We start from the raw sequence: 42959 nt of genomic DNA on the forward strand, positions 1-42959 counted from the left end.
CTCAGGCCGCCGCCCCGCACCCCGCCGGGTGGGGCCCGGCGTCCCACCAGACCGGACTGAAGGCCGGCCGGTGCCGCCCTTCACGACGATGGAGTACCCCAGTGCAAGAGCAGGATTCGGCCGGCCCCGCCACGGGCGGGCCAACTGCCGGCCCGGCCACGCCCGCCGGGTCCGCAGCCGAGCGCACCGCATGCACCGTCCGCCCGTCGCGCACCGCCGTCGGAGCAGGGCACCACCGGCCGGCGTGGACGGTCACGAGTGACCGCGGGCGGCGCCGGTGATCATCGACGCGCACGTGCAGCTGTGGTCGGCGGACAACCCCCGGCTCGCGGCCGCCGAGTACACCCCCGTCCGGCGCGACCACGGCGTCGGCGAGCTGAAGGCGGAGCTGAGCGAGTCGGAGGTCGACGCCTGCGTGCTGGTCGAGGCCGAAGGCACCACCTCGGCTGACACCACCCGGTGCCTGGAGGTCGCGGCCTGGACCCCGTGGGTGGTGGGCGTGGTGGGCTGGGCCCCGCTGACCGACCCCGACCTCGGCGAGATCGTCGGCAAGCACCGGGCCCAACCAGGCGGGCAACGACTCGTCGCGCTGCACGAGCGGGTGTACGAGCTGTCCGAGGACTTTCTGGACCGTCCGGCGGTGCGCGCGGGTCTGGCCATGGTGGCCGAGCTCGGCTTGGCGATCGAGCTCGCGGTGCGGGCCGAGCAGCTGCCCTCCGTGGCGCGCCTGGCACAGGCGATGCCGCACGCCCGGATCGTGTTGCAGCAGGCCGGGTCGCCCTGGGTGACCGGCGGCGTCGAAGGCCTGACCGAATGGCAGCGCGAGATCGCGCCGGTCGCCGCGTGCGACAACGTGCGGGCCAAGCTCAACGGCTTGGTGACGCTCGCGCACTGGGACCGGTGGTCGGTGGACGACCTCCGGCCGTACGTGGACCACGCGGTGCAGGTGTTCGGCGCGCGGCGGCTCCTGTTCGGCTCCGACTGGCCGATGTGCCGGCTCGCGGCGACCCATGCCGAGTCGCTGCGCGCGATCGCGTCGCTGCTGGGCGGGCTGCACCCCGACGTCTTCGGTGCGACCGCCGTCGGCACCTACCAGCTGGACGTCAGCGACCCGACCCGACCCGCCTGAACGCCGGTATGCGCCGGTGCGGGCCCGGTGCCGCGACGGCGGCACCGGACCCCGGCGGTCAGGAGCCGGCCACCGCGACACGGTCGCGGTCGATGCCGTAGACCCGCATGGCGGTGCCGGCGAGCACGTCACGCCATCCCGCGGCGTCGAGCTCGGCCAGCGCCTGCCGGACGAGGTCCAGGGTGCGGCCGTAGCGCTCGTGGAGCAGGCAGATCGGCCAGTCGCCGCCGTACATCAACCGGTCGGAGCCGAACAGCCGCAGCGCCGTACGCAGGTAGGCGCCGAGCCGGCGCAGCGCGTCGCCGTCCGGGTCGTGTCCCGGGTACAGCCCGGAGAGTTTGGCGTAGACCCGGGGGCAGCCGGCAAGGAACTCCAGGTGGTGCGACCACCGCTCAGCCTGGTCGCGCTCGGCCCGCAGCGGAGGCGCGCCGAGATGGTCCAGGATCAGGTGCAGTCCGGGATGGCGACGGGCGACCTCGGCGGCGGTGGCCAGTGCCTCGGGGCCGCCGGCGACGAAGTCGAACGGCACCCCGGCCTGTTCCAGCAGGTCGAGTCCGGCGTCGGCGTCGGGGTGCAGGATCCAGGACGGGTCCTCGCGTTCGTGGATCAGGTTGCGCACCCCGACGAACAGCGGATCGTCGCGCAGCCGCGCCAGCCTGTCCGCGGCGACCGACGGCTGATGCAGGGGAACGTAGCCGACGACGCCGACGATCCGGCGGTCGGACTTCGCGGTTTCCAGCATCAGGTCGGTGTCGAAGTCGTCGTCGGCGGACTGCACCAGCACGGCGGCCCCGACTCCGCGGTCGGCGAGTGCGGGCGTGACCTCGGGCAGCGTCATGGCCCGGTTGATGGGCGCCAGATGGGGCCCGAGCCAGGGGTAGACGCCACGCGACGGGTCCCACACGTGCAGGTGCGCGTCGATGATCGTCTCGTGGGGAGGGTTGGTCATGTGCGGCTCCAGGGGGTCGGCGGGAGTCGGTCGGCTCGCGTACAGGAGGCACCGTGCGGGCCGGGGACGGTCGGGCGTTGTCATCCGGCGAAACATATGATGTCATATCTGAGCTGGATCCGATCCGGACAGGCGATGTCGAGCCTTCGGCCGTAGGCCAGGCGCACCAAGCGATGCCGCGGCAGGCGGTGACGCGTGTCCGCCGCGCTCGAACGGGCCACATCGCTCGGTCGCTGCCACGACGTTCGGCCGGACACCGGCTCAAGAAGGGGAGGCCATGTACCGCGCCGTATACGAAGGCGACCGCCGCCTGAGCGTTATCGACGTGCCCGAGACCGCACCCGGCCCGGGGCAGGTGCAGATCGACGTGGCGTTCACCGGAATCTGCGGCACGGACCTGCACATCCTGCACGGCGCCATGGACCGGCGAGTCGCCGTCCCGGCGGTGATCGGTCACGAGATGTCAGGCACGGTGGCCAGGCTCGGTGACGGCGTCGACGGCTGGAAACCCGGCGATCCCGTCACCGTCCTGCCCGTCCTGCCGTGCGGAGCCTGCCGGACGTGTGCCGCCGGGCACGGGCACGTCTGCCCGCGGCTCACCTTCATCGGCATCGACAGCGCCGGGTCCATGCAGCAACGCTGGAACGTGCCCGCGAGCGCACTAGTGCGCCTGCCCGAGACCCTCCACCTGGCCCACGGCGCGCTCGCCGAACCGACCGCCGTGGCGGTGCACGACGTGCGCCGCAGCGGCCTGACCAGCGGCGAGCACGCGGGCGTGGTCGGCGGCGGGCCCGTCGGTCTGCTCATCGCCGTGGTCGCCCGGCGCACCGGAGCCCAGGTGCTGGTCCTGGAGCCCAGCCCGCAGCGGCGAGCCGTCGCCGACCGGCTCGGCTTCGCCACCGCGGACCCCACCGCCGCCGACACGAATGCGCTGATCGAGGACTGGACCGGCGGCGAGGGCGCCGCGGTCTCCTTTGAGGTCTCCGGCGCGGCGGCTGGCGTCGCCACGGCGGTGCAGGCCCTGGCGCCCCGGGGGCGGCTGGTGATGGTCGCGATCCACGCCACCGCGCGAGAGGTCGACCTGCACCGCTTCTTCTGGCGCGAACTGACGATGCTGGGCGCCCGGCTGTACAGCCGGCAGGACATGGCCGACGCCGTCGAGCTGGTGGCCGGCGGCCAGATCCCGGCTGATCAGTTGATCACCCATGTGGAGCCGCTGGAGCGCGCCGGTGCGGCGTTCGCCGCCCTGGAGTCCGGGGCCGGCGTGATGAAGGTGCTGCTCGACTGCGCGGCCGGGCGGTGAACCCCGCCATGTTCGACCTCACCGGCCGGCTCGCCGTCGTCACCGGGGCGCGCCGCGGCATCGGCCTGGCCGTCGCGGAGGCGCTCGCGGGCGCCGGAGCCGACATCATCGCCGTCAGCGCCCGGCTCGAGGAGGAGGGCAGCGAGGTCGTCCGCCGGGTGACGGCCCACGGCCGGACCTGCGAGGTGCGTGCGGTCGACTTCGCCCGGCGTGCGGCGGTCGCCGCCCTGGCCGACGATCTGGCGGGCCGGGAGCGGCCGGTCGACATCCTGGTCAACAACGCCGGGACGATCGCCCGCGCGCCGGCCGCCGAGCACAGCGACGACGACTGGGACCACGTGCTCGCGGTCGACCTCACCGCACAGTTCGTCCTGGCCCGGGAGGTCGGGCGGGCGATGCTGCAACGGCGTACCGGAAAGATCATCTTCACGGCGTCGCTGCTCAGCTTCCAGGGCGGGATCACCGTGCCCGGATACACCGCAGCCAAGTCGGGCGTGGCCGGACTGACCAGGGCGCTGGCCAACGAGTGGGCCGCCCACGGTGTCAACGTGAACGCCATCGTGCCCGGCTACATCGCCACCGACAACAACCAGGCGCTGCGCAACGATCCCGCGCGCAACGCCGCCATCGTCGACCGCATCCCCGCCGGGCGGTGGGGCACCCCGGCAGACCTCGCCGGGGTGGCCGTCTTCCTCGCCTCGGCCGCCTCCGACTACGTGCACGGCGCGCTGGTGCCCGTCGACGGCGGCTGGCTCGGCCGGTGACCGACCCGAAGTGACGACAACGATCGGAGCACCCATGCAGGTGATCGCGCTGCACACGCGGCTCAAGCCCGGCCTGGAAGCCGAGTACGAACGCATCCATGCCAAGCTCTCACCCGAGCACGAACAGGCCCTGCACGCCAGCGGGGTCCACTCGTGGCACATCTGGCGCGACGGGCTCGACCTGTTCCACACCGTGGTGTGCGACGACTGGGCTGGTATGGAGTCGGCGATGGCGCAGCTGGAGCTGACCGAACGCTGGCACCAGGTGATCCACCCGATGCTGGACATGGCCGTGTCCCAGCGCGGACCGCTGCCCCTGGTGTGGCAGCTGCCCTGACGACCCCGACCTCACCGCACCCGGAACCAGGGGAGTAGCCGTGAACCCACCCGCCCCGGCGGCGATGCCCACGCGGCCGCTCGGCCGCACCGGCCTGCACGTGACCACGCTCGGCTTCGGCGCGTCCGGAATCGGCAACCTGGGCTACGCCGGATCCGACCTCGCCGCCGCCCAGGCCGTCGACGCCGCGTGGGAGGCGGGCATACGCCATTTCGACACCGCGCCCCACTACGGGCTCGGACTGTCCGAACGGCGGCTGGGCGCGGCGCTGCGCGCCCACCCGCGCGACGCCTACGTGCTGTCCACCAAGGTCGGCCGGCTGCTGCGCCCGCACCCCGCGCCGACCGGCTCCGACCTCGCGGCCGGTGGCTTCGACGTCCCCGACGACCTGGTGCGCGTATGGGACTTCACCGCCGACGGCGTCGCCCGCAGCATCGAGGAGAGCCTGACCAGGCTGGGCGTCGACCGTATCGACATCGTCTACGTCCACGACCCCGACGACGCCGTCGACGAGGCGATCGGCCAGGCGATTCCCGCCTTGATCGCGCTACGTGACCAGGGCGTGATCGGTGCGGTCGGCGTCGGCATGAACCAGTGGCAGGCGCCGCTGCGCATGGTGCTGGAGACCGACCTCGACGTCGTCATGCTGGCCGGCCGGTACACCCTGCTCGACCGGTCGGGTGAGCACCTGCTCGACGAGTGCGCCCGCACGGGTGTGGCCGTCGTCGCGGCCGCACCCTTCAATTCGGGCATCCTGGCCAGGCCGTGGCCGGCCGACGGCAGCAACTTCAACTACGCACCCGCACCGGACGGGGTGCTCCGGCAGGCTCGCCGGCTCGCCGAGGCCTGCCGGGAGCACGAGGTCGCACTGCCCGTCGCCGCGCTGCGGTTCCCCCTGCGCCACCCCGCGGTGGCGTCCGTCGTCACCGGCATGAGGTCGGCCGAGCACGTCGCGGCGGCCGTGACGGGCTTTCGGACACCCGTGCCCGACGGTCTCTGGCAGGCGACGCGGTAGCGCGAGGTCTTCGGAAAGCGGTGGGGTGGGGACGAACTCGTCCCCACCCCACCGCGCGTCGGGCGGCCGCGACAGCAGCCGGCTTCGCACTGCCGGCTGCTGTCGCGACGGCGACGCCCTTCTGCTGATCAGCTGCGCAGGGCCCACTGCTGGTTCGTGCCGCCGTGGCATGCCCACAGGTGCAGCAGGGTCCCGTTGGCGGTGCCGTTGCCGCTCGCGTCGACGCACAGGTTCGACTGCACGCCGGTGATCGTGCCGTTGGTGTTGACGTTCCACTGCTGGTTGGCCTGCCCGTTGCAGTCCCAGATGACCAGGCGGGTGCCGTTGGCGGTGCCCTGGCCGGTGGCGTCAAGGCACTTGTTGCCGTAGACCATCAGCTGCTTGCTCGCGGTGTACGTCCACCGCTGGTTGGTCGCGCCGCCGCAGTCCCACAACTGAACCTGGGTGCCGTTGACGGAGCTGGAGTTCGGCACGTCGACACAGCGGCCCGACTGTCCGCCGACGATGGTGACCCCCTGCTGGGTGGAGGACTGGACGCCGGCGGAGGCCATCACGGTGCGAGCCGCCGTAGGCCAGTTCCCGCCGGTGACGACCACCGTGCCGGTGTTGACGTTGCCCCGCGAGCCGCTGGTGATGTTGGTATTGGTGCTGGTGGTCCAGTTGTCGGTCAGGGTCAGGTTGCCCGTGTTGTTGTTGGCCCAGTGCTGCCCGTAGGCCCACTGCCCGATGTTGTCGAACACGTTGTTCGAGGCGGTCAGGTACCGGGCGCCTTCGTCGAAGTACAGGCCGAGCCAGCCGTTGGTGTTGCGGAAGTAGTTCCGGCTGATCGTCGAGCCCGGCAGCGCGGACAGGGCGTAGAACGCCGCCCCGTCGGTCATCTGGCGCATGACGTCGTGGACGTAATTGGCCTGCACCCGGTAGTTCTTCGCGATCGTCGCGGTGGTGTACCGGGGCTGGTAGTTGTAGAGGCCGCGGTCGACGTAGTCCTGCGCACCGCCGGGATCGTTGGCGCCCCAGCCGTAGCCGATCGAGATGCCCGTGTAGGGCAGGTTGTAGACCTCGTTGTTGGTCATGGCCGAGTCCGCGGTGTACGTCATGAGCAGCCCGACGTGGCTGCGGTAGTCGATGGCCACGTCGTGGACGGAGTTGTTGTGGTAGACGATGTCCCGGTTGGTCATCCGGGTGTCGGCGGGGTGGTGCGCGTCGGCCTGTACGCCACCGGCGATGACGGCCCCGGCCGCCAGCTGCTCGAAGGTGTTGCCGATCACGTCGATGTCGCTCGCGCCGAGGCCGACGCCGGTGGCGTGGGCGTTGGCGTCGTTGCCGATGCCCAGCCCGACCTGGCCGAGGTTGGTGAACCGGTTGCCGGTGAACCTGATGGCGTTGGCCGCCGAGACCTGCACCGCCGCGGGCATCTGCCGCCAGTGGGGCCGGGTCGCCTCGAACTGCTGGCAGCCCGACTGGCACGAGCTCAGCCAGTCGGACGGCCGAGCCCAGGTGCCGTGGATGTACGCGCCGGTCTGCTGGTCGGCATAACCCTGGCCGGTGTTGGGCTGCAGCCAGCTGGTGTGCGAGAACTGCAGGCCGGAGAACGAGAGATGATGGGCCGGTGCGGCGTAGGTGCCGCCCACCCGCAGCAGCGACTCCAGCCGCGGCAGCTGCACCTCGACTGTGGCCATGTTCTCGCCGCTGAGCGGCTTGTAGTAGAGCTGTCCGGCGGCGGTGTCCAGGTACCACTCACCGGCGGCGTCGAGGAACTCGCGCGCGTTGACCAGGTACATCGGTCCGGAGTGGAACGGCCTGCTCAGCGTGTCGTAGCCGAAGGTGTTGTTGTTCCAGGCCGGCTGCTCCATGGTGATCACGTTGTTGCTGATGGACTGCACCGGCACGTACCGGTCGGTGAACGAGTTCACCGACTCCAGCTCGACGCGGTCCTCGGCGGCGACGTTGTTCAGGTACGCCAGCGCGCCGTTGGTGAAGGTCATGCCGCTGGTCGTCATCGTGAAGTCGCCGCGGTTGACCTGCGTGCGGGCGCGGGTCGCGAGGCGGCCGTTGACGTAGAGCTGGCGGGTGTCGAATCCTGCGCTCGCGGCGGCGCGCCAGATGTTCTGCGCGGCATCGACCTGCGTCCATCCGGTGACCCGCTGGCCACCGTAGATGATGGGCCGGGCGCCGCTAGCGGCCTGCCAGAACACGGTGTAGCCGTTGGCGCCCGAGTCGGCGGAGGTGAACGTCAGCGGCGCGGACAGGGCGTAGGTGCCACCGGCGAGCTGCACCACGATGTCGCCGCTCATCGTCGGGGCGAGACCGCGCACCGTCGACTGGGCCTGGGCCAGCGAGCACGGTTGCGGGCTGGAGCAGGCCGTGCCGGAACCGGTGGGGGACACGTACAGGGTGGTCATGACCGCGGCGGTGGCGGGAGTGGCCGACAGCGCCGACGCGGCGGCGAGCAGTGCGGCGGTGTAGAGGGGCAGCAGCCGGGATCGGCGTTTCATTCGTCGGTGGGCGCGGCCGGGTGCAGAAGCCACGATGGCGTCCTTCCACGAGTGGAGCAGTTGACGGGGGCGCAGTAGGAGCTGTCATCAGCGGGAAACGCTGGCGTAATCAATGCTCGGGCATCACATCACATGTATGACGTCATAGCAATATCGAGGTCGATGGGACGCGGCCGCGGGACACGGGACATGCCGCGGCCCGGTCGGCCGGGCCCCGCGGCGGCGATCGCCGGGGTGGACGAGCACGCGCGCTGCGGGCACCTCGCGGTGCCCGCAGCGCGCCGGTGTGGCCGATGCGCGGCCGGGCGTCTGCTACGAGCCGATCGCCATGGCGAAGATGTGCATCGTCGGCACTCCGGCTGCCGGCCGTGCGCTGATGTTGGGCAGCTCGACGCGCACGACGGGTTTCGCCGCCAGGGACGCGCCGGCGTAGTAGATCGTGGCGGCCGTGTTCTCCCGGCGGTTGCCCGGCCGGTTCTGGTAGGCCATCACGATCGCCGCCGTCGCGCCGCTCTTGGGCCCGCCGTACCAGTCGGGCACGGCCAGGGTGAACGACTGGCGGGTGCCGTCGGCGTAGACCACGGTGGCGGTTCCGCTGACGGCGCCGTAGGTGCCGGCGGCCAGGAACCCGAGCTTGCTGCCGGTGCCGCTGATGGCGACGGACTGGCCCGAGGCGATCGCGTTGTCCGCCCCGCCCGGCTGCACGTTCGGCCAGCGGAAGTTGACTCCCTCGCGGCTCAGGAGCGCGCCTGGTGTGACGCCGGCCTGGGCGAGGGCCTGCGCGGACAGGGTCGCACCGTTGCCGTCGAAGTTACCCGCGCCCGTGTTGGTGTCGTTGGTCGTGGCGACATTGGAGAAGAGCTGTTCGAGGGTCGGCGTCGTCTGCCCCGTCGGCTGCGCCCGGTAGGTGCGGCCGGCCTGGACGGTGATCCTGACGCAATCGGACTCGACCCTGACCGGGGTCACCGCAGTGCCGTCGACGGCGTCGACCACGGTGAAGCCGCCGGTGAACAGCCGCGCGCGCACCTGCACCACGCCGGAGCGGTCAGCCCGGATGAGCGCCTCGGCGAGCTGCCCGGAACTCCAGGTCAGGCTCACGGTGTACCCGCCGCGGCCGCGCAGCCCGGTCACCCGGCCGCTCGGCCACGCCGAGGGCAGCGCCGGCAGCAGGTGCAACTCGCCGTTGTGGCTGTGCAGCAGCATCTCGGCGATGCCGGACGTCGCCCCGAAGTTGCCGTCGATCTGGAACGGCGGATGCAGGTCGAACATGTTCGGCGCCAGCCGGGACGTGTTCACCAGGTCCCTGATCAGCTTGTGGGCGCGGGCGCCCTCCTCCATCCGCGCCCAGAAGTTGATCTTCCAGGCGAGCGACCACCCGGTGCCGTCGTCGCCGCGCAGCTCCAGGGTCCGCCGTGCGGCCTCGAACAGCGTGGGGGTCGCCCGCTTGGTGATCTGGTTGCTCGGATGCAGCCCGTACAGGTGGGAGACGTGGCGGTGGTACTGCTCGGTCTCGACCCAGTCGGCCAGCCACTCCTGGATGTTGCCCCGCGAGCCGACCTTCGTCGGCGCCAGCCGCTGCCGGGCCGTGCGCACCTGCGTCCGGAAGTCGGTGTCCACGCCGAGCACCTCGCTCGCGGCGGCGCACCCGTCGAACAGGTCCCGCAGGATCTGGTTGTCCATGGTCGGCCCCGCGCAGACGCTGACGTTGGCGTGGTGGGCCAGCTCGGGGGAGTTCGACGGGTTGGTCACCAGGTAGCCGAGGTTCGGCTCGGTGACCAGCGTGCTGAGGAAGAACTGGGCCGCGCCCTTCATCGCCGGGTAGTTGGTGCGCAGGAACTCCACGTCGCCGGTGAACCGGTAGTGGTCCCAGATCATGGTCGCCAGCCACGCCCCGCCGGTCTGCCACATGCCCCAGAAGGCGCCGTCGACCACCGAGGTCGCCCGCCAGGCGTCGGTGTTGTGGTGGGTCACCCAGCCGCTCGCCCCGTACTGCACCTGGGCGGTCCGGGCCCCGGTGACCGCGAGGTCACGGATCATCGCGAACACCGGCTCATGGCACTCGGACAGGTTCGTCGTGTCGGCCGGCCAGTAGTTCATCGGCAGGTTCGCGTTGAGCGTGTACTTGGAGTCCCACGGCGGGGCCATCTGGTCGTTCCAGATGCCCTGCAGGTTGGCCGGCTGCGTGCCGGGCCGGGAGGAGGCGATGAGCAGATACCGGCCGTACTGGAACAGCAGCGCGGAGAACTGCGGGTCGGCGACGGAGGCGTGCTGGCTGATCCGGACGTCCGTGGGCTGGTCGGCCGCCGAGGTGCGGCCGAGGTCGAGCGTCGTCCGCTGGAACAGCGCCTGGTAGTCGGCGACATGCCGGGCGAGCAGCGTGTCGTAGGAGACGCCGCGGGCGGCGCTGAGGTGGCGGCGGGCGATGCCCTGGTGGTCGCCGCTCACGTCGCGGTAGTTGACGTAGCTCGACCCGATCGACACGAACAGGGTCACGCTGTTCGCGCCGGAGACGCGCAGCGTGCCGCCCGAACTGGAAACGGTGCCGCCGCTGGCGCTCACCCCGGCGAGGGCGTGGAACCGGACGGCCCCCGTCACCCCTTCCATGGAGCCGGAGGTGCCGTTCAGGGCGATGGTGCTGCCGTCCGGGCTGGACACGCTCGACGACTGCGGGCTGTCGAACGCCGCGGTGAAGGTGACCGCACCGGTGCGGTCGGCCGTGAGCCGCATGACGATCACCTGGTCGGGCGCGCTGGCGAACACGTCGCGCTGATACCGCACGCCGTTCATGACGTAGGTGACCGACGTGGTCGCGGTGGTCAGGTCGAGCCTGCGGTGATACTGCGAGGCGCTGCCGGAGGGGAACGTCAGCCGGAGGTTGCCCACCGGCTGGTAGGCGAGCTGGCCGACGGGCCGTCCGAGCATCCGCTGGTTGATCAGGTCCTGTGCCTGACTCCACTGGTTGGCGAAGACCAGCCGCCGGATCTCGGCCAGCGCCCCCGCCCCCGCGGTGTTGGCCGGATCGTGCGGGCCCCCCGCCCACACCGTGTCCTCGTTGAGCTGCAGCCGCTCGTTGTCGACGTTGCCGAAGACCATCGCGCCGAGGCGGCCGTTGCCGATGGGCAGGGCACGCAGCCAGTCGGTGCCGGCGGACTGGTTGTACCAGAGGGCCAGGTCGTCGGCGGCCAGCACCTCGGCGGGCGCGGCGGAACCGGCCTGTGCCTCGGCGGTCCACGGCAGTGGCATGAGGAGGGCTCCGGCGCCCACGGCACCGGTTTTGATCACTTGTCTGCGGGTCAGATCCGACATCGCGCAACTCCTTGAAGCGAACGGCTGAATGGTCGATGTGCTGGTGCTTCGGGGCGGAAGAACGGCCGGTGGCCTGCCTGGTGGCCCGGCCACCGGCCCGGTGCGGCCGGCTGTCAGAGCCGGCCGGTCACTGGAATGAGGCGTCGTCGAGGTAGTAGCCGTCGGTCCCGGCCGCCGTCTCCACGTAGAGGCTCGCGCCGGACAGGGTCCCGGTCCAGGAGACGGTCGCGGTGCCGGTCAGCTGGGTCCATCCGCCGGAGTTGACCGTCGTGGCCGGGGTGAGCTGCAGGTACGCCGTCGAGCCGTTGGCGGTCAGGGCGAGGGTGACCTTCGCCGACGGGGTGCCGCTCTGGGTGCGTACCCAGACGCTGGTCGTGTAGCTCTTGCCGTTGACGAGCTTGGCGGTGACGTCCTGGCGGATGCCGTTCCAGGAGGCGGTGCGGCCCGTGATGGCCAGCGACCTGCTGCCGCCCCGCACCACCGAGGTGTTGGACGCCAGCGTGCCGCTGCCGAACACGGCCCAGCCCGTCGTGCCGGCCTCCATGTCGGCGTTGGCCAGCTGGTTCCCGCCGGAGACGCCGCCGGCGAACTGCCACCAGTTCACGTTGAACAGGCCGCCGCCGCTGCCGGTGAACCGCAGGTACAGGTCACGGGTGCCGGTCGCGCCCGACACCCCGCACGAGACCGTGGTCCAGGTCTGGTAGCCGCCCGTGCCGCCCACCCCGCACGTTCCGACGACGGGGCCGGTCAGGCTGTCCAGCCGCAGCTCGATGTTGCCACCCGCACCCGCCGAGGCGACCCGTGCGGTGAAGGACGTCGCACCGGAGCCGAAGGCGACACCCTTGACCTTGATGTAGTCGCCGTTGTCGATCCAGCCGACGTTGAGGGTGCCCTCGCTGGCGGGCTCGGTCTCCACGCCCGTCTCCCAGGCGATCGTCTCGGCCTCCTGGCGCACGTACGGGTTCAGGGTGCCGATCTGCGGCGCGCCGGAGCTCGTCATGTTGATCGTCGGGATGGTGCCGTTGCTGTTGTACGTGAACTTCTCGACGGCCACCGACCGGGTGTAGCCGCCGCCGCCGGGCAGGGCACCGTTGTGGTAGAAGAAGTACGAGCCGCCGTTGAAGTCGATGACGCCGGCATGGTTGGTGAAGCTGCTGCCCTGCCGGGGCATGACGGTCCCGCGGTAGGTCCAGGGCCCGGTGGGGCCCGGGGCGGTGGAGTAGCCGATGAACTCCGAGCAGCATTCGGCTGCGAACACGTTGTAGTACAGGCCGTTGCGCTTGTAGACCCAGGGCCCTTCCTCGTACAGGGTCGGGCGGCTGGCGTTGCCGGTGCGGGTGCCGTATCCGGCGGTGGTCAGCGGGATCTGGGTCGGGCTGCCCGAGTATGAGATCATGTCGGTGTTCAGCCGGACGTACCACAGGCGCGGGTTGCCCCAGTACAGGTACGCCTGGCCGTCGTCATCGATGAGGACGTTGGGGTCGATCTCGCCGTTCTCCACCAGCGGACGCCCGAGCGCGTCGGTGAACGGGCCGGTGGGGCTGCTGGACACGCCCACCCCGATGGCCATGCCGCCGGTGGCCCGATTCTTCACCGGGACGTACCAGTAGAACTTGCCGTTGCGGTAGGCCACGTGCCCGGCCCAGGCGTCGGCGCTGGCCCAGCTGAAGGTGGACAGGCTCATCGGCACGCCGTGGTCGGTCCAGTTCACCATGTCGGCCGAGGAGTAGACGCGCCACTCCTTCATCGTGAAGTAGGTCGATCCGTCCTCGTCGTGGCCGGTGTACAGGTACACCCGGCCGTTGTGGACCAGTGGAGCGGGATCGGCGGTGTAGATCGTCTGGACGATCGGGTTGTCCGCGCCGGCGCCGACCGGGGCGAGGGTGAGCGTGAGCAGCAGGCCGGCGGCGACGGCGGCGAGCCGTCGCAGGCGCCGACCGGTCTGCCGCGTCAGCGGATGTGTCACGAGGTCTCCTTCGGAATTCGTCGACCTGGTGCGGCGCCCGGTTCCGGTGTGCCCGCCGGCAGCCGGCCCGCGTGCGCGAGGCCGTGGCGAGGGGAGACCGCGCCGGAGGTCGAGTTGCTGCAGCACGGGAAGTGCGCTGTATGACGTCTGAGCACGCCGCACACCTGACCCGATCGCCCTGACGTGCGCGATCGGTGCCCTGCCAGCCGATGCGGATGAGGGTGCCGACCATCCCGCGGTCAGTCGAATGTGACCGATAACAGTGCTTGAGTCAAGATGTGACGAAAAGGTTTCGCGTGTGCGCAGGTCAGCTGAACGGTCCTGTTCGGAGGAGATCAACCAGGAAAGATCGATGCGTGCGGGTGGGTTGACAACGGAGATGTGACCGATAACATCGACCGAGCCGACTACCTGATAACACGTCATATGACATGGCTTCCACCACGGCATGCGACGGGGATCGGCGGGATCGGCAAGGTTTTCGTCGAGGCGTACCGGCGGCGCGGCACCCATCGACTGGCGATCTGTGATGGCTCCACCCGCCGTCAGAGGCCGCCACCTGTCAGGTGCGGCACCTGGCAGGCAGCACCCCCAAGGCATGTGGCGCGCTGGTGCGCGCCCGCCTGGCCATCACTCGTCAGGAAGGGTCTTCATGTCCATCAGGGACGGCCTCCCCCCTCACCGCACCAGACGATGGTTCTCCGCAGGATCAGCACTGCTGCTCACCGCGACCGGCGCGACGGCCATTCTCGCGGCGGGTCCGGCCGGGCTCGGCGGCCCGGCGCCCGCCCAGGCGCACACCATCGTCAGCACCGACTACCAGCAGGTCACCCTCGCCAAGGGGCTGTCCGAGATGGGCGAGCCGATGACGCTGGCCGTGCTGCCGGACCGGTCGGTCCTGCACACCGCGCGCAACGGCACGCTGCGCCGCACCGACGCGGCCGGCAACACCTCGGTCGTCGGCACCATCCCGGTCTACACCCACGACGAGGAGGGCCTGCAGGGTGTCGGCGTCGACCCGAACTTCGCCACGAACCGCCACATCTACCTGTACTACGCCCCGCCGCTGTCGACCCCGGGCGGCGACGCCCCCTCCACCGGCAGCAACTGGTCGGCGTGGCAGGGCGTCAACCGGCTCTCCCGGTTCACGCTGAACTCGGACTACACCGTCAACCAGTCGAGCAAGGTCGACATCCTCGACGTCGCCGCCGACCGGGGCATCTGTTGCCACACCGGCGGCGACATCGACTTCGACGCCGCCGGCAACCTCTACCTGTCCACCGGCGACGACACCAACCCGTTCGAGTCCGCCGGCTACTCGCCGCTGGACGAGCGGACCAACCGCAACCCGGCCTTCGACGCCCAGCGGTCCGCGGCCAACACCAACGACCTGCGCGGCAAGATCCTCCGGATCAAGGTCAACGCGAACGGGTCGTACTCGATCCCGGCCGGCAACATGTTCGTCGACTCGGACAACCGGACCCGCCCCGAGATCTACGCGATGGGCTTCCGTAACCCGTTCCGGATCAGTGTCGACAAGGCCACCGGCGTGGTCTACGTCGGCGACTACGGCCCGGACGCGGGCAGCACCGGCAACCGCGGCCCCAGCGGGCAGGTCGAGTTCAACCGGGTCACCGGGCCGGGCTTCTACGGCTGGCCCTACTGCACCGGCACGAACACCTCCAGCGAGACCTACGCCGAGTGGGACTTCGCCAGCAACACCGCCGGGTCGAAGTACAACTGCGGCGGCGGCCCGACCAACAACAGCTTCCGCAACACCGGCCTGCCCACCCTGCCCGCCGCCAAGACCGCCTGGATCCGCTACGCGGGCGACGCCGGCAGCCCGTCGGAGTTCGGCGGCGGCTCGGAGTCCCCGATGGGCGGCCCGGTCTACCGGTACGACGCCTCCTCGCCCTCCAGCACCAAGTTCCCCCAGGGCTTCGACGGGCAGTTCTTCGCCGGTGAGTTCGGCCGGGGCTGGGTCAAGCCGATCCACGTCAACGCCGACGGCACCCGCGGCGCCATCGAGACGTTCCCGTGGAACGGCAAGCAGGTCATGGACATGGCCTTCGGACCCGACGGCGCGCTGTACGTGCTCGACTACGGCACCGGCTACTACAACGGCGACGCCAACTCGGCGCTGTACCGCTACGACTACGTGGGCAGCGGCAACCGGGCCCCGACCGCCGTCGCGACCGCCGACCGGACCTCCGGCACCGCCCCGCTGACGGTGAACTTCTCCTCGGCGGGATCGTCGGACCCCGAAGGCGGGACGCTGACCTATTCCTGGGCCTTCGGCGACGGCACCACCTCCACGGCCGCGAACCCGGCCAAGACCTACACCGCCAACGGCACGTACAACGCCACGCTGACCGTCCGCGACCCGCAGGGCGCGACCGGCACCGCCAGCGTGCAGATCGGCGTCGGCAACACCGCGCCGACGGTCACCATCAACAGTCCCGCCAACGGCCAGCTGTTCGGCTTCGGCGAGTCCGTCTCGTTCAGCATCACGGCCACCGACCCGGAGGACGGCGCGATCGACTGCGCCAGGGTCAAGATGACCTATGTGCTGGGCCACGACAGCCACGGCCACCAGATCACCTCGCAGACCGGCTGCACCGGCACCATCGCGGTCCCCGTCGACGGCGAGCACGACGACGCGGCCAACATCTTCGGGGTCTTCGACGCCGAGTACACCGACGCGGGCGGCCTGACCACGCACACCCAGCACACCCTGCAGCCGCGCAAGCGCCAGGCCGAGCACTTCAAGACCTCGTCCGGCATCGCCACCTACGACAAGAGCGCGGCCGAGGGCGGCAAGACCGTCGGTGACATCCACAACGGTGACTGGATCGCGTTCACGCCGTACCGGATCAACAACGTGACCTCCTTCAGCGCCCGCGTCTCGTCGGCGGGAAGCGGCGGCACGCTGCAGATCCGGGCCGGCTCGGCCACCGGGACCGTGCTCGGCTCGGCGACCGTGCCGGTCACCGGCTCGTGGGACACCTTCGCCACGGTCACCGGCTCGATCAGCAGCCCGCCGACCGGCACCACCACCCTGTACCTGACCTTCGCCGGGTCCGGCACCGGGTTCCTGTACGACGTCGACTCGTTCACCCTGGCCACCGGTACCACCACCCCGGGCACCGGTCCGGTCAAGGGGTTGGCGGGCAAGTGCCTGGACGTGCGCAACGGATCGTCGGCCGACGGCACGCAGATCCAGATCCTCACGTGCAACGGGGCCGCCGCGCAGACTTGGACGGTGTCCGGTTCGACGCTGCGGGCGCTGGGCAAGTGCCTGGACGTCAGCGGCGGCGGCACCGCGAACGGCACGAAGATCCAGCTGTGGACGTGCACCGGCGGCGCGGCGCAGAACTGGACCTACCAGAGTTCGGATCAGACGCTGCGCAATCCGCAGTCGGGCAAGTGCCTGGACGTGTCCGGCAACAACTCGGCCGACGGCACGATCGTGGCCCTGTGGACCTGCAACGGCGGCGCCAACCAGAAGTGGACCCTGCCGTGACCAGGGCCGCGACCACCGCGATCCGTCCACCGAACCCGGGAAGGTAGCCGATGGACCACCCCAAGACGAGCCGCTCCCGCTGGGCGGCGGCCGCCACCGTGGCCCTGGCCCTCGCCGTCACCGGCCTCACCGTCGCCGTCCGGGCCGAGCAGGCACTGGCCGCGACGGTCGGCACGCCCACGCGGATCGTGGGCGGCCAGTCCGGCCGGTGCCTGGAGGTGCCCAACTCCGGCACGAGCAACGGCCTGCAGACCCAGCTGTGGGACTGCAACGGCAGCGCCGGCCAGTCCTGGACGCTCACCGCGGCGGGCCAGCTGACGGTCTACGGCAACAAGTGCCTCGACGCCTCCGGCCGGGGCACGACCAACGGTACGCAGGCCATCATCTGGGACTGCAACGGTCAGACCAACCAGCAGTGGAACCTCAACGCCAACGGCACCATCACCGGCGTCCAGTCGGGCCTGTGCCTGGACGCCAACGCCGCCGCGACCGCCAACGGCACGAAGGTGCTGCTCTGGGCGTGCCACGGCGGCGCCAACCAGCAGTGGGCGCAATCGCTGCCGAGCTCGCCGAGTCCGACGCCGACCTCGGCGCCTCCGCCCGGGGGCGGCCCCTGTGACATCTACGGCGCGGGCGGCACGCCCTGCATCGCGGCGCACAGCACCACCCGAGCCCTGTACCAGGCCTACAGCGGAAACCTGTACCAGGTCAGGCGCTCGTCGGACAACACCACCCGCAACATCGGCGTGCTCAGCACCGGCGGTGTCGCCAACGCGGCGGCGCAGGACTCGTTCTGCGTCAACACCACGTGCGTGATCACGGTGCTTTTCGACCAGTCCGGTCGCGGCAACGACCTGTGGTACCAGGGCTCCAGCGTGGTCCCCGGCTCACCGCAGAGCCGCCCGGCCGTGGCGACGACCGAGTCGCTGACGGTCGGCGGCGGCAAGGCGTACTCGCTGTACATCAACCCCGGCAACAGCTACTGGCGCGACGGCCACCTGACCGGTGTCCCGACCGGCAGCGCACCCGAGGGCATGTACATGGTCACCAGCGGCACGCACGTCAACAGCGGCTGCTGCTTCGACTACGGCAACAGCGAGACCACCCGCAAAGCCGACGCGGCCGGTGCCATGGACGCGATCTACTTCGGCACCAGCTGCTGGTTCGGCGGCTGCTCCGGCTCCGGACCGTGGGTGCAGGCCGATCTCGAATGGGGCCTGTTCCCGGGCGGCAGCAGCACCTGGAACCCGAACCAGCGGGCGTTCACCAGCAAGTTCGTCACGGCGACGCTGAAGAACAACGGCGTCTCGCGATTCGCGATCAAGGGCAGCAACGCCCAGTCCGGCAGCCTGTACACCCTCTGGGACGGCGCGCTTCCCAGCGGATACAGCCCGATGAAGAAGCAGGGCGCCATCGTGCTGGGCAGCGGCGGAGACTGCTGCAAGCCCGACGGCGGAGCCAACGCCAGCGCCGGCACGTTCTACGAGGGTGCGATGGTCGCGGGCTACCCGTCCGATGCCACCGAGAATGCCGTCCAGGCGAACATCGTCGCCGCGGGCTACCGGTGAACCGGACCGGCCTCCGGCCCTGACCGCACCGGCAGTGCCGCCGCGACACAGCGGCGGCACTGCCGGGCCCAGGACCCCGATGCCCCGACCCGCCCGGAGGCTCGCGGGGTGACGGTCCGCGCGGTTGACCTCCACCGGTCACCGATCATCGGAGTTCCTTGGTGCCATCAAGGCGACGAGCTTGTCCGGGTTGCTGATCAGGTGGATCTCCTGCGCCCGCCCGTCGACGACGTGCAGCACCACCACGACCGCCGGAGTCTGCCCCGAATAGATGACCATCCCAGGGCCGCCGTTGACATCGGTGATCACCACGCTGGGTGCGGCAGGCATCCGCCCGGCGAAGGTGACCAGCGCCCGCGCCACCAGTTCCATGCCGTCGATCGCCTTGCGTGGGGCGGGCGCCAGGCCGCCGCCGTCACAGACCAGCCTGACGTCAGGTGCCAGTACCTGCATCAGGGCTGCCAGGTCGCCGCCGGTGCTGGCCGACATGAACGACTCGGTGACCTTGCGCCGGGTCGCCTGGTCGGTGTCGTAGCGGCGGCGGCGAGTGTTCACGTGTTCGCGAGCGCGCACGGCCGTCTGCCGGACGGCTTCCGGGCTGCGGTCGACGATGCCCGCGATCTCGCTGTAGGAGTAGCCGAACGCCTCGTGCAGCACGAACACCGCACGCTCCAGCGGCGTCAAGGACTCCAGGATCAGGAGCATGGCCAGCGACACCGATTCCGACTTGGCCACGTCCTCGGCGATGTCGGGCGTGGTGAGGATCGGTTCGGGCAGCCACGGCCCGACGTAGGACTCGCGCCGGGCGACCGCGCTGCGCAGCCGGTCGATCGCCAGCCGCGTCGTGATCCGCACCAGGTAGCCCTCGGGGTCGGCGACCCGCTCGGCGTCGACACCGCTCCACCGCAACCACGCGTCCTGAACGACGTCCTCGGCGTCGCTGAAACGACCCAGCACCCGGTAGGCCACGGCCAACAGCAGCGAGCGGTGCTCGGCGAAGGCAGTCTCGTGCCGCATGCGGCCAGCATACGGAGATGGGCACCGCCGTTATGACGAACCCGGCCTATGCGAGACCGTCTGCCGTGGCGGGTGACCGGATCGAGTCTGGCTGACCCGATACAGACGACGTTGCTCGGCGACCGCCGAATGTGAGCCGCGCCATAGGGGATCACACCTCACCGTGGCCGTCTCGTCCGTGGGGCATGAGAAACCAGCAGCAGACCCGAGTCGTCGTCATCGGTGCCGGATACACCGGCATGCTCGCAGCTCTCGGCACGGCCCACCGCGCCAAGGGCCGGGTGCGGGTGACGCTGATCAACCCGTGGGACACCTTCACCGAGCGACTGCGGATGCACCAGATCGCGACCGGACAGAACCTGCCGCAGCACCGCATCGCGGACCTGCTGGCCGGCTCCGGCATCAGCTTCATCCAGGGCTGGGCGAACGGCATCGACACCGCGACCCGCACGGTCACCGTGACCACCGCAGACGACGAGCTCGCCGTCGCCTACGACGTGCTGATCCACGCGATCGGCAGCACCACCGACACGTCGCGCGTTCCCGGCGCGGACGCCTGGGCCCACACCCTCGACAGCCCGCGCAGCGCCCACCGCATGGCCGAACGCCTCCAGGCCGGTGAACTGGAGACCTTCCTGGTGTGTGGAGGCGGTCTCACCGGCGTCGAAGCCGCGGCGGAGATCGCCGAGACGTACCCCGACGTCAAGGTGACACTGCTCAGCCGCGGTGAGCCGGGCGCGATGATGGGCGGCAAGGCCCGCACCTACCTGCATGAAGCGCTCAGCCGGCTCGGCGTGACCGTCCGAGCGGGGGTCGAGATCACCAAGGTGCTGCCCGAGGGTGTGGAGCTTGCCGGAGGCGAGTTCGTACCCGGCGGGGCAGTGCTGTGGACCACGGGGGTCCGCGTGGCGCCGCTTGCCGCGCAGGCCGGCATCGCCGTCGACGAGGCTGGACGGATCATCACCGACGCCGACCTGCGCTCGGTCTCGCACCCGGAGATCTTCGCCGTCGGCGACGCCGCGGCGATCCGGCAGTCCTACGGCGTCATCCACGGCACATGCCAGAGCGGCCTGCCCAGTGCCGCCCACGCCGCCGCCAACATCGCCCGCCGGATACGCGGCCGGGCACTCAAGCCCTTCCGGTTCGGCTACATCCATCAGCCGGTCAGCATCGGCCGCAACGACGCCGTGATCCAGTTCACCCGCATCGACGACACTCCCCGGCGATGGCTGCTCACCGGCCGGGCGGCCCGGCTCTACAAGGAGACCGTCACCAGCAGCCCCATATCCACATTCGGGATGGCCAAGCGGATCGGTGTCCCGGCGCGGATGCTCGGGCGCACCGGCGGACGACGCAACCAATCGCCGGCCGCCTGAGAGGCCCGCATCATGGACCTTCAGTTCACCCTGGCAGCTGGGGATGTGAAGGAATGATCCACGGGTTCCCGCGCCATCCGTCGGCACCGAGCGGGCGAACCATCGCCGGCGGCCGAGGTCGCACGCAGGGTTGCCAGTAGACATGAATGATCGACCCTACGCTGGGTACGACGGGGCAATGGCACGAACGAAGCGGATCACGCTCGCCGTCGGGCACATTGCGTGCGCTGGTGGCCGGGAGCATGCCCGCACGACCAAGGACCGGCCGTGATCGACGACAACCCGGACGTCAGTGGCGTCTACGCGGTGGCCGCTCCGGCAGAGGTCGTGTTCGGCACCCTGACGGACCCGGACCGTACGACGCGGTGGCTGCCCGGCGGCGCGGTGGCCGAGTACGACGGCCCGGAGCTGGTGCGGGTCCGGGCCGGTCACCGGGTGGCGGCGTTCCGGGTGTCCACCGCGGCCGAGGAGCTGCGGATGGAATGGTCTGCCGCGACCGGCGAGGGTCCCCACGGCAGCGTGCGAGTCCAGGACAGCGGCGTCGGCGGCACACCGTGGAGGTTCACCTGTGGGTCCCGGCAGGCGGGTGGGACCTGAACCGGGTCCGCGATCTCGTCGAGGAGGGCGCGATGCACCTGCGGCGCGACGTCGAGGACAACTTCAACGCTGGGTGACGCGCGATCGTCGCGGGGTCACCGCGGGGGCGGTCGGTGGGCCCGGGCGGCGAGGACGCCACGTGGCGAGCAGCGCGAACGCGATCAGTAGCTCGGCGATGTCGCCGCCGTAGTACATCAGCTCCGCTCCTGCCCTCCGATCTGCCACCGGCGCATCGGCCGTCGTGAACGCCCCCGCGTACAGCAGTTGCGAGATCGTGGCGTGTGCGAAGACGGCCACACCGAGCACCACCAGCCGGGCCGGCACCGACGGTCGCCGGGGCGCGGGGTCGGGGCCCGCGATCACCCACGCGAACAGATACCCGGCGAGGAAGAAGTGCACGTGCACGAGGGTGTGCAGCCACGGGCGCGTAGCCGCGGCCTCGTACAGCGGTGTGCAGTACACCGCGACGAGGCCACCGACTGACAAGAACAGCGCCGCGAGCGGGTTGGCCAGCACCGTGGCGGGCAGGCTGTGCAGTGCGGCCGCCACTTTTCTGCGCCCCGCCGGAGGGAGCACCCGCAGCAGCAGCGTGACCGGTGCGCTCAGCACCAGGGCCAGCGGCGCCACCATCCCGATCAGCAGATGCTGGAACATGTGGGCGCTGAACCCGCCCGCCGGATACGGGCCGGTCCCCGGCGTCACCGCCCAGCCCAGCAGCAGCACACCACCAAGGAATGCCCCGATCCGCCGGCGCCTCCACCCGCGCGGGCCGCGGCGGGCGGCTGCTGCCGCTGTCGCATACGCCGCCGCGGCCGCGGCCAGCAGCGCCCATACCCAGACCGGTGCGACACCGTCTTGCCCGGCCTGGTGATCATCGTGGGCGAACATCGCGTCCATCGGCCGGGACGTCGTTCCACTCGACGAGTGTGCCGGAGCGCTGCAACAGCCAGCCGGCAACCACCAGGACGGCGCCCAGGGTCAGGAAGGCCAGATCCCATTCGAGCTGAGCCGGGCCGGCGCGCACGTGGTGGATGCCGAGCAGGTGGTGATCAATCACGCCTTCGACCAGGTTGAACAAGCCCCAGCCGACCAGGATCCAGCCCCACAGCACCCGTGACCTCCACAGCCGGCCCCGGGCGTGGCTCACTCGGGAGTACAACAGCCCCAGCCCGCCAAGCACCGCGAGCCAGGTGAACGTATGGAACAAGCCGTCCCACACGGTGTTCATCTGCAGCCCGTGCACGGTCGAGGCCGGGTAGTACCTCACGCCGATCCGATCGGTGTCCGTGCTGGTCAGCATGTGGTGCCACTGCAACAGTTGATGCAGCAGTATCCCGTCCAAGAATCCACCCAGCCCGACGCCCAGGATGATCCCGGGCAAGGTCAGCAACCGGCGGTCGCTGACGGGGACACGTGATTCCTCGGCTGTCATAAGCCCTCCTGACAAGGCAGACGATGCACCGTCACCCGAGTCGGACGGCAGGTATCCACCGTGCGCCGAGGAGGGCCGCCACTTCAGGGCCGTGAATGCGGCATGAACCGGCCCAAACGCAACCGCGCCGGTGGCCACACGGTGCCGTTCTGGCTGTGCTGAACGTCTACACCCATCGTGGTACATCCCCGTCGTCACGCTGGTGGACGTGCCGGCGAGGCGCTACATCGAGCACTCGCCCGGCACGGATCCTTTGCGTGTTTTGTTCCTCATACCTGACCTGCTCAAACAGTCAGACCGCGAAAGTTGAAGATCACCTCGGTCCTGGCACCTCCGCCGAGACCGACACCCCGCACCACAACGACGCCTTCACCGACATCGCCGCGATCCTCGCCCTACGCGAAGCAGCGGCCCTCGGCCAGGCGCTGCGCGAGCACGTGCCCCCGCACTGGCGCGAGGTCGCCGACCACCTCGTCATCCCCATGATCGAGGGCAGCGACGTGATCGCCAACCGCGATCTTCACACTCGACGGCGCTGAGAGGTGAAGCCGCTCGTCCAGCATCGGCCCGGTCAGGCATCCGCCACTCTGATGAGGCCTCAAGTAGGTGGTCCGAAGACGCGTAGCAGCGTCATGTCTGGGAATACCCGTTATATGAAACTCGTCCGTTTGCCTGGCGTGCACGCCCCGGTGAGTGACACCTGGATGCTCGCCGAGGCGATGGGGCGGGAGGAGTTGGCCGGCGCTCGGGTGGCGGACATCTGCACCGGCACCGGCGCGCTCGCCATCGTCGCAGCTCGCGCAGGAGCGAGATCTGTTACCGCGGTCGACCTGACATGGCGCGCGATCTGCTGCGCAGTGCTGAACGCCCGGCTGCACAACGTGCCGGTGGACGTCCGACGCGGCGACCTGTGGCAACCGCTGCACGGTGAGATGTTTGACCTTATCGTCTCCAATCCACCTTATATTCCCGCTGCCACCGATGAGCTGCCGCACCGGGCGGAGTTGATTCCGCTGGAGGCCGGCCGCGACGGCCGTGCGCTGCTCGACCGGCTGTGCCGGGATGCGGCCGCACATCTCAGACCTGGGGGCTCGATCTTGCTGGTGCACTCGTCCATCTGCGGCACCGACGAGTCGTTGATCCTCTTGCGGCAGACCGGCCTGCGCGCGGAGGTGGTGCTGTCGCGAACCGGGCCGCTGGGGCCGGTAATGAGGCAGCGAGCCGCCATGATGCGTCACCGCGGTCAGCTCGGCGTGGCCGATGTCGAGGACATCGTCGTGGTACGTGGAACGCGTTCACGGTGAGACATCGGCCAGGGGAGTGGGGCCGGGCGCCTGAGGTGAAGCGGACGAGCGCGACGGTCGTGCGTGACAGGCCGGTGCCGTTGCGGATCGGGGTTATGCAGACGTCGCCGGTGGAGTTCTGCGCGGGCGTCTTCACCTCGGGGTTGACCGGCCTGAGTTCCATGGTCGGGACCTGTCACCCGATCGCGTGTGCTGGGTTTAGGTGACGGCCGTCACGGTTATCTCTAGGCATCAGGTGACTGTCGAACCAGCGACCGAAGGTGTGCTACTGGCCATCAGGGATCGCCTACGCGGACAGGCAGTCCAGGCGCACCCACTTGAGCAGGCAGGTGTCCATGCCGCAGCAGACGATCTGCGACCTGCCCTTTGCGCTGATGAGTTCCAGCGCCTGCTCGGTGAGCTCGGTGTAGCCCGTTCTCACTGAATCGACATCTACCCCAAACTCGCCACGGAAGTCGGAGAACGGAGAAGGCGGGCACCACGCGCGAACAAACGCCCCGGTGCCGCACGCGGCAACGGCGGGCGATCAGTCGATGTCAGGCAGTTCCAGCAGGCGGCGTAGCTCGCTCTTTCCGATGGGAGTGATTTTCACGGCTCTGCTGGATCCGACCTTCACCAGCCATTGGTTGTCGAGCAACCGACGACAGACCTCGGCTCCGGCAGTGCCGGCCAGGTGCTGGCGGCGTTCCGTCCAGTCGAGGCATCCGCGTGCCAACGGCCGCCTGCTTTGGCGCAGGTCGACCGGATCCAGCCCAAGCTCGTCGGTCAGCCAGGTCAGCCCCGCCGGGGTGAGGGCGAAGCCGCCGGTCTGGTCCAGCAACCCCGCCGTGGTCATTGCGTCGGTCAGCGCGACGCCGAGCCGTCCGGCGAGGTGGTCGTAGCAGGTGCGGCCGCGTCGCAGGGCGGCGCTGGCGGTCGCTTCCCGCAGCCCTCGGGCCGGGGTCCGGCTGGGAGCGGTGTGGGCAGCCAGGTCTTCGATCAGCTGCGCGACAGCTGAACCGGCGAGCTGGACGTATCGATGGCGACCCTGGCGCCGCTGCACGAGGAGGCCACCGCTGATCAGGCGGTGCAGGTGCTCGGTCGCGGTGGAGGGAGCGACTCCCGCTTGAGCGGCGAGTTCGCCTGCGGTCCAGGCCCGACCGTCCAGCAGCGCAAGGCACATGGCAGCTCGCGTCTGGTCGGCGAGCAGCGCCGCCAGTGAGGCCAGGTCGAAGGCGGGGTTCATGGTCATATTGTGGACCCGGCTTGTTTCGGCCGGCACCGAACCATCACGGCTCTAGCGTGAACCCATGCAGCAGGTCAGCGGCCGTGAAGCCGCACTCGCCGTTCTGAACGATCCCCGCTTCGTGGTGCCGCCGGCACCGCCGGCACCGGACGGGGTGGCATGGCTACGCGCCACCGTCGGCCGCTTCTGCGACGGTCCGGTGCACGCGCGCCGACGCGCTCTGTCGATCGCGATCCTCGACGCGATTCCGCTGGAAGCGCTGCGGACCAGTGCTTCGGTGCACCCGGTGCAAGCCCTGGCGCAGGCCATGGGCATCAACGATCACATCGTCGAGCACGTGCAGGACGTCGCGCAGGCTTATCAGCCCGGCACCGGCGACGACACGCGCGCCGACACGGCGGTCGGCCGGCTGGTCACGATCCTCGATGGCGGATACGACGAACAGACCGCGGCACGCATCGGGGTGCTCGTGCAGGCGTGCGCGCCGACCGCGGCTCTGCTGGACAGGACACGCCAGCGCCCTGTCGAGGACGTGCTGCGTGACGACCCGCCTGTTGCCGCGACCAAACGGCGTGCCCTCGAGTCGACGACGGTCGGCGAGATCAGTGTCCAGACGGGCGAGGTGGTGCAGGTGCAGTTGGCGGGTGACCTGGCGTTCGGAGCCGGGCCGAGGCGCTGTCCCGGCCGTGAGCACGCCTTGGCCCTGGTAGCGGCGAGCCGCGTCAACGGGGGTACGGCATGAGCGACTTCGCCGCCCTGCACGGCGCCGGTGACCCGCTGATCCTGCCGAACGTGTGGGACGTCGCGTCGGCGCGGCAGCTGGCCGGGGCCGGCTTCCCGGCGCTGGGCACGACCAGCCTCGGCGTCGCCGCCGCGAACGGCCTGCCCGATGGGCAAGGTGTCATCTGTGCCGAGACGGTGCGCCTGGTCGCCGCCGTGGCGTCGTTGCCGGTGTGCCTCACCGCCGACATCGAGACCGGCTCGGTCGAGGCTGCGGCGGCGGTGGCCGCGGCCGGGGCTGTCGGCGTCAACATGGAGGACGCCATGGGTTCGGCCACGGCGCACGCCGCGCTGATCCGGGCGGTGAAGCGGCACGTGCCCGGGTTGTTCGTCAACGCGCGAACCGACACCTACTGGCAGCGGCCCGGGGATCTGCAGGAGACGCTGACCAGGGTGCGGCTCTACGCCGATGCCGGCGCTGACGGGGTGTTCGTCCCCGGCCTGGCGGATCCGGCTGACATCGCCGCGGTCGTAGCCGCGGTCGACATCCCGGTCAACGTGCTGTTCCTGCCGGACCGGCACACCGTCGCCGCGCTGACCGACCTCGGCGTACGGCGGATCAGTACCGGCTCGCTGCTGTTCCGTGCCGCGCTGGCAGCCTCGGTGCAGACAGCCAGAGCCGTCAGAGACGGCCTTCCGATCACCGCAGCCCTTCCGTCATACGAACAGGTCAACGTCGCGGACCAGCCGGGCGTACCCACGGGCGGCAGGTGACCGGCGCACCCGGCAGATGTACTGGACGTGCGGCGGTCTTCGCCCCGATGTCGACGACCCCGGCCTGGCCCCGACGACGCGGTGGTCCGCACGACCCGTGCGCTGATCCGCATCTGCGACTGCCACGCCGTCGGTGGTGGCATCGGGCCGCGGGCAGGATCTGAGGCTCGGTCACGAGGCGGTGGGCGTGGCCGCCGACGTCAGGAACTTGCCCATGCTCATGTCATCGACGTAGGAGCCGTCGATCAGGAACTCGTCGACGTACCGGCCTTCGACGGCGTAGCCGTGCTGCTGGTAGAGCTTGATGGCGCCACTGTTGGTGGCGAGGACGCGCAGTCCGACTTTCTTCGCCCCTTGCGACCTGGCATGGCCTTCGGCGGCCGACAGCAGCGCTGAGGCGATGCTCATGCGGCGGGCCTGCTCGGCTACCAGCAGGTTCCACAGGCCGAAGACGTGGGCCCCTTCGGGGAACGGGCTCGTCCGGTGGGTGCTCACGGTCCCGACGATCTGGCCGCCGAGAGCGGCGACCAGGTGGGTTTCGGGCTTCCTTCGTTCGTTGAAGTACTCAGTCGGCTCGTCAGCTGCGGTGGAGGGAAGCCCCGATCCGGCGGTCCAAGCCGTACGGTTGAGTGCGAGCAGAGCGGTGTCGTCCTCGGCTGTGGCGGGTCGCACCAGGGGCAGCCAGTCGATGGTGAGCGTGTCCCTGGTCGCGAACCGCAGCAGGTGGCCGGTCATGGTGTCCTCCACCGCCGCGACGGCGTCCGCCGCGCCGGCTTTGACGATCATGTCGAAGTGGCCGGTGGCCGCCACGAGCAGGCAGCTGCCGACGCTGAACATGACAGACCCGCGTTCTTCGTCGAGGCGAGTGGGCACCTTGCGCCCCATGTGAGAGACCAGTTGCTTGATGTAGCGGTGGGGTCGGTCGGTGACCACGCGTGCGGTCGAGTAGATCATCTGATGCCTTTCCGGCAGTCGAAACTTGGAGACTGACGGGTGCACCGATCAGGCATGGACGGCTGATTCGGTCACCCGGGCAGGGCTGTTCTCCGCCGGCGTCCGGCGGTCGGAGGCTTCACGTAGCGCCGCCTCGACCCGCCGGTTGCTGGTCATGGTCGCCGTGACAGCGGTCATGGCAAGCAGCAGGGCGGCGGCGGTGAAAAGCGGAGTGCGTACGTCGTAAGCGGTGGCCAGCCAGCCGCCGAGGAACGCGCCGAACGGGGCGGCGCACATGGCCAGCATGCGGGAGGTGGAAGCGACCCGGCCCATCAGGTGGGCGGGCACGATCGCCTGCCGGAGAGAGGGCCCGAGCACCATCGTGGCGCCCATGCCCGCCCCGCACACCGCGAGCGCGAAGCCTGCGACGTACGGATTCGGCGCGGCGGCAAGGCCCAGGATGGCGAGACCCTCCGCTGCGGCTGTGCAGGTCAGCGCGGTGCCCGTGCCGAGTCGCCGGCCCAGGAAGGACGCGATGCCCGCGCCGAGCAGACCGCCGGTGGCCTGTGCCGTGAGGAGCAGACCGAAGCCGTAGGTGTCGATGCCGAGACGGTCGTGGGCGAACAGGACGAGGACGGTCTCCACGGCGAGGAAGGCGATGTTCCCGACCGCCGGGCGCAGCGCGAGCCCGAGCAGCAACGTGTCCCGGAAGACGTACGAGGCGCCGGCCCGCGCCTGCCGCAGCAGCGACTCGCGGACCTGCGGCACGGGCCGGGCTACGGCAGGCAGCGACCGTACGAGCAGTGCGGACAGCGCGAACGACACCGCGTCGGCGAGCAGTGGCACGGCCCGCCCGAGGGCGAGCAGGGCACTGCCCGCGGGCGGTCCCGCGAAGCCGGACGCGGCGGTCTGGGCGCCGCGCAGGCGGGAGTTGGCGCGTTCGAGCAGCGCGGGGTCGCGGCCGAGCAGATCCGGCAGATAGGCCGTGGCGGCCGTGTCGAAGAAGAGTCCGCCGAGGCAGAGCAGGAACGCGACGGCCGCGAGCAGTGGAATGCTCAGCACGTCGAGCGCGGCGGCCGCCGCCGGGATCACGAGCAGCGACGCGCGTGCCGCGTCCATGATCCACATGGTGCGCCGGCGGTCCCAGCGGTCCACGAGCGCACCGCCGAGCACCCCGAAGAGCAGCCAGGGCAGCGTGCTCGCGGCCGTGATGACGGCGAGCGCCATCGGATCGCGCGTCAACGTCACCGCGAGCAGCGGCAGCGCGGCATGTGAGACTCCGTCGCCGAGGGAGGAGATCGTCTGCGCCGTCCACAGTCGCCCGAACCCGGTCGGCAGCTTTCGCATGTCTGAGGTCACTTGCCGTCCTTTTGGCCCTGTTCGGGCCGCGCCGGGTGGAACAGCGCGAAGACGAGTGACGCGTCCGGCAGCGACGGATCGGACAGCTGTTGATACTCGTCCGCGAGCGCCTGCAACCGGGCCCCCAGCTCGGCGAACTGCTCCTCGGTCAGCCGCAGGTGCGCCATCCGGACGTGCCGCTCCTGTTCCAGCGGCGCCGCCTCCAGGTCGGCCACCGCATGCCGCATCAGCACATCCGGGGCTCCCTCGCCGGGATGCGGCAGCACGATCGACCGGGCTGCCATCGCGTAGTACCGCTCGGTGACCCCTCTGACCTTGCGGGTTCGCACGACCTTGATCAGGCCTGCCCTTTCGAGCAGCCGTACGTGGTAGCTGGAGCTTCCTTTCGCGAGGCCCAGTCGTTCGGCGATGTGCGTGATCGTCGCGGGCTCGAAGCGGAGCACGGCCATGATCCGGTGACGCGTGAGGTTGGACACGGCGCGTAGCTGCTCGTCATTGGTGACGTGGAACGTCTCAGGAAGATCGTCGACTGGCACGCGGACAATGGTCAACGATTCTTGACCATTGCGCAAGAGGTTTCTGCGATCATTCGGGCGCGACGACGCGAGGGCCAGCCGGCGATCGTGCCGGACAGTGGTGCGTGAGTCCACAGTGGTCGTGGGTGCGGTCCGGCCGCCGGCAGCTCGGCGCCCGTCCGGCGGGCCGGGTCGACGCGGCGACCCGACCCGCCGGCACTTGGCGGGAACGTGTGGTGGTGGGTCAGCCGGCCACGGCGGCGAAGAACCGGCGGATGTCTCCGGCGAGGATCTCGGGTGCCTCGTGCGCGGCGTAGTGCCCGGCCGCGTCGCGTTGCGAGCCGGTGGGGCGGCCGGTGTCGTAGGAGTGCCAGCTGACGATGTTGGCGTGGTCGCGGTCGGCGAACCGGCGGATGGACTGGAAGTCTCCGGTGAACATCGCCAGGCCCAGTGGTGCCGTCGTCGGCGCGGTGGGCTCGGTGGTGTGGTGGGCGTCCTCGTAGTAGAACCGGATCGATGAGGCGGACGTGCCGGTCAGCCAGTAGAGGGCCACGTTGGCGATCACGAACTCGGGGTCGAGTCCTTCGCCGAACAGCTGCCCGTTCCAGGCCAGTAGCCCGACGGGGGAGTCGGCCAGCGCGAAGGCGATCGTCTGCGGCTGCTGGCTGTGCAGGGTGTTGAAGGAGAACATGTTCTCGTAGAACCAGTTCAGCTTGGCCAGCGCCGCGAGGTCGGCGGCGTCGAGTCCTTCGAACTCGGCGGCGTCGCCGGAGGGGAACGAGAAGATCTGCGTGACGTGCACGCCGATGACGTTGTCCGGCGCCGCCTGCCCCAGCAGGGGCGCGATCATCGAGCCGGCGTCGTTGCCGACCGCCCCGTAGCGGTCGTAGCCCAGCCGGCTCATCAGTTCGGCCCAGGCACGTGCGGTCCGGTGCCGGTTCCAGCCGGGCGTGCGCGTCGGGCCGGAGAAGCCAAAGCCGGGCAGCGATGGGATCACCAGGTGGTGCGCCGGTGTCTGCGGTTCTGCCGGGGTCGTCAGAGGCTCGATGAGGTCGAGGTACTCCAGCACGGAGCCGGGCCACCCGTGGGTGAGGATCAGCGGCGTCGCGTCCGGCCGGGGTGAGCGCACGTGCAGGAAGTGGATCTCCTCGCCGTCGATCTCGGTCGTGAACTGGTCGTAAGAGTTCAGCCGCCGCTCGGTGACGCGCCAGTCGTACTCGTCGAGCCAGTAGCGGGCCAGGGCGCGGATCCGGTCGTTGGTCTGGCCGTAGGCGGCGCCGACGCCAGGCAGTTCGTGAGGCCACAGAGCCCGGGTCAGGCGGTCGCGGAGGTCGTCGAGCAGGGGCTGGGCGATGTCGACGCGGAAGGGGCGGAACTCGGACATGGCAGGTCTCCCGATCAGAGCGGAATGCTTCGTTCCGTTTGACCATAGCAGAGCGGAACGATCTGTTCCACTGTTATCGTGTGCGCATGACGTCAGCGATGTCCGGCCTTTCCGGCCGGCGAGGTCAAGCCGCCCGTAACGACGAGGTCATCCTCACCGCTGCCAGGGAGGTCTTCCTGGCCAACCCGTCCGCGCCCATCGCGGCCGTCGCCGAGCGCGCGGGCGTCGGCATAAGCGCGCTCTACCGGCGCTACTCCAGCAAGGAGGAACTGCTGCGCACCCTGTGCCACGACGGCCTGCGCCGCTACATCGCCGAGGCCGAAGCCGCCGCCGCCGAATCCGATGACTGGCGGGCCTTCGCCACGTTCGTCGAGCGGATCGTCGCCGCCGACGTGCACTCGCTGACGGTCCACCTGGCCGGCACCTTCACCCCGACCGAGCAGATGGGCCGCGACGCCGTCCGCGCCAATCAGCTCGCCGAGGCGCTCATGCGGCGAGCTCACCGCTCCGGTCGGCTGCGCAGCGACGTGGTGACCCCCGACCTCATCCTGCTGCTGGAGGGCTGTGCGGCGGTGCGCGTACCCGACTCCGATCGCACCGCCGCGCTACGCCGACGCTACCTGGCGGTCCACCTTGCCGGATGGGCCGCCCAAGACGCCGGGGAGCTGCCTGGTCCGCCCCCGACGGCCGACGAGCTCAACTGGCGATGGCAGCGGCCATGACGCTCCCGCCGACAGCAGCCGCCAGGGCCAATGGCGACACCCCTCAGACAGCTCGGCTGGCGACGAGCCGACCACGACGCGCGAGGTCCTTGCCCGCCACAGCTGCTGGCAACCGCGCCTCTGGTCGCGTCCGAAGCGAATATGGCGTCACCCGACGGACTCCCTTGCCGGGTTCGTGCGTATCCGCCGAGAGGCCGGCGCGGCGGCTGGTCCTTGGGCGGCTCGGAGGAACCGGGTTCCCCAGTCTCGGAGGTGGAGGGCGAATCAGCTGCGCTGCCACTTATGATTGCTCGATGTCGTTCGCAGTGCGGCGGATTCGGCCACTGATGGTGGTATCTGCAGCTGGCTTTACAGGCGCTGCCTTCGCAATCCGCGCCACGATGGACGGGCCCATCGAACAGTACTCAGGCGCCGCCTTGTCCGCGGCCATCGTCTACACGATCGTGATCTTCATCTGGCCGCTGATGTCCCCACTGCTCGCTGGCAGCGCCGCGATCGTCTACTGCTGGCTCATCGAGTTCGCACAGCTCACCCCCATACCCGCAGCACTCTCCGAACGCAGCTCGTTCGCGCGCCTGCTGCTGGGCGCCCAGTTCGACACCATCGATGTTGCCTGGTACCCCGTCGGCGCCGTCCCATTGGCCGCCGCCCATTGGTTCCTTCGGGCCCGTACACGTTCCCAGGCAGACCTGACACCCGTTGAGCCTTAGAGAGCTATTCACTCGATAGACATCGACTAGTCTTTACCCGGGGCGGCCTGTCCGCGAAGATCGGTTGAGTTGTCACAAGCCAGGTGATCTACCCGCGGACGGGTCGTCGTGTCTAATTCCGACAGGTCGCAGGTTGACCAAACGCTCCGGCCGTTAATCGATGTCTATCGAGTGTATAGCTCACTTGGTGGGCGGTGGCGGTCATCGTGGGCCCTTCGTCGTGCGCTCGTGGTGCGACGGTGGTGCGGGCTGCCGGGAAGGTGTCGCGGGTACTGCCGCCAGTCGAATTGTCCGCCATGGTGTGCTTGAGACGTTGCTGGACCCGCAGCTCGCGGTTTTCTGGCGCGTCGGGCGTGGTCAGGCCGGTGCTGCTGGTCTGCGCTGGGCGCATCGCGATCGGTGGCGTCGGCCCCGTGGCCGGGACCTGACGGGATTGCGGGCGGCGGCCGGTGAGGGCAGCCGGGACGTTCCGGTGAGCGCTCTGCCACGGCCGTCGGCGCTCAGGGCCGCTGCTACTGCAACGGACGAGTTGATGATCAGGAATTGGAGGCCGCGTGTGGCGGCCTGGCGGTGGCACGCGTGTACTGCCGCGACTCCGGTGCCGTCGATGAGTGTCACCGCTGACATGTCCAGTGTCAGTGCGGTGGTGGCCTTGGTCCTCATGATCGCGTCAGCGACTTTGGTCAGCAGGTAGACGCTGGAGGCTTCGACCTCGCCGGTGACGACCAGGCGCGGGGTGCCGGCCAGGGTGCGCAGCCGGATGCTCAGAATGTCGGCCTGCCGCCTGAACGTCGAGGTGTTGAGGGTTGTCCGGGGTGCGGGTCTGGCGCTGATGGGGCGGGAGGTGCCATGTCTGTGGTTGCTCCTGCCTGCCCGGTAGCAGTGTGTCGCCGGGGCTGACCGCAAGCCTAGGGCCCGTCCCGGCCCGCCGCAACGGTTTAACGCCGCTGCCAGGGGCCGGGCAGATTCGTACCGGCCGTGCCGGACGCAGCGGTTTCCGGGGTACTGCGGGCGTCGAGGCCTTCGCCGATCCAGCGGTGGTCGGACCGATCCCGGTCGGTGGAAGGCTCGCTGGTCGGGACGCGGACAGCGCCGGAGGGCGTCGCTGGTCCGGGGGTGCGCTAGGGGGTGGCGGGCTCGGATGCTGTGGCGAGTCCGCGGGTGAGGAGTTGGCAGGTGCCGGTGAGGTCCAGGACTCGGCGCACCGGATGCTGGGGGCGGATGACCCGGAAGGCCGCACCGGCCCGCAGGACCGCGGCCCGGCCGCGCAGTAGTGCGTCCAAGCCTGCCATGGCGAGCGACGAGACCTGTACGAGGTCGACGACAAGCTGCGTGACCTGGTGTGTGTCGAGGGCCGCGGTGATGGCAGCGGTGAGGTCGGCACCGTCATCGATGTCCCCGACGACACCGAGAATGGCGACGCCGCTCTCGTCGACGTCCGTCGTGATCTGGAGTGTCACCCGAACCGCCCTCCCGCGCCTGTCACGGATGCATAGGCTACGAGCGGCAGCACAAAAAATCTAGCCTGGCCGCACTAGACATACTCTCCGGCCTTGGCTAACGTTCCTCTTGCTATCAACAGAGTCACGTGAGACGCGCACGACGGCCCGTCCTGAGGCGCCGGACGGAGGCGGAACCAGCGCCACACACCACGCACGGCAATACCCAGGATCCGCCGAAGCTCCAGCGCAACCGGTGGGACGAAGCAGGTTCAGGTCTCCGCCTGAGTGCGGCAGATGTGCCCGCGGAACCCGTGGCTTGAGAACGGCGAGGGCGGATCGAGAAGCAAGCGGCAGAGAACGCAGAGGAAAGGGAGGGCCGTAACACCACTGGATCGCCCGCGATCGACCTGAATCCCCGGTCGGGCGGATACCGCAGCACCGCGTCGTGTCAGAGGTGGTCTTCGGTCACGCTTACGCGATCCCCGCACCCTGAGAGCCGCTGGTCGGCTGGTGCGTGACGACAAGCCGACGCGGTTGGTCGGCGGATGGTGTTCGACCGCAGCCCTGGGCCCCGGCGCTTCCGCGCCGGGGCCCTCGTCATGGAGGTGAGAATGGGCCAAAACCCAGACGACAGGTTGGCAGACGAGCACTACCCCGCCTACACGATGGGCCGTGCCGCCGAGATGCTCGGCACGACGCGCGGTTTCCTGCGCAGCCTCGACCAGGTGCTGATCAACCCGCAACGCTCTGCCGCCGGACACCGGCGCTACACCCGCCACGAACTGCGCCTGGCTGCCCGCGCCCGCGCCCTGGTCGACCAGGGCATCGGCTTGGAAGCGGCATGCCGCATCATCGCCCTACAAGACCAACTCCAGGAAGCCCGCCGCCTCACGCAGCACGCCTGATCCGATTGCTCAGGGCTGCCTGATCTCGGCGCAATGCCTTGCCGCGGTCCGCCTGACCCTCGGGCCGCTGGACGGAGGTGGGCATATTGCCGGGCCAGTGGACGCCGGCGCCGTATTCCAGCGCTGGCCGTGCTGCTCGATCTCCACACGAAGTCGCTCGAGTTGCGCGATCGTGGCCTGTAGTGCCGCGATCTCCCGTGCGGCGCGGGTGGTCAGTTCCTTGAAGCGATCGAGGACGCCGTCGACGTCTCGGCCGTCTCGGGGCCGCTCGTCAACTGGCAGGATCACGATCGCCGCATCGGCGACGCCGCAGTGCTGCCCGCTGCGGACGGGCGTCAAACCACGCCTGATTGCGCTCGTTCGCGGCCAGGTCTGCCCCGACGCCGTCGACCCGCGCAGCAGGCAGGCTTTCTTCGACATCCCGGCTCTTGCTCGGACCGACAGGCCTCGTGCGCCGGAACTGCGGATCACGTCCACGGGTCAGCATCGCGGCACCGGCCCCTCGATCATCTGGCCTCAGTTGGTGAAGCTCGCTGACGACGTGGCCCGAGGCGCCAGCGGAACACAGAACCGAGAGCGTGGCGCACCAGTGGCACCGACCTTCACGGAAGGCCGCCAGAAAATATGTGGCGGCCGTAGTAGACATCCGCAGGATCGTTCGTTAGAGTTCCTGGAGTCAACGAAGGAACATAAAGACGCCGACGAAACATTGCCCGCCCATGCGGGTACTGGACCAACGCGGAGCTGGCGCCGAGCACGTCACGGCACCGCCCGAGCAGTACCGAACAGCAGTACCGGGTCGCGGTTGGGCCCGGGCCTAGCCGGTGAGGCCAGCTTTTGGTCAGGGTTTCACCGGGGCAGGAAGGCCGTACGTGCGTGGGGCCACGAAGTCGAGTGGGGCTCCGGCACCGGCGGAAGTAGGGAAGTGGCAGTACGGGTACCGCCCGGGTAGTGCCACGGGGTGTCAGCAGGCGAGGCCAGGAAACAGTTTGGGGCTTCGCCCGGGTTCGAAGTCCGCCGTACGTGGTGGGGCCATGAAGTCGCGTGGGGCTCCAGCGCCGGCGGGTGGCACGACGGCAAGGTAAGTGGGAAGCAGAGGAAAGGGAGGGCAGGTACACCGTTGGATCGCCCGTTGCAGGCTGTTGTTCGAGTCTGCCGGTCGCCGCTGTTTCCATCCGTACGAAAGGTGGTCTCGGTCACGCTTACGCGATCCTCGCGCCTGGCGCCGTTCATGGCAGCCGGTGCGGATACGACAAACCGGCGCTGTTAGCCGGTGATGGTGTTCTACCCGTAACCCTGGGCCCCGGCGCTTTCGCGCCGGGGCCCTCGTCATGAAGGTGTGAATGAGTCAAAACCCGCAGGACATGTTCGGCGAGGACGACTACCCCGCCTACACGATGGGCCGGGCCGCGGAGATGCTCGGCGCCGTGTCCGCGGGCCATCGCGCCGACCGTACCGTCACCGCGTAGCGGATCATCATCGGCGTGGTAGGGAGCGGATGGCGTCGCCCCTGCGGACACCGCCACGGCCAACACGACGATTCCCCAGGAGAGCACTACCCGGCCGACCCTGGCGACCCGACACGGCCGGCGTGCACGACAGCGCTCAAAGCCCACCAGGAAGAGTCGATCACTGTAGACAGGTTGGGTGGTTACCCCTCCAGTTCCGGATCGGCCACCAGCATCGCACGTGATGCCGACGGTCCAAAGAGACCAACGCTGCGGGATGAGCACAGCTGGGCACATTCATGCACACCAGAGTTCACCCAGCGAGAGCAGTTGTCCTCCCTGCTGACCACCGGCGACCCGGCCGCCTGAGCGCGACCTCGTCACGCAGCGGGCGAGGGGTGACCGGGCAGTCGATGTATTGCTATCTTTTACCGGCCCGCGCCCCGGTCGAGCCTTCCGGCGCGCCGCCAGAGCGCGGCGACGACCCCTGGGGAGGGCTCATGCGCCGAAGGCGCCACACCACCGGTCTGGCACTGGCGGGAATCCTGATCGGACTGCTCACCGCACCCGGTGTGAGGCCTGCGGCGGCTGCCGCGGCGCCGCCCGCGGGCGGCATGACCGGTGCGCAGCTGACGCAACTGTTCGCCGGCTACGGCAACACCAGCGGCCGGTGGAGCGGCGCCGACAGCACCGCGTCGGTGCTGCTGCCCGACGGGCGGGTGGCGTGGTTGTTCTCCGACACGATGATCGGCACGGTCAACGCCGACTTCAGCCGACCCCGGTCGAGCCCGATGATCAACAATTCGCTGGTGGTGCAGGACGGCGCGGCGCTGACCTCGACCGTGCACGGCGGCTCGGCCGCCGCCCCGCAGTCGCTGATCCCGTCGGCGGTCAGCGGCGAGTGGTACTGGATCGCCGACGCCACGGTCGAGGCCGGCACAATGAAGGTGCTGGTCAACCGCTATCGCAAGACCGGTGACGGCGGCCTGGACTTCGCACTGACGGGCACCGCGCTGGCGAGCATGGCCCTGCCGGGCCTGACCGTCAGCAGCGTCACCGAGCTGCCGCTGGGCGACACCGTCGCGTGGGGTGCAGCGCTGCTGGAGGACGGCGGCTACACCTACATCTACGGTTCCGAGTACGTCGCCGCCGACGCGATGCGTTTCGCCCGCCTGGCCAGGGTGCCCGCGGGCGGGCTGAGCGGAGCGTGGCAGTACTGGACCGGCAGCGGCTGGTCGGCCTCGGCTACGGCCTCGGCACGGCTTCCCCTGTCGGGGGTCGGCACCGCGTTCGGGGTGCAGAAGATCGGCTCGCAGTACGTCGTGGTGACGATGGAGAGCAACACCCCGTTCGCCGCGCACGCGGTGGCGTACACGGCCGGCAGCCCGACCGGCCCGTTCTCCGACCCGGTCGAGCTGTTCACCGCACCGGAGCCGGCCCAGCGGGAGGGCGTGATCGTGTACGACGCGCGCGTGCACCCGCACCTGGCGCCCAACGGCAAACTGCTGGTGTCGTACAACGTGCACAGCCTGGTCAGCGAGGACCTCTATGCCGACGCGCGGATCTACCGGCCGCGGTTCGTGGACGTGACCTGGCCGGTGCCGGCACCGGACCCGGCCGCGGTGCCGGCCGCGCCGGCGGGCCTGACCGCGGCCGGCGACCCGACGGGCGCGGTGAGCCTGACCTGGCCGGCGGTGTCCGGCAGCGGCGTGACCTACACCGTCTACCAGCGTGATGTCACCGCGGGGCAGACCCACTTCGCTCGGGTCGCATCGCCGACAGGCGCGAACCAGACGCTGGGCGGGTTCCGAACCGGGCACACGTACGAGTTCCGGGTCACCGCCCGCAACGCCGCAGGCGAGGGCCTGCCGTCGGTGGTGCGCAGCGTCGCGGTGACCATCGCCGCCCCGCCGGCCCCGAGCGGGCTGACCGCCGTCGCGGGCAGCGACGGCACCATCGCGCTGAACTGGGGCGCAGTGCCGTACGCGTGGCGCTACGACGTGGTCCGCCGGGACGTGACCGCAGGTGAGACGGCGTTCAGCGCAGTCAACGACGCCAACCCTGGCGACACCACGCTGAGCGTCACCTGGCTGGCACACAACCACGAGTACGAGTTCGCCGTCACGGCCAGCCACGGCGGCGGCACCTCGCCGCAGTCGGCGGCGGTGCGTGCCACCGCCCGCTACGCGCTGCCGCCGACGCCCACCGGACTGACCGCCGTCGCGCAGGGCAACGGCACGATCCGGCTGACCTGGTCCGGCCCGGCCAGCAACGTGTACTACCTGATGTTCCAGCGTGACGTGACCGCGGGGGAGACGACGTTCACGCAGCTGCCACTGCCGCTGTCGTGCTGCGAGCTGGCCGCCGGATACCTCGCCCACGGCCACGAGTACGAGTTCAAGGTCGTGGCCAGCAACTCCGGCGGGGAGTCGGCGGCGTCGAACCTGGCCAGGGCCGTGTCGTCGTATCCGCTGCCGGCCGCGCCAGGCACCCTGTCCGCTGTGGCGGGCAACGGCCAGGTGCAACTGACCTGGGGTGCCAGCAGCAGCCCGGATACGTGGTACTGGGTGTATCAGCGGGACGTGACGGCGGGGGAGCCCGCGTTCACGCGGCTGCCCATCCCGATCTCGACCTGCTGCACGATGACGGCGGGTTACCTGGCCAACGGGCACGTGTACGAGTTCAAGGTGACCTCGACGAACCAGGCGGGGGAGTCTGCGGCGTCGAACACGGTGACGGCGACGCCGCGGCGGCCGCTGCCCGGTCAGGTGACCGGCCTGACGGTGACGTCGCTGAGCAGCGGCGAGCTGCGGCTGAACTGGACCGCGCCGGACACCGACCTGTACTACTGGGTGTACCAGCGCGACGTGACGGCGGGGGAGACGGCGTTCACGAAGCTGTCGCTGCCGGTCGGCACGTGCTGCACGTTCGCGGCCGGGTTGCTGACGCACGGGCACGTGTACGAGTTCAAGGTGGCGGGCACCAACCAGACCGGCGACGGCCCTGCGTCGGCGGCGGTGCGGGGCACGTCGAACTACGCCAAGCCGCCGGCCCCGGCGAACCTGCGGGCGACCGCCGCCGGTGACGGCAGCATCGACCTGGACTGGGACGCCACCGCCGGCAACGTCCTGTACTGGATCTACTCGCGCGACGTCACGGGCGGTCAGTCGTTCACGAAGTCGGCGTATCCGACCGCCCGGACGTCGGCCAGTCTGGGCTGGCTGGTGCACGGGCACGTGTACGAGTTCAAGGTGACCGCGGAGAACCAGGGCGGTGAGGGTCCGGCGACGGCGGCGGTGCGCGCGACGGCGACCGGCGGCCTGCCGCAGGCGCCCAGCGGCCTGACCGCGACCGCGGGCGACGGGCAGGTGACGTTGCGCTGGACGGCCAGCGGCACCGCGAACGTGTACTACTGGATCGAGCAGCGTGTGGCGGGCGGCACCTGGCAGCGGCTGCAGTATCCGCTGAGCACCTGCTGCGTGTTCACCGCGACGCTGCTGGCCAACGGCACGACGTACGAGTTCCGGGTGCGGGCCAACAACGTGCACGGTGACTCGGCGGCCTCGAACGTGGCCAGCGCGCGGCCGCTGCCGCCGCTGCCGCAGCCCCCGACGGGGCTGATCGCGATCGTGGGCGACGGGCAGATCACGCTGCGCTGGACGGCCAGCCCGACCCCGAACGTGTACTACTGGGTCGAGCAGCGCCCGGCGGGCGGGACGTGGCAGCGGCTGCCGCTGCCGGTCACCACGTGCTGCCAGTTCACGGCCGGGCTGCTCAGCAACGGCACCTACTACGAGTTCCGGCTGCGGGCGACGAACCTGGCCGGGGACTCGGCCGCGTCGGTCGCGGCCGGGGCCAGGCCGATGCCGCCGCTGCCGCAGGCGCCCAGCGGGCTGTCGGTGAGCGCGCAGGGCGACACGGCGGCGAGGCTGACCTGGACGGCGAGCTCCACCGGCAGCGTCTACTACTGGATCTTCTACCGCATCGCCGGGCAGAGCGCCTGGACGAAGGCCCAGTACCCGCTGAGCACGTGCTGCGCGTTCACGATGAGCATGCTGAACCCGGGCAAGCGCTACGAGTTCCATCTCAAGGCCGAGAACCTGACCGGGATGTCGGGGGCGTCCAACACCGCCGCGGTGACCCTGACCATCACCGCGCCCGGACGCCCGAACGGGGTGAAGGCGGTGCCCCGAACCGACTCGTCCGACGTGGACGTGTCATGGAACGCGGTCGCCAACGCCACCGGGTACACCGTGGAGGCGCAGGTCTGCAAGACGTCGACGTGGTACCGGGTCGGGTTCATGCTCACGGGTACGACGCACCGGGTCGGCGGCGCCGCGGGCTGCTACACCTACCGGGTGGTCGCCGACCGGTTCGGCGTCTACGGCCCCGACTCGACCGAAACCGTCCTGGCGTTCGGCACGGTCGACGACTACCCGTGGAAGGGCGGCTGGTCGCCGATCGACCGGTACGGGTTCTGGCGCAAGCAGTGCACGTCGTTCGTGGCCTCGCGAGTGTGGCGGCACTACCCGAACCCGGACCCGCCGGGCTTCGTGGTCAGCAACTACTGGCACGCGAAGAACTGGGACGAGGCGGCGCCCAAGCACGGCGGAGCGGTCTGGACGACGCCCGTGGTGGGCTCCATCGCCCAGCACAGCCGGGGAGACTACGGGCACGTGGCATGGGTCGCCGGCATCGACGGCGCATACGTGATCATCGAGGAGTACAACGGCGTCAACTCCGAGGCGTACTCGCGGCGGCGGGTGCTCGCGTCGTCCTTCGACACGTACCTGACGGTCATGTGAGTTGCCCGTTGCCGGGGCGTTTTCTGGACGTGTCCGTCGAGAAAGCGCCCCGGCAACGGGGTGAACCGCGGGCAGTGCCGCGGTCACATGCGCACGGCCGCGAGCGGCACGCCGCCGACGCGGACGTTCGAGCACGGCGACCATGCCCACCTCTGGCGGGACCAGACCGGCCAACGCCGTCCTTCATCGAACCGGTCCCCGCGCGGCGTCAACTTTTGGCGGGGCCGCATCGTTCTAGCAAGGTGACAACGACTGATTCACACGTATGTGCCTCCGCGCGCCGCCGCCCCGCCGCGGCTGGAATTCTCGCTGTACTCGCGATGCTGGGCTCCTTGCTCATCCAGACGCCGGCCGTGGCCGACCTACCGGCCCCGGCCAAGATCATGGTGGTGGGGTCGTCGACGACCCAGGGCAGTGCCGGGGACTACACCTGGCGCTACCGTTTCTGGAAGCACCTGACCGCCAACAACGTCAGTGTCGACTTCGTCGGACCGAGCAACAAGGTGTTCGACAACATCCGCTCGGCGGGCAGCACCTTCGTCTTCAGCGACGCCTACGCCGATCCGGCCTTCGACCGCGACCACTTCGCCCGCTGGGGCGGATTCGTGGGCACGTTCTCCGGCTACCCGACCGGGGCAAAAGACACCATCGCCGCGCAGGTGAGCGCCTACCAGCCTGACTTCGTCGTGGTGATGCTCGGCCTCAACGATCTGACCTGGTTCAGCACCCGGACCCCGGCCGCCGTCGCGGCGGACATGCAGGCCCTGGTCGCCAACGCCAGGGCGGCCAAGCCGAACGTGCGGCTGGTGCTGGCGGCGATCCAGCCGACGAAGTGGGCCGCGGGCAACGCCGTCAACGCCGCCCGCGTCGCCGAGTACAACCAGCGCCTGAGTGACCTGGCGGCCGCGTCGTCGACCCCGACGTCGCCGATCGCCTACGTCCCGCAGGCAGCCGGCTACCAGCCGGACTTCAACGTGACGCCGCACGACAGCCACGACGGCACGCACCCCAACGCCCAGGGCGAGATCCGGATCGCCGACGCGGTCGCCGACGTATTCTCCGCCACGTTCGGGATCGGCCCCGCCTACCCGCTCAGCCTTTCCGGCGTGCCAACCGGACCGGTGCTGCCGTTCCAGCTCACCTGCACGGCGGGGCAGAACATGGCCCGGCTGCAGTGGACCGAGTCACCGGGTGCGACCGGCTACTGGTTCCAGCGCCGCCTCGCCGGCGGCACCTGGGACGCGCAGGTCTACCAGCTCACGTTCCTCACCGACAACCCACTCACCAACCTCTACCTCACCGCCGGCCAGACCTACGAATACCGGCTGCAGGCGGCGAAATGGTACGACAAGGGCGTGTTCTCGAACGTCTGCTCGGTGACGCCGTACGCCTGACGGAGCCGTGTGCGTCCAGGACTGCAGGTCGCCCACAGCCCTGGACCTGCCGCGCGCGTCCCTCCACATGAGAATCGATCGCGACGTCCGAACTCTTGCCTCGCAGTCTTCAACGGAGGTGTCCTTCAGGGCGGTGATCAGCTGGTTGGCGCCGCCAGTCTCAGCCCTGATGGACCCACATGGATCAACAAGCCCCTCGGACTCCGCTCCCAGCTGTTGACATCAGCGCAGGTCTCTGGCACAGTCCGGGCCGGTTAACAGTCCCCGGGGGAGGCTGCGGTGCCGTTCCGGTCCGTGCCGGCCGAGTGCGCCCTCGCGGCAGCTTTGGCCGAGATCAACCGGCTCGGCCTCACGGCGCGGGCGGCGGTCCTCGGCCCGGCCGCATCGCCGACCATGCGCGTCACGCTGTTCCAGGACGGAGCACGGGTCGCCGTCGGCGCGGGAAAAGGCGCGGGCCCCCAAGGCGCGGCGAGCGCGCACTTCGAGGCCCTGGAGCGCTACCTCATGTCAGCCCGGGACAACCGCCGATGGACCGTGGACGC

Annotated in this window: 36 protein-coding genes; 20 read left to right on the forward strand and 16 right to left on the reverse strand. The window is 70.1% G+C overall.

Going from position 1 to position 42959, the window contains the following annotated elements; translation table 11 throughout:
- Window positions 1-277: 277 nt before the first annotated feature.
- Window positions 278-1129 (forward strand): amidohydrolase family protein, encoded by an 852-nt coding sequence (locus AB0J67_RS18075; RefSeq protein ID WP_363483531.1) that lies wholly within the window; start codon window positions 278-280, stop codon window positions 1127-1129.
- Window positions 1130-1187: 58 nt separating this feature from the next.
- Here AB0J67_RS18075 and AB0J67_RS18080 read toward each other — a convergent pair whose 3' ends face one another.
- A complete protein-coding gene (locus tag AB0J67_RS18080; RefSeq protein WP_363483534.1) occupies window positions 1188-2078 on the reverse strand; it encodes an amidohydrolase family protein in 891 nt (296 codons plus the stop codon).
- Between the two features lie 277 nt (window positions 2079-2355).
- On the opposite strand from AB0J67_RS18080, the gene AB0J67_RS18085 reads away from it, so the two are divergent.
- The 4 genes from AB0J67_RS18085 to AB0J67_RS18100 are packed head-to-tail and all read left to right on the forward strand — an operon-like array spanning window position 2356 to window position 5497.
- A complete protein-coding gene (locus tag AB0J67_RS18085; protein ID WP_363483537.1) occupies window positions 2356-3381 on the forward strand; it encodes an alcohol dehydrogenase catalytic domain-containing protein in 1026 nt (341 codons plus the stop codon).
- Window positions 3382-3389: 8 nt separating this feature from the next.
- Complete coding sequence (locus tag AB0J67_RS18090; protein ID WP_363483540.1) at window positions 3390-4145, forward strand: SDR family oxidoreductase; 756 nt, start codon at window positions 3390-3392, stop codon at window positions 4143-4145.
- A 34-nt stretch (window positions 4146-4179) separates the two neighbouring features.
- Complete coding sequence (locus AB0J67_RS18095) at window positions 4180-4482, forward strand: L-rhamnose mutarotase (RefSeq protein WP_363483543.1); 303 nt, start codon at window positions 4180-4182, stop codon at window positions 4480-4482.
- A 40-nt stretch (window positions 4483-4522) separates the two neighbouring features.
- A complete protein-coding gene (locus AB0J67_RS18100) occupies window positions 4523-5497 on the forward strand; it encodes an aldo/keto reductase (protein ID WP_363483546.1) in 975 nt (324 codons plus the stop codon).
- Between the two features lie 128 nt (window positions 5498-5625).
- On the opposite strand, the gene AB0J67_RS18105 is transcribed toward AB0J67_RS18100, so the two are convergent.
- From AB0J67_RS18105 to AB0J67_RS18115, 3 genes are all read right to left on the reverse strand, one after another.
- Window positions 5626-7992 carry an RICIN domain-containing protein gene (locus tag AB0J67_RS18105; protein ID WP_363483549.1) on the reverse strand — a complete coding sequence of 789 codons (2367 nt, stop codon included), beginning with the start codon at window positions 7990-7992 and terminating at the stop codon, window positions 5626-5628.
- Between the two features lie 312 nt (window positions 7993-8304).
- Entirely contained in the window at window positions 8305-11235 is a 2931-nt protein-coding gene (locus AB0J67_RS18110) for a glycoside hydrolase family 95 protein (RefSeq protein ID WP_363483552.1), read from the reverse strand.
- Window positions 11236-11425: 190 nt separating this feature from the next.
- Complete coding sequence (locus AB0J67_RS18115) at window positions 11426-13198, reverse strand: family 43 glycosylhydrolase (protein ID WP_363483635.1); 1773 nt, start codon at window positions 13196-13198, stop codon at window positions 11426-11428.
- 718 nt (window positions 13199-13916) lie between these two features.
- On the opposite strand from AB0J67_RS18115, the gene AB0J67_RS18120 reads away from it, so the two are divergent.
- Both AB0J67_RS18120 and AB0J67_RS18125 read left to right on the forward strand, forming a co-directional pair.
- Window positions 13917-16787, forward strand: coding sequence for a PQQ-dependent sugar dehydrogenase (locus AB0J67_RS18120; protein ID WP_363483555.1), 2871 nt, complete (start codon window positions 13917-13919; stop codon window positions 16785-16787).
- A gap of 50 nt (window positions 16788-16837) precedes the next feature.
- Complete coding sequence (locus AB0J67_RS18125; RefSeq protein WP_363483558.1) at window positions 16838-18355, forward strand: arabinofuranosidase catalytic domain-containing protein; 1518 nt, start codon at window positions 16838-16840, stop codon at window positions 18353-18355.
- Window positions 18356-18493: 138 nt separating this feature from the next.
- Here the strand turns inward: AB0J67_RS18125 and sigJ are convergent, their stop codons facing one another.
- Entirely contained in the window at window positions 18494-19372 is an 879-nt protein-coding gene (sigJ, locus tag AB0J67_RS18130; protein WP_363483561.1) for an RNA polymerase sigma factor SigJ, read from the reverse strand.
- Window positions 19373-19557: 185 nt separating this feature from the next.
- Here sigJ and AB0J67_RS18135 point away from each other — a divergent pair, with 185 nt between their 5' ends.
- Both AB0J67_RS18135 and AB0J67_RS18140 read left to right on the forward strand, forming a co-directional pair.
- Window positions 19558-20748 (forward strand): FAD-dependent oxidoreductase, encoded by a 1191-nt coding sequence (locus tag AB0J67_RS18135; protein ID WP_363483564.1) that lies wholly within the window; start codon window positions 19558-19560, stop codon window positions 20746-20748.
- Window positions 20749-21015: 267 nt separating this feature from the next.
- A complete protein-coding gene (locus AB0J67_RS18140; protein ID WP_363483567.1) occupies window positions 21016-21345 on the forward strand; it encodes a hypothetical protein in 330 nt (109 codons plus the stop codon).
- A 63-nt stretch (window positions 21346-21408) separates the two neighbouring features.
- On the opposite strand, the gene AB0J67_RS18145 is transcribed toward AB0J67_RS18140, so the two are convergent.
- Together AB0J67_RS18145 and AB0J67_RS18150 are read right to left on the reverse strand one after the other, a co-directional pair.
- Entirely contained in the window at window positions 21409-22242 is an 834-nt protein-coding gene (locus AB0J67_RS18145) for a cytochrome c oxidase assembly protein (protein WP_363483570.1), read from the reverse strand.
- Window positions 22217-22777, reverse strand: coding sequence for a DUF2243 domain-containing protein (locus AB0J67_RS18150; RefSeq protein WP_363483573.1), 561 nt, complete (start codon window positions 22775-22777; stop codon window positions 22217-22219). Before AB0J67_RS18150 ends, AB0J67_RS18145 begins: the two co-directional genes overlap by 26 nt.
- Window positions 22778-23034: 257 nt before the next feature.
- Here AB0J67_RS18150 and AB0J67_RS18155 point away from each other — a divergent pair, with 257 nt between their 5' ends.
- A complete protein-coding gene (locus AB0J67_RS18155) occupies window positions 23035-23316 on the forward strand; it encodes a hypothetical protein (protein ID WP_363483576.1) in 282 nt (93 codons plus the stop codon).
- Between the two features lie 114 nt (window positions 23317-23430).
- Window positions 23431-24081, forward strand: a complete 651-nt coding sequence (locus AB0J67_RS18160; RefSeq protein WP_363483579.1) for a HemK2/MTQ2 family protein methyltransferase — start codon at window positions 23431-23433, stop codon at window positions 24079-24081.
- A 286-nt stretch (window positions 24082-24367) separates the two neighbouring features.
- Here the strand turns inward: AB0J67_RS18160 and AB0J67_RS18165 are convergent, their stop codons facing one another.
- Complete coding sequence (locus AB0J67_RS18165; RefSeq protein ID WP_363483582.1) at window positions 24368-24502, reverse strand: hypothetical protein; 135 nt, start codon at window positions 24500-24502, stop codon at window positions 24368-24370.
- A gap of 105 nt (window positions 24503-24607) precedes the next feature.
- A complete protein-coding gene (locus AB0J67_RS18170; RefSeq protein WP_363483585.1) occupies window positions 24608-25306 on the reverse strand; it encodes a helix-turn-helix domain-containing protein in 699 nt (232 codons plus the stop codon).
- 64 nt (window positions 25307-25370) lie between these two features.
- Here AB0J67_RS18170 and AB0J67_RS18175 point away from each other — a divergent pair, with 64 nt between their 5' ends.
- Together AB0J67_RS18175 and AB0J67_RS18180 are read left to right on the forward strand one after the other, a co-directional pair.
- A complete protein-coding gene (locus AB0J67_RS18175; RefSeq protein WP_363483588.1) occupies window positions 25371-26048 on the forward strand; it encodes a hypothetical protein in 678 nt (225 codons plus the stop codon).
- Entirely contained in the window at window positions 26045-26800 is a 756-nt protein-coding gene (locus tag AB0J67_RS18180; RefSeq protein ID WP_363483591.1) for an isocitrate lyase/phosphoenolpyruvate mutase family protein, read from the forward strand. Before AB0J67_RS18175 ends, AB0J67_RS18180 begins: the two co-directional genes overlap by 4 nt.
- 171 nt (window positions 26801-26971) lie before the next feature.
- Here AB0J67_RS18180 and AB0J67_RS18185 read toward each other — a convergent pair whose 3' ends face one another.
- The 4 genes from AB0J67_RS18185 to AB0J67_RS18200 all read right to left on the reverse strand — a co-directional run bounded on the left by AB0J67_RS18185 (window position 26972) and on the right by AB0J67_RS18200 (window position 30991).
- Window positions 26972-27754 carry a GNAT family N-acetyltransferase gene (locus AB0J67_RS18185; RefSeq protein ID WP_363483594.1) on the reverse strand — a complete coding sequence of 261 codons (783 nt, stop codon included), beginning with the start codon at window positions 27752-27754 and terminating at the stop codon, window positions 26972-26974.
- 48 nt (window positions 27755-27802) lie between these two features.
- Window positions 27803-29092: an MFS transporter gene (locus AB0J67_RS18190; RefSeq protein WP_363483597.1), complete on the reverse strand. Its 1290-nt coding sequence runs from the start codon at window positions 29090-29092 to the stop codon at window positions 27803-27805.
- Entirely contained in the window at window positions 29089-29628 is a 540-nt protein-coding gene (locus AB0J67_RS18195; protein ID WP_363483600.1) for a winged helix-turn-helix domain-containing protein, read from the reverse strand. Before AB0J67_RS18195 ends, AB0J67_RS18190 begins: the two co-directional genes overlap by 4 nt.
- A 223-nt stretch (window positions 29629-29851) precedes the next feature.
- Entirely contained in the window at window positions 29852-30991 is a 1140-nt protein-coding gene (locus tag AB0J67_RS18200; protein ID WP_363483603.1) for an epoxide hydrolase family protein, read from the reverse strand.
- Between the two features lie 86 nt (window positions 30992-31077).
- Between AB0J67_RS18200 and AB0J67_RS18205 the strand changes: the two genes are divergently transcribed.
- Window positions 31078-31713 carry a helix-turn-helix domain-containing protein gene (locus AB0J67_RS18205; protein WP_363483606.1) on the forward strand — a complete coding sequence of 212 codons (636 nt, stop codon included), beginning with the start codon at window positions 31078-31080 and terminating at the stop codon, window positions 31711-31713.
- Between the two features lie 293 nt (window positions 31714-32006).
- The gene (locus tag AB0J67_RS18210) at window positions 32007-32423 is read left to right on the forward strand and encodes a DUF2809 domain-containing protein (protein ID WP_363483609.1); all 417 of its coding nucleotides are present in this window, start codon (window positions 32007-32009) and stop codon (window positions 32421-32423) included.
- A gap of 357 nt (window positions 32424-32780) precedes the next feature.
- On the opposite strand, the gene AB0J67_RS18215 is transcribed toward AB0J67_RS18210, so the two are convergent.
- Both AB0J67_RS18215 and AB0J67_RS18220 read right to left on the reverse strand, forming a co-directional pair.
- Complete coding sequence (locus AB0J67_RS18215; protein WP_363483612.1) at window positions 32781-33329, reverse strand: STAS domain-containing protein; 549 nt, start codon at window positions 33327-33329, stop codon at window positions 32781-32783.
- Window positions 33330-33544: 215 nt separating this feature from the next.
- The gene (locus AB0J67_RS18220) at window positions 33545-33883 is read right to left on the reverse strand and encodes an STAS domain-containing protein (protein ID WP_363483615.1); all 339 of its coding nucleotides are present in this window, start codon (window positions 33881-33883) and stop codon (window positions 33545-33547) included.
- A gap of 593 nt (window positions 33884-34476) precedes the next feature.
- Between AB0J67_RS18220 and AB0J67_RS18225 the strand changes: the two genes are divergently transcribed.
- Window positions 34477-34770: a MerR family transcriptional regulator gene (locus AB0J67_RS18225; RefSeq protein ID WP_363483618.1), complete on the forward strand. Its 294-nt coding sequence runs from the start codon at window positions 34477-34479 to the stop codon at window positions 34768-34770.
- A gap of 9 nt (window positions 34771-34779) precedes the next feature.
- Here AB0J67_RS18225 and AB0J67_RS18230 read toward each other — a convergent pair whose 3' ends face one another.
- Window positions 34780-35190, reverse strand: coding sequence for a hypothetical protein (locus AB0J67_RS18230; protein ID WP_363483621.1), 411 nt, complete (start codon window positions 35188-35190; stop codon window positions 34780-34782).
- A gap of 923 nt (window positions 35191-36113) precedes the next feature.
- Here AB0J67_RS18230 and AB0J67_RS18235 point away from each other — a divergent pair.
- The 4 genes from AB0J67_RS18235 to AB0J67_RS18250 all read left to right on the forward strand — a co-directional run.
- Window positions 36114-36239 carry a hypothetical protein gene (locus tag AB0J67_RS18235; RefSeq protein WP_363483624.1) on the forward strand — a complete coding sequence of 42 codons (126 nt, stop codon included), beginning with the start codon at window positions 36114-36116 and terminating at the stop codon, window positions 36237-36239.
- A 479-nt stretch (window positions 36240-36718) separates the two neighbouring features.
- Complete coding sequence (locus AB0J67_RS18240) at window positions 36719-41023, forward strand: fibronectin type III domain-containing protein (protein ID WP_363483627.1); 4305 nt, start codon at window positions 36719-36721, stop codon at window positions 41021-41023.
- Window positions 41024-41355: 332 nt separating this feature from the next.
- A complete protein-coding gene (locus tag AB0J67_RS18245; protein WP_363483630.1) occupies window positions 41356-42417 on the forward strand; it encodes a GDSL-type esterase/lipase family protein in 1062 nt (353 codons plus the stop codon).
- 279 nt (window positions 42418-42696) lie between these two features.
- On the forward strand, window positions 42697-42959 hold a 263-nt coding region (locus AB0J67_RS18250), incomplete at its 3' end, for a hypothetical protein (RefSeq protein ID WP_363483632.1).

This window comes from Catellatospora sp. NPDC049609 (assembly GCF_040675365.1).
In the GTDB taxonomy this organism is placed as follows: Bacteria; Actinomycetota; Actinomycetes; order Mycobacteriales; family Micromonosporaceae; genus Catellatospora.

Coding starts and splice junctions, on each gene's coding strand:
- AB0J67_RS18135 (WP_363483564.1), top strand. CDS start 19,558: ATGAGAAACCAGCAGCAGACCCGAGTCGTCGTCATCGGTGCCGGATAC.
- AB0J67_RS18240 (WP_363483627.1), top strand. CDS start 36,719: ATGCGCCGAAGGCGCCACACCACCGGTCTGGCACTGGCGGGAATCCTG.
- AB0J67_RS18205 (WP_363483606.1), top strand. CDS start 31,078: ATGACGTCAGCGATGTCCGGCCTTTCCGGCCGGCGAGGTCAAGCCGCC.
- AB0J67_RS18125 (WP_363483558.1), top strand. CDS start 16,838: ATGGACCACCCCAAGACGAGCCGCTCCCGCTGGGCGGCGGCCGCCACC.
- AB0J67_RS18090 (WP_363483540.1), top strand. CDS start 3,390: ATGTTCGACCTCACCGGCCGGCTCGCCGTCGTCACCGGGGCGCGCCGC.
- AB0J67_RS18185 (WP_363483594.1), bottom strand. CDS start 27,754: ATGATCTACTCGACCGCACGCGTGGTCACCGACCGACCCCACCGCTAC.
- AB0J67_RS18150 (WP_363483573.1), bottom strand. CDS start 22,777: ATGACAGCCGAGGAATCACGTGTCCCCGTCAGCGACCGCCGGTTGCTG.
- AB0J67_RS18235 (WP_363483624.1), top strand. CDS start 36,114: ATGAGTCAAAACCCGCAGGACATGTTCGGCGAGGACGACTACCCCGCC.
- AB0J67_RS18095 (WP_363483543.1), top strand. CDS start 4,180: ATGCAGGTGATCGCGCTGCACACGCGGCTCAAGCCCGGCCTGGAAGCC.
- AB0J67_RS18145 (WP_363483570.1), bottom strand. CDS start 22,242: ATGGACGCGATGTTCGCCCACGATGATCACCAGGCCGGGCAAGACGGT.
- AB0J67_RS18120 (WP_363483555.1), top strand. CDS start 13,917: ATGTCCATCAGGGACGGCCTCCCCCCTCACCGCACCAGACGATGGTTC.
- AB0J67_RS18105 (WP_363483549.1), bottom strand. CDS start 7,992: ATGAAACGCCGATCCCGGCTGCTGCCCCTCTACACCGCCGCACTGCTC.
- AB0J67_RS18080 (WP_363483534.1), bottom strand. CDS start 2,078: ATGACCAACCCTCCCCACGAGACGATCATCGACGCGCACCTGCACGTG.
- AB0J67_RS18225 (WP_363483618.1), top strand. CDS start 34,477: ATGGGCCAAAACCCAGACGACAGGTTGGCAGACGAGCACTACCCCGCC.
- AB0J67_RS18085 (WP_363483537.1), top strand. CDS start 2,356: ATGTACCGCGCCGTATACGAAGGCGACCGCCGCCTGAGCGTTATCGAC.
- AB0J67_RS18175 (WP_363483588.1), top strand. CDS start 25,371: ATGCAGCAGGTCAGCGGCCGTGAAGCCGCACTCGCCGTTCTGAACGAT.
- AB0J67_RS18210 (WP_363483609.1), top strand. CDS start 32,007: ATGTCGTTCGCAGTGCGGCGGATTCGGCCACTGATGGTGGTATCTGCA.
- AB0J67_RS18200 (WP_363483603.1), bottom strand. CDS start 30,991: ATGTCCGAGTTCCGCCCCTTCCGCGTCGACATCGCCCAGCCCCTGCTC.
- AB0J67_RS18230 (WP_363483621.1), bottom strand. CDS start 35,190: ATGTCGAAGAAAGCCTGCCTGCTGCGCGGGTCGACGGCGTCGGGGCAG.
- AB0J67_RS18160 (WP_363483579.1), top strand. CDS start 23,431: ATGAAACTCGTCCGTTTGCCTGGCGTGCACGCCCCGGTGAGTGACACC.
- AB0J67_RS18180 (WP_363483591.1), top strand. CDS start 26,045: ATGAGCGACTTCGCCGCCCTGCACGGCGCCGGTGACCCGCTGATCCTG.
- AB0J67_RS18170 (WP_363483585.1), bottom strand. CDS start 25,306: ATGAACCCCGCCTTCGACCTGGCCTCACTGGCGGCGCTGCTCGCCGAC.
- AB0J67_RS18110 (WP_363483552.1), bottom strand. CDS start 11,235: ATGCCACTGCCGTGGACCGCCGAGGCACAGGCCGGTTCCGCCGCGCCC.
- sigJ (WP_363483561.1), bottom strand. CDS start 19,372: ATGCGGCACGAGACTGCCTTCGCCGAGCACCGCTCGCTGCTGTTGGCC.